This window comes from Bacteroides sp. ET71 (assembly GCF_023336905.1).
Classification (GTDB): Bacteria; Bacteroidota; Bacteroidia; order Bacteroidales; family Bacteroidaceae; genus Bacteroides.
Genome location: NZ_JAMBLS010000001.1, coordinates 230686 through 288356, shown reverse-complemented (window position 1 = coordinate 288356; position 57671 = coordinate 230686). Strand labels below are relative to the sequence as shown.

At 53.1% G+C, this 57671-nt stretch carries 49 protein-coding genes and 1 pseudogene (1 of these 50 running past the window's edge); 24 read left to right on the top strand and 26 right to left on the bottom strand.

Annotated features, from left to right (window positions below):
- The 3 genes in view from M3090_RS01185 to M3090_RS01175 are tightly spaced (at most 60 nt apart) and all read left to right on the top strand, a layout consistent with a single transcriptional unit that may run on beyond the window.
- Positions 1 to 58, top strand: the final stretch of a protein-coding gene (locus M3090_RS01185; RefSeq protein WP_249053571.1) for an AAA family ATPase. 764 nt of this gene lie to the left of the window's left edge; only the last 58 of its 822 coding nucleotides appear in the window; its start codon lies off the left edge, out of view; its stop codon occupies positions 56 to 58.
- A gap of 10 nt (positions 59 to 68) precedes the next feature.
- Positions 69 to 1085 (top strand): DUF4435 domain-containing protein, encoded by a 1017-nt coding sequence (locus M3090_RS01180; RefSeq protein ID WP_249053570.1) that lies wholly within the window; start codon positions 69 to 71, stop codon positions 1083 to 1085.
- Positions 1086 to 1145: 60 nt separating this feature from the next.
- Positions 1146 to 2354, top strand: a complete 1209-nt coding sequence (locus M3090_RS01175) for a mechanosensitive ion channel family protein (RefSeq protein WP_249053569.1) — start codon at positions 1146 to 1148, stop codon at positions 2352 to 2354.
- On the opposite strand, the gene M3090_RS01170 is transcribed toward M3090_RS01175, so the two are convergent.
- A complete protein-coding gene (locus M3090_RS01170) occupies positions 2332 to 3423 on the bottom strand; it encodes a metallophosphoesterase (RefSeq protein ID WP_249053568.1) in 1092 nt (363 codons plus the stop codon). The genes M3090_RS01175 and M3090_RS01170 overlap by 23 nt on opposite strands.
- Positions 3424 to 3695: 272 nt before the next feature.
- On the opposite strand from M3090_RS01170, the gene M3090_RS01165 reads away from it, so the two are divergent.
- Positions 3696 to 4946, top strand: a complete 1251-nt coding sequence (locus M3090_RS01165) for a M23 family metallopeptidase (RefSeq protein ID WP_249053567.1) — start codon at positions 3696 to 3698, stop codon at positions 4944 to 4946.
- A 74-nt stretch (positions 4947 to 5020) separates the two neighbouring features.
- Here the strand turns inward: M3090_RS01165 and M3090_RS01160 are convergent, their stop codons facing one another.
- Positions 5021 to 5458 (bottom strand): Hsp20/alpha crystallin family protein, encoded by a 438-nt coding sequence (locus tag M3090_RS01160; protein WP_249053566.1) that lies wholly within the window; start codon positions 5456 to 5458, stop codon positions 5021 to 5023.
- A 372-nt stretch (positions 5459 to 5830) separates the two neighbouring features.
- Here M3090_RS01160 and M3090_RS01155 point away from each other — a divergent pair, with 372 nt between their 5' ends.
- The 3 genes from M3090_RS01155 to M3090_RS01145 all read left to right on the top strand — a co-directional run bounded on the left by M3090_RS01155 (position 5831) and on the right by M3090_RS01145 (position 9709).
- Positions 5831 to 6811, top strand: coding sequence for a DUF362 domain-containing protein (locus tag M3090_RS01155; protein ID WP_249053565.1), 981 nt, complete (start codon positions 5831 to 5833; stop codon positions 6809 to 6811).
- 263 nt (positions 6812 to 7074) lie between these two features.
- Entirely contained in the window at positions 7075 to 8412 is a 1338-nt protein-coding gene (gene gdhA / locus M3090_RS01150) for an NADP-specific glutamate dehydrogenase (RefSeq protein ID WP_249053564.1), read from the top strand.
- Between the two features lie 133 nt (positions 8413 to 8545).
- Complete coding sequence (locus tag M3090_RS01145) at positions 8546 to 9709, top strand: M24 family metallopeptidase (protein ID WP_249053563.1); 1164 nt, start codon at positions 8546 to 8548, stop codon at positions 9707 to 9709.
- A 92-nt stretch (positions 9710 to 9801) separates the two neighbouring features.
- Here the strand turns inward: M3090_RS01145 and M3090_RS01140 are convergent, their stop codons facing one another.
- Together M3090_RS01140 and ruvA are read right to left on the bottom strand one after the other, a co-directional pair.
- Complete coding sequence (locus tag M3090_RS01140) at positions 9802 to 10803, bottom strand: DUF3843 family protein (protein WP_249053562.1); 1002 nt, start codon at positions 10801 to 10803, stop codon at positions 9802 to 9804.
- Positions 10800 to 11393: a Holliday junction branch migration protein RuvA gene (gene ruvA / locus M3090_RS01135; protein ID WP_249053561.1), complete on the bottom strand. Its 594-nt coding sequence runs from the start codon at positions 11391 to 11393 to the stop codon at positions 10800 to 10802. The genes M3090_RS01140 and ruvA overlap by 4 nt, the downstream gene beginning before the upstream one ends.
- Positions 11394 to 11683: 290 nt before the next feature.
- Between ruvA and M3090_RS01130 the strand changes: the two genes are divergently transcribed.
- The 3 genes from M3090_RS01130 to M3090_RS01120 all read left to right on the top strand — a co-directional run bounded on the left by M3090_RS01130 (position 11684) and on the right by M3090_RS01120 (position 14441).
- Positions 11684 to 12583 (top strand): diaminopimelate dehydrogenase, encoded by a 900-nt coding sequence (locus M3090_RS01130; protein WP_249053560.1) that lies wholly within the window; start codon positions 11684 to 11686, stop codon positions 12581 to 12583.
- Positions 12584 to 12728: 145 nt separating this feature from the next.
- A complete protein-coding gene (nhaA, locus tag M3090_RS01125) occupies positions 12729 to 14045 on the top strand; it encodes a Na+/H+ antiporter NhaA (protein WP_249053559.1) in 1317 nt (438 codons plus the stop codon).
- Positions 14046 to 14174: 129 nt separating this feature from the next.
- Positions 14175 to 14441, top strand: coding sequence for a PqqD family protein (locus tag M3090_RS01120; protein WP_249053558.1), 267 nt, complete (start codon positions 14175 to 14177; stop codon positions 14439 to 14441).
- Here M3090_RS01120 and M3090_RS01115 read toward each other — a convergent pair.
- The 6 genes from M3090_RS01115 to M3090_RS01090 form a co-directional block, all read right to left on the bottom strand.
- Positions 14412 to 15524 carry a hypothetical protein gene (locus M3090_RS01115; RefSeq protein WP_249053557.1) on the bottom strand — a complete coding sequence of 371 codons (1113 nt, stop codon included), beginning with the start codon at positions 15522 to 15524 and terminating at the stop codon, positions 14412 to 14414. The genes M3090_RS01120 and M3090_RS01115 overlap by 30 nt on opposite strands.
- A gap of 190 nt (positions 15525 to 15714) precedes the next feature.
- On the bottom strand, positions 15715 to 18321 hold the full coding sequence (locus M3090_RS01110; RefSeq protein WP_249053556.1) for a leucine-rich repeat domain-containing protein: 2607 nt from the start codon (positions 18319 to 18321) through the stop codon (positions 15715 to 15717).
- A 576-nt stretch (positions 18322 to 18897) separates the two neighbouring features.
- Positions 18898 to 20013, bottom strand: coding sequence for a nucleotidyltransferase family protein (locus M3090_RS01105; protein ID WP_249053555.1), 1116 nt, complete (start codon positions 20011 to 20013; stop codon positions 18898 to 18900).
- 35 nt (positions 20014 to 20048) lie between these two features.
- Positions 20049 to 20504 (bottom strand): S24/S26 family peptidase, encoded by a 456-nt coding sequence (locus tag M3090_RS01100; protein ID WP_249053554.1) that lies wholly within the window; start codon positions 20502 to 20504, stop codon positions 20049 to 20051.
- Complete coding sequence (locus M3090_RS01095; protein ID WP_249053553.1) at positions 20501 to 21349, bottom strand: hypothetical protein; 849 nt, start codon at positions 21347 to 21349, stop codon at positions 20501 to 20503. The genes M3090_RS01100 and M3090_RS01095 overlap by 4 nt, the downstream gene beginning before the upstream one ends.
- 7 nt (positions 21350 to 21356) lie before the next feature.
- Entirely contained in the window at positions 21357 to 22994 is a 1638-nt protein-coding gene (locus M3090_RS01090) for an ABC transporter ATP-binding protein (RefSeq protein ID WP_249053552.1), read from the bottom strand.
- Positions 22995 to 24046: 1052 nt separating this feature from the next.
- Between M3090_RS01090 and M3090_RS01085 the strand changes: the two genes are divergently transcribed.
- Together M3090_RS01085 and M3090_RS01080 are read left to right on the top strand one after the other, a co-directional pair.
- Positions 24047 to 26731, top strand: a complete 2685-nt coding sequence (locus M3090_RS01085) for a hypothetical protein (RefSeq protein ID WP_249053551.1) — start codon at positions 24047 to 24049, stop codon at positions 26729 to 26731.
- A gap of 260 nt (positions 26732 to 26991) precedes the next feature.
- Positions 26992 to 28017, top strand: a complete 1026-nt coding sequence (locus tag M3090_RS01080; RefSeq protein WP_249053550.1) for a hypothetical protein — start codon at positions 26992 to 26994, stop codon at positions 28015 to 28017.
- A gap of 374 nt (positions 28018 to 28391) precedes the next feature.
- Here M3090_RS01080 and rseP read toward each other — a convergent pair whose 3' ends face one another.
- The 7 genes from rseP to tsaB all read right to left on the bottom strand — a co-directional run bounded on the left by rseP (position 28392) and on the right by tsaB (position 35350).
- Positions 28392 to 29753, bottom strand: coding sequence for an RIP metalloprotease RseP (gene rseP, locus M3090_RS01075; protein ID WP_249053549.1), 1362 nt, complete (start codon positions 29751 to 29753; stop codon positions 28392 to 28394).
- 202 nt (positions 29754 to 29955) lie between these two features.
- The gene (locus M3090_RS01070) at positions 29956 to 31116 is read right to left on the bottom strand and encodes a 1-deoxy-D-xylulose-5-phosphate reductoisomerase (RefSeq protein WP_249053548.1); all 1161 of its coding nucleotides are present in this window, start codon (positions 31114 to 31116) and stop codon (positions 29956 to 29958) included.
- 31 nt (positions 31117 to 31147) lie between these two features.
- Complete coding sequence (locus tag M3090_RS01065) at positions 31148 to 32017, bottom strand: M23 family metallopeptidase (protein ID WP_249053547.1); 870 nt, start codon at positions 32015 to 32017, stop codon at positions 31148 to 31150.
- Between the two features lie 32 nt (positions 32018 to 32049).
- Positions 32050 to 32586 carry a ribosome maturation factor RimM gene (rimM, locus tag M3090_RS01060; RefSeq protein ID WP_249053546.1) on the bottom strand — a complete coding sequence of 179 codons (537 nt, stop codon included), beginning with the start codon at positions 32584 to 32586 and terminating at the stop codon, positions 32050 to 32052.
- Entirely contained in the window at positions 32583 to 33887 is a 1305-nt protein-coding gene (gene murA, locus M3090_RS01055; RefSeq protein WP_249053545.1) for a UDP-N-acetylglucosamine 1-carboxyvinyltransferase, read from the bottom strand. The genes rimM and murA overlap by 4 nt, the downstream gene beginning before the upstream one ends.
- An 18-nt stretch (positions 33888 to 33905) precedes the next feature.
- Positions 33906 to 34544: a DUF4290 domain-containing protein gene (locus M3090_RS01050; protein WP_249053544.1), complete on the bottom strand. Its 639-nt coding sequence runs from the start codon at positions 34542 to 34544 to the stop codon at positions 33906 to 33908.
- 113 nt (positions 34545 to 34657) lie between these two features.
- Entirely contained in the window at positions 34658 to 35350 is a 693-nt protein-coding gene (gene tsaB, locus M3090_RS01045) for a tRNA (adenosine(37)-N6)-threonylcarbamoyltransferase complex dimerization subunit type 1 TsaB (protein WP_249053543.1), read from the bottom strand.
- Positions 35351 to 35562: 212 nt separating this feature from the next.
- Between tsaB and M3090_RS01040 the strand changes: the two genes are divergently transcribed.
- Genes M3090_RS01040 through nadD form a run of 4 tightly spaced genes read left to right on the top strand, consistent with a single transcriptional unit; the run spans position 35563 to position 37839 of the window.
- Positions 35563 to 36441 (top strand): YicC/YloC family endoribonuclease, encoded by an 879-nt coding sequence (locus M3090_RS01040; RefSeq protein WP_249053542.1) that lies wholly within the window; start codon positions 35563 to 35565, stop codon positions 36439 to 36441.
- Between the two features lie 7 nt (positions 36442 to 36448).
- Positions 36449 to 37018 (top strand): guanylate kinase, encoded by a 570-nt coding sequence (gene gmk, locus M3090_RS01035; RefSeq protein ID WP_249053541.1) that lies wholly within the window; start codon positions 36449 to 36451, stop codon positions 37016 to 37018.
- On the top strand, positions 37008 to 37241 hold the full coding sequence (locus tag M3090_RS01030; RefSeq protein ID WP_249053540.1) for a hypothetical protein: 234 nt from the start codon (positions 37008 to 37010) through the stop codon (positions 37239 to 37241). The genes gmk and M3090_RS01030 overlap by 11 nt, the downstream gene beginning before the upstream one ends.
- 7 nt (positions 37242 to 37248) lie before the next feature.
- Positions 37249 to 37839: a nicotinate (nicotinamide) nucleotide adenylyltransferase gene (nadD, locus tag M3090_RS01025; protein ID WP_249053539.1), complete on the top strand. Its 591-nt coding sequence runs from the start codon at positions 37249 to 37251 to the stop codon at positions 37837 to 37839.
- Positions 37840 to 37846: 7 nt separating this feature from the next.
- Here nadD and M3090_RS01020 read toward each other — a convergent pair.
- From M3090_RS01020 to M3090_RS01010, 3 genes and pseudogenes are all read right to left on the bottom strand, one after another.
- Positions 37847 to 38173: pseudogene (locus M3090_RS01020) on the bottom strand (MarR family transcriptional regulator); the annotation flags it as partial.
- Positions 38174 to 38183: 10 nt separating this feature from the next.
- Positions 38184 to 40634 carry an FAD-dependent oxidoreductase gene (locus M3090_RS01015; RefSeq protein WP_249053538.1) on the bottom strand — a complete coding sequence of 817 codons (2451 nt, stop codon included), beginning with the start codon at positions 40632 to 40634 and terminating at the stop codon, positions 38184 to 38186.
- 349 nt (positions 40635 to 40983) lie between these two features.
- The gene (locus M3090_RS01010; RefSeq protein WP_249053537.1) at positions 40984 to 42321 is read right to left on the bottom strand and encodes an NADP-specific glutamate dehydrogenase; all 1338 of its coding nucleotides are present in this window, start codon (positions 42319 to 42321) and stop codon (positions 40984 to 40986) included.
- A 905-nt stretch (positions 42322 to 43226) separates the two neighbouring features.
- On the opposite strand from M3090_RS01010, the gene M3090_RS15825 reads away from it, so the two are divergent.
- The 3 genes from M3090_RS15825 (at position 43227) to M3090_RS01000 (ending at position 47458) form a co-directional block, all read left to right on the top strand.
- Positions 43227 to 43355, top strand: a complete 129-nt coding sequence (locus tag M3090_RS15825) for a hypothetical protein (protein ID WP_262918795.1) — start codon at positions 43227 to 43229, stop codon at positions 43353 to 43355.
- 94 nt (positions 43356 to 43449) lie between these two features.
- The gene (locus M3090_RS01005; protein ID WP_249053536.1) at positions 43450 to 46266 is read left to right on the top strand and encodes a hypothetical protein; all 2817 of its coding nucleotides are present in this window, start codon (positions 43450 to 43452) and stop codon (positions 46264 to 46266) included.
- Positions 46267 to 46372: 106 nt separating this feature from the next.
- On the top strand, positions 46373 to 47458 hold the full coding sequence (locus tag M3090_RS01000; protein ID WP_249053535.1) for a hypothetical protein: 1086 nt from the start codon (positions 46373 to 46375) through the stop codon (positions 47456 to 47458).
- Between the two features lie 49 nt (positions 47459 to 47507).
- Here the strand turns inward: M3090_RS01000 and M3090_RS00995 are convergent, their stop codons facing one another.
- The 5 genes from M3090_RS00995 to M3090_RS00975 all read right to left on the bottom strand — a co-directional run bounded on the left by M3090_RS00995 (position 47508) and on the right by M3090_RS00975 (position 52126).
- Complete coding sequence (locus M3090_RS00995) at positions 47508 to 47687, bottom strand: hypothetical protein (RefSeq protein ID WP_249053588.1); 180 nt, start codon at positions 47685 to 47687, stop codon at positions 47508 to 47510.
- Positions 47687 to 49972, bottom strand: a complete 2286-nt coding sequence (locus M3090_RS00990; protein WP_249053534.1) for an NADP-dependent malic enzyme — start codon at positions 49970 to 49972, stop codon at positions 47687 to 47689. The genes M3090_RS00995 and M3090_RS00990 overlap by 1 nt, the downstream gene beginning before the upstream one ends.
- A 152-nt stretch (positions 49973 to 50124) precedes the next feature.
- Positions 50125 to 50445 carry a type II toxin-antitoxin system RelE/ParE family toxin gene (locus tag M3090_RS00985; RefSeq protein ID WP_249053533.1) on the bottom strand — a complete coding sequence of 107 codons (321 nt, stop codon included), beginning with the start codon at positions 50443 to 50445 and terminating at the stop codon, positions 50125 to 50127.
- On the bottom strand, positions 50433 to 50717 hold the full coding sequence (locus M3090_RS00980; protein ID WP_249053532.1) for a hypothetical protein: 285 nt from the start codon (positions 50715 to 50717) through the stop codon (positions 50433 to 50435). Before M3090_RS00980 ends, M3090_RS00985 begins: the two co-directional genes overlap by 13 nt.
- Before the next feature lie 128 nt (positions 50718 to 50845).
- Positions 50846 to 52126 (bottom strand): O-acetylhomoserine aminocarboxypropyltransferase/cysteine synthase family protein, encoded by a 1281-nt coding sequence (locus tag M3090_RS00975; RefSeq protein ID WP_249053531.1) that lies wholly within the window; start codon positions 52124 to 52126, stop codon positions 50846 to 50848.
- Positions 52127 to 52239: 113 nt separating this feature from the next.
- Between M3090_RS00975 and M3090_RS00970 the strand changes: the two genes are divergently transcribed.
- The 5 genes from M3090_RS00970 to M3090_RS00950 all read left to right on the top strand — a co-directional run bounded on the left by M3090_RS00970 (position 52240) and on the right by M3090_RS00950 (position 57062).
- Entirely contained in the window at positions 52240 to 53241 is a 1002-nt protein-coding gene (locus tag M3090_RS00970; RefSeq protein WP_249053530.1) for an N-acetylmuramoyl-L-alanine amidase, read from the top strand.
- Between the two features lie 109 nt (positions 53242 to 53350).
- The gene (locus tag M3090_RS00965) at positions 53351 to 53626 is read left to right on the top strand and encodes a putative quinol monooxygenase (RefSeq protein WP_249053529.1); all 276 of its coding nucleotides are present in this window, start codon (positions 53351 to 53353) and stop codon (positions 53624 to 53626) included.
- Positions 53626 to 54498 (top strand): LytTR family DNA-binding domain-containing protein, encoded by an 873-nt coding sequence (locus M3090_RS00960; RefSeq protein ID WP_249053528.1) that lies wholly within the window; start codon positions 53626 to 53628, stop codon positions 54496 to 54498. Before M3090_RS00965 ends, M3090_RS00960 begins: the two co-directional genes overlap by 1 nt.
- Before the next feature lie 140 nt (positions 54499 to 54638).
- Positions 54639 to 55058: a DUF2141 domain-containing protein gene (locus M3090_RS00955; RefSeq protein ID WP_249053527.1), complete on the top strand. Its 420-nt coding sequence runs from the start codon at positions 54639 to 54641 to the stop codon at positions 55056 to 55058.
- Between the two features lie 99 nt (positions 55059 to 55157).
- Positions 55158 to 57062, top strand: a complete 1905-nt coding sequence (locus M3090_RS00950) for a TonB-dependent receptor plug domain-containing protein (protein WP_249053526.1) — start codon at positions 55158 to 55160, stop codon at positions 57060 to 57062.
- A 71-nt stretch (positions 57063 to 57133) separates the two neighbouring features.
- Here M3090_RS00950 and M3090_RS00945 read toward each other — a convergent pair whose 3' ends face one another.
- Positions 57134 to 57574, bottom strand: coding sequence for a PepSY-like domain-containing protein (locus tag M3090_RS00945; RefSeq protein WP_249053525.1), 441 nt, complete (start codon positions 57572 to 57574; stop codon positions 57134 to 57136).
- Positions 57575 to 57671 lie beyond the last annotated feature (97 nt).

Here is a 57671-nt window from a genome sequence, read left to right as displayed (position 1 = left end):
CATGGAGGGGTGGATGGATGCAGTGACCGAGGTAAGCGAAATTTCCACAGCCCTCTAAATCAACGATTATGCCTACTACTCTGCGCCATAATTTGACATCTGCCTATTTGGATGCTGCCCGACGGCTCTCTCCAAAGAAGAAGCGCCGTCGCATCGTGGCCTATGTGGAGAGTTATGATGACGTGGCTTTCTGGCGGACGTTGCTGTCCGAATTTGAAGACGATACGCGGTATTTTCAGGTAATGCTTCCCTCGTCCACTTCGTTGGCTAAGGGCAAGAAGATGGTGCTGATGAATACACTGAACACTGATGAGCTGGGGTACAGCCTTATTGCCTGCGTGGACAGTGACTACGATTTCCTGCTTCAAGGGGCTACGCGCGTCTCGCGCAAAATCAACCGGAATCCTTATATCTTCCAGACGTATGCCTATGCTATCGAGAACTTTCAGTGTTACGCCGAAAGTTTGCACGAAGTGTGTGTGATGGCCACATTGAACGACCGTCCTGTGTTGGATTTGCCTGCTTTCATGCGCCGTTATTCGCAGATTGCTTATCCACTCTTTTTGTGGAATGTCTGGTTCTACAGAATGAGAGATACGGAGACTTTTCCTATGTATGATTTTAATGCTTGCGTCCGTCTGTCCGATGTCAGCCTGAAGCAGCCTTACCGCTGTTTGGACGAGATGCGTGAAACGGTCAATGCCAAGCTGGCCGAATTGCGCGAGCTGTATCCGCAATACGTACCCCAAGTGGATTCGTTGGGGCGCGAGCTGAAGGAGCTGGGGCTGGAGCCGGACACAACCTATCTGTACATACAGGGACATCACATCATGGACGGTGTGGTGATGAAGCTGCTGGCTCCTATCTGCACCCAGTTGCGCCGGGAACGCGAGCAGGAAATCAAGCGTTTGGCCGAGCATAACGAACAGTTCCGAAACGAGCTGACGGGGTATGAGAACTGCCAGACAAATGTCCAACTGATGCTTCGCAAGAATAGCAATTACAAAGACCTTTTCCTTTATCAGTGGGTGCGCGAGGATATTCGCCGCTTTTTGGATGGTGAGCAGGAACCGGACGGAAGGTGATTGCTTGGCTAAGGCGCAAGGGGACTGTCAAAGATAAATTGTAATAGTAAAGAGTGTTTCATGGAAATATTGAATGTCATAAAGAAATTGCTTGTGAGTTGGGGAATGGCTCCGGACACGGCGGATGCGTTGGACCACTTCATTGCCTTCCTTTTGTTGGTACTGCTGGCGTTGCTGGCCGACCAGATATTCCGTCGGCTGGTGTTAACATCAGTCGCCCGCCTGGTGAAGAAGACCAAAGCCACGTGGGACGATGTCGTGTTCGACCACAAGGTGATGGTGCGTCTCAGCCACATTGTCGTGCCGCTCATCGTGTACTTGTTCATCCCCGTTGCCTTTGCCGATGCGGCTACTGCCACAATAAATCTTATCCAGCGCATCTGCATGGTGATAATCATTCTTTCGTTGCTGTCGTTCGGCCATTCTTTCATGGGAGCGGTCTATACGGTCTACAGCGCCACGGGGCGTTACCGCAACCGCCCGCTCAAGGGTATGGTGCAGACGGTGCAGGTGCTCATGTGGCTGGTGGGCATTATCTGTATCGTTGGCCAACTGACGGGGCAGGAAGTGCTGAACCTGTTGGGCGGTTTGGGCGCCATGTCGGCTGTGCTGATGCTGGTGTTCAGGGACACCATCATGGGCTTTGTCAGCGGAGTGCAGCTTTCGGCTAACAACATGCTGAAGGTGGGCGACTGGATTAAGATGCCCAAGTATGGTGTGGACGGGACGGTGACGGAGGTGTCGCTCACGACTGTCAAGGTGCGGAATTGGGACAACACCGTGGCCACCTTGCCTCCTTATCTGCTGGTGAGTGATATTTTCGAGAATTGGAATGCCATGCGTGAAAGTGGCGGTCGGCGTGTCAAGCGCAGTATCAATATCGACATCCGCAGTGTCTGTTTCTGCACACCCCAGATGATGGAGAAGTTCCGGGGTATGTCTTTGCTGAAAGATTATCTGGAAAGCCCGCACGAAGAGCCGCTGACCAATCTGGGTGTGCTGCGTGCCTATCTGGTGGCCTGGTTGCGCACCCGGCCCGTGGTCAACACCGACTTGCACTGCATGGTGCGTCAGCTTCAGCCTACGGAGCATGGCATCCCGCTGGAGTTGTATTTCTTTTCACGCATCAAGGATTGGGTGGCTTATGAGGGCGTGCAGTCCGATGTGTTCGACTACGTGTTGGCCATCGTTCCCGAGTTTGGGTTGCGCATCTTCCAGTCTCCTTCGGGCGATGATGTGCAGGCGCTCATTGGAAGCAAAAGTCTATGATGACCATCTCGCTGCGGGTGCCGATGCGGAAGGGTGGTCCCCACAGCCCCAGTCCGGACGAGACGTAAGCCTGCATTTTTCCCCATAGCCCGTATCCGTATGGTTGGCGGTAGATGGCGTTTGTGACCAAGGTCAGGGGCCATACCTGCCCGTCGTGCGTGTGGCCGTACAGGGCGAAGTCGGCTCCGGCTGCCGCCGTTTGTTTCAGTTCTTCGTCATACGGCTGGTGGTCCAGTACGAAGATGGGGCGCGACGGGTCGGCCTGGCCGAGAAGTTCGGAGGGCTTTAGCCGACGGCGATTGCTGCGGTCGTCGCGGCCCGCTATCTGTATGCCGCCCGTCAGGGTGGCTATGCTGTCGCGCAACAGGCAGACAGGAGTCTGGCTGATGAACGCTTCGCTTTCCTTTATTCCGCTGATGAACTCGTGGTTGCCCGGCACCATGTAGATGCCTTGTGGGGCATGCACTTGCCGGAGGGCTTCTTGCATCCGCTCGCGCCACAGCGGCGTCACGGACATGTCTATCAGGTCGCCTGCGATGAACACCGCGTCCGGGCGGGCATCGTTAATCATTGTGATATATTTTTCCAGCACGCGGCGATTGTTGCCGTATCCCAAGTGTACGTCGCTCACGGCCACAACGCGCAGGTGCTTTATGCCTTCCGCCGGTTTGGCGATGTCTATTTGCAGATGGCGCACCGAGGGATGGCGGTAGTGCCAGTAGCCATAGGCCAGCAGCAAGGCCGTAAGCCCCGTGCAGATGCCGAACAGGTGGGGGATGTGTATGCCGGCCAGGCGGGGCAACTGTCCGGCCAGCAGCAGTAGCGTCAGGTACAGCAGGGCCACGAGCCATCCCGTGCTTATCTGGTAGAACCAATGGCCGGCCAACGGCGTCAGGTGGCGGCCACGCATGTACATGAAGAGGATGAAGGACAGGGCGACAGCCCAGAACAGCAGGCCGAAGCCGATGCGCAGACCCGTCGGCCAGCCCTGGAGAGCCATGTGGGCATGGTAGTACACCCAGCCGTTGGCTCCCAGGTAGATGGTGAGTGCGATGAGGATAAAAAGCATAAAAGTATTCTGATTTCGACGCCGCAATATTAGCAATAAAGCTCTTAACCGCAAAATATAGGGGGCGGCGTTAGCTTCTTTTCATTCTTTTCTTTATTTTTGTGCGGCCCAACGGATTTTCTCTCCGGAAGCTACGCACGGGGGCTCTGCCTGTGCCGGACACGAAGCGTGCTCCGCGCGCACTCGGGCCGCGCTTCGTGTACGCTCGGGCGGAGATGCTTGCACGCTGTCCGGACTCGTTTGATAAACAATAAGTTATAAAAGATAGAATCATGCAGAAAATCAAGAAGAAATATTCGATTGCCGTCGGCATACTGCTGGCAGTGGCCGCCTTGGTCCTGGTCTTCCTGCCTAAGCGCACGGCGGACGATATGCTGGACGAGGTGCAGGTGACTGACTCGGTGGAAGTGGAGGAAATAGTCTATAAGTATGGCATCCCGACGGACGATTACGAAGTGGACTACGGAATCGTCAAGTCCGGGCAAAACTTGTCATATATTCTTTCCGACCACGGCCTGTCACATCGCGAAGTGCACCGGGTCAACGAACGGGCGGAAGGCGTGTTCGACGTGCGAACCATCCGTGCCGGCCAGTCGTATGCTGTCTTTACCACCCGCGACAGCGTGCCGCAGACCGTGTTCCTGGTGTATGAAGAAAGTCCGAAGTCATACGTCGTTTTCGACCTGCGGGGCGATTACTCCGTGCGCCGGGGCGAGAATCCCTCGGTGTGGCGGCAGAAGACGGTGAAAGGCCGCGTGGAGTCGTCGCTCTGGGTGGCCATGCAGAACCGCGAGACGTCGCCTTTGCTGGCGATGGTACTGTCCGGCATCTACGGATGGTCTATCGACTTTTTCGATTTGAAGAAGGACGACGAGTTCCGCGTCATCTACGAGCAGGAATACGTCGACGACAAGGCGCTGGACAACTTTCACGTCCTGGCCGCCGCTTTCCGCCATTCGGACAGCACGTACTACGCCATCCCCTTCGTGCAGGAAGGTGAAGAATTGTATTACAACGAACAGGGCAACAGCCTGGAGGGCGCCTTCCTGAAGGCACCCCTGGATTTCTACCGCATCTCTTCGCGTTTCTCCAACGCCCGCTTCCATCCGGTGCTGAAGCGTTACCGTGCTCACCACGGTGTCGATTATGCCGCTCCGGCTGGCACTCCCGTCTACGCCGTGGGCAACGGGAAAGTGATAGCCAAGGCTTACCAACGCAACGGAGGCGGCAACTACATCAAAATTCGCCACAACCGGACTTACGTCACCACCTACATGCACCTGTCGCGTTTTGCCAAAGGCATACAAGTCGGTTCGGAGGTGAAGCAGAAGCAAGTGATAGGTTACGTCGGCTCCACCGGTCTGTCCACCGGCCCGCACCTGGATTTCCGTGTGCACGAAAACGGCAAGCCCATCAATCCGCTCACCATCAAGTCACAGCCCAAGAAACCCATTAGTGCGCAGAACCGGCCGCAGTTCACCACGCTGTGCGATTCACTGCTGCATCGGCTGGAGGCTCTTTAACGACGGGCACGGACACAAAAAATCCCCCTCCGCACCTTTCGGCACAGAGGGGGACTTTTTATACTTACCCGTTATCAATGAATCTCGATAACACGGTTGACTTTAGCCTTTTCTTCAGGCGTGCGTTTCGGCAAATCAATGGTCAGCACACCGTCGCTGACGTTGGCGCTGATTCTTTCTTTCTCCACGTCGTCCGGCAGCACAAGGCTCTGTTGGAACTTCGAGTAAGAGAACTCGCGGCGCAAGTACTTCTTGTTTTCCTTGTCCTCTTCTTTCGTTTCATTCTTCTTTTCCATCGTGATGACCAATTCATTGTCTTCACTCAGATGGATGTTGAAATCGTCCTTCGTCATACCCGGGGCGGCCACTTCGACTTTGTAGTCTTTGTCACTTTCGATGACATTGATGGCCGGTGCCGTAACATTGGCTTTTACCATCCAGTCGTTATCAAAGAAATCATTAAAGATACTCGGTAACCAGTTCTGATTGTAATTTCTTCTTGAAGGCATCATAGTTGTAATCTCCTATATTTAATTGTTTGTTACTAATTGTTTTCTGAAGCCCTCCGCCTTTCGGCTTCGTGCTTCGCCTTAGTATTTGCAAAACCTGTGCCGTTTGGCAAAGTGTCATCGTGTTCGCCCTGTTTTTAAACCTATGAAGACCTTTTTAAACTTAAACACCCTGTTTTTAACCATCTGTGCTTACATAAAGCTGACAATCTGTAAACAGTGGCGGAACAGACGGCCAAAATGGCGCTTTCTCTGCTAAAATGACATAAACAGCTTTTCCCGTAATTCAGGTATAATTATCAGTGATTTATGTAGCTTCTTTCCAATACATAAGCACTACTTTTATGGCCGATAACTTATTAAATGACAGTAGACATGAAGAATTACGTTCGTACATGGGTATGCTCGCTGCTGGCTCTGGCAGCGATAAGCACAACGGGCTGTGCACAAAGCGCACCGCAACAGAAAGGGGCAGATGCCGGCAGCAACACACTGCCCAAGGTATATATGTTCAAAGAAATTACGCCGGAGAATCTGGTGAAGATTTACAAAGCACTGGGTCGTGAGGCCACAGGCAAGGTTGCCGTGAAACTATCTACCGGCGAACCCGGCGGACACAATTTCCTGCAACCGGCTTTGATTAAAGACTTGGTACAACTGGTAGATGGCACCATCGTAGAGTGCAACACGGCTTACGGGGGTGGGCGTTCGGACACGCAAAAACACTTGCAGGCTGCCGAAGACCACGGCTTTACCGCCATTGCCCCCGTAGACATTATGGATGCCGAAGGTGAAGTGCGCCTGCCTGTCAAGGGAGGCAAGCACATCTCGTATGACATTGTCGGCTCTCATTATCCCGGTTATGACTTTACCGTCGTTCTTTCTCACTTCAAGGGGCATGCGATGGCCGGATTTGGCGGAGCATTGAAAAACATTTCCATAGGCATAGCATCGGCCAATGGCAAGCGTTGGATACATTCAGGCGGAACCAGCACCGACAGTTGGGGCAACCCGAGCCAAGAAGAATGGCTGGAAACAATGGCCGAGGCAGCCAAAGCAGTCATCGATCATTGCGGTGAACACATATTATATATAAGTGTAGCCAACAACCTTTCCGTAGATTGCGACTGCGACTCTTCCCCCGAAGACCCGAAAATGGGGGACATCGGCATTTTGGCCTCCCTCGATCCGGTTGCCTTGGACAAGGCTTGTACAGACCTGGTTCGTTCGTCCGAAGACCATGGCAAAATCCATCTGATAGAACGCATCGACTCGCGTAAAGGCATGCACACCCTGGAGTATGCCGAACGTTTGGGCTTGGGCAGCCAGAAATATGAGCTAGTCAGGTTGGATTAATGCCTGCTTGAAAATCATTTGCCGTTAAACATCAAACGCAGCCGCCTGCAATTTCTTCTTTTTAAGAGAGGGAAAAAGCCGGCGGCTGCTTCTTTTTGTGCCCAGTTCGGCTTGGGAGTGACGTTTTATTATTAAATAATCAAAATATTGCCATAAAGCGTGGTTTGGTTGAAAAGTTTTCTTATATTTGCAGTGTTGGCTGCTTACACTTTGTGCGTGGCATCCGCAAGTTACACATAAGCGCAACTTTAAAACGTAATATTATGAACATCGAAAAAATTATGGCTTCCCTGGAAGCTAAACACCCCGGCGAATCAGAATACCTTCAGGCAGTGAAGGAAGTCCTCCTTTCCATTGAAGAGGTTTATAACCAACACCCCGAATTTGAGAAAGCCAAAATCATCGAGCGCTTGGTAGAACCAGACCGCATCTTTACTTTCCGTGTGACGTGGGTAGATGACAAAGGAGAAGTACAGACCAATCTGGGCTACCGCGTACAATTCAACAATGCTATTGGCCCGTACAAGGGAGGTATTCGCTTTCATGCCTCAGTTAACCTCTCCATCCTGAAATTCCTGGGATTCGAACAAACGTTCAAGAATGCACTTACCACTCTGCCTATGGGTGGCGGTAAAGGCGGTTCTGACTTCTCGCCCCGTGGTAAGAGTGATGCTGAGATTATGCGCTTCTGCCAGGCATTTATTCTGGAACTGTGGCGTCATTTGGGACCCGACATGGATGTGCCCGCGGGGGACATTGGCGTTGGTGGTCGCGAAGTAGGATACATGTTCGGTATGTACAAGAAGCTTACTCGTGAATTTACAGGAACATTCACGGGTAAGGGACTGGAATTTGGTGGTTCACTGATTCGTCCAGAAGCCACTGGCTTTGGAGGCTTGTATTTCGTTAACCAGATGCTTCAGACCAAAGGCATAGACATTAAGGGCAAGACCGTGGCCATCTCAGGCTTTGGCAATGTGGCATGGGGTGCTGCTACGAAGGCAACGCAGTTGGGAGCCAAAGTTGTCACTATCTCCGGCCCGGATGGCTATATCTATGATCCTGATGGAATCAGCGGAGAAAAGATTGATTATATGCTGGAACTGCGTGCTTCGGGCAATGACATAGTTGCACCGTATGCTGAACAGTTCGCGGGAGCTACGTTCGTTCCTGGCAAGCGGCCTTGGGAGGTCAAAGTAGACATTGCACTGCCTTGCGCTACACAGAATGAATTGGATGGGGAAGATGCGCGCCATTTAATCGACAACAACGTGCTTTGTGTGGGTGAAATATCTAATATGGGTTGTACACCGGAAGCCATTGACCTCTTCATAGAGCATAAGATGATGTATGCGCCGGGCAAGGCTGTCAATGCCGGTGGCGTGGCCACCAGCGGCCTGGAGATGAGCCAGAATGCCATGCACATCAGTTGGAGTGCTGCAGAAGTAGACGAGCGTTTGCATGGCATCATGCACGCCATTCATGAACAGTGTGTGAAGTATGGCACTGAGCCGGATGGCTATATCAATTACGTGAAGGGTGCCAATATTGCCGGCTTCATGAAGGTAGCACATGCCATGATGGGGCAAGGCATCATCTGATGATTGGCTTTGTTTAGTTGTATTTGTATTTGTGGTTTAGACCGTCCGTGCCTGTGAAGGTTGCGGACGGTTTTTTTTGTGCGGGGGCGAAGATTTGCTACCTTTGCGCGTGTCAATTTTATCATTATAGTGTATGTTACAACCCGAATTGAAGTTAAGGCGTGATAAGATACGCGCCCTGATGGCTTTGCAGGAGATAGATGCTGCCATCGTTACTTGCAACGTGAATCTGATTTATACTTGTGGCCGTGTAGTCAGTGGTTATTTGTATTTGCCTCTCCAAGCGCCGGCTCAATTGTTTGTCAAGCGACCCAATAATCTTACGGGAGAGTTTGTGACTCCTATTCGCAAGCCTGAACAGTTGCCGGATTTGCTGAAGGAGCGTGGATTGCCTATGCCTAAAAGACTTATGTTGGAGGGCGATGAGTTGCCTTTCCGTGAATACAATCGTTTGGCTGCTTGTTTCCCTGATAGTGAAGTGTTGCCTTGCGGCACCGAACTGATTCGTCGGGCACGTAGTGTGAAGACTGCGATGGAACTGGAGTTGTTCCGTCGTTCGGGTGTGGCACATGCACGGGCTTATGCGCAGATTCCGTCGGTTTATCGTTCGGGAATGACGGACCGGCAATTCTCTATCGAAATAGAGCGTCTGATGCGTTTGGAGGGTTGTCTGGGCATTTTTCGTGTCTTCGGGCGTAGTATGGAGATTTTTATGGGCAGTGTGCTGTCGGGTGACAATGCGGCTGCGCCCAGTCCGTATGATTTTGCGTTGGGGGGCGAGGGGCTTGACCCGTCGTTGCCGGGCGGGGCGAACGGCACGTTGTTGCAGCCCGGACAGAGCATTATGGTGGATTTAGGCGGAAATTTCTACGGTTATATGGGTGACATGAGCCGTGTTTATTCCGTCGGCTCTCTGCCTCAGAAGGCGTATGATGCCCATCAGGCATGTCTGGAGGCACAGGCGGAGGTCACGGCGTTGGCTCGTCCGGGTGTGGCTTGCGAGGAACTTTACAACAAGGCGGTGGAAGTGGTGAGCAAGGCTGGATTTGCTGATTATTTCATGGGTGTCGGCCAGAAGGCTAAGTTCGTGGGGCATGGCATCGGGCTGGAGATTAACGAGGCTCCTGTGCTGGCTCCGCGCATCCGTCAGGAGTTGGAGCCGGGCATGGTCTTTGCGTTGGAGCCGAAGGTTGTTTTGCCTGGAGTGGGGCCTGTGGGCATCGAAAACTCGTGGGCGGTGACGGCAGACGGTGTGGAGAAACTTACTGAGGCGCCCGAGGAAATCATTGCTTTGTAGGCGTATCTCGTATCGTAGAAGAAAAGGCGCATCGAAGCCGGTGGACGTAGTGTTCGTCGGGCTTTGATGCGCCTTGTTTTGAGTGGTCTGGATTATCGTCCTTCGTAATACTCGCCCAGGTAGTAGCGTGCCACGAAGTCCCAGTTGTCATGCAGCAGGACGCGTCCGTTGTGGAAAGGGAAGCGGGCGTCGGGCAGCAGCCCCAGGGCCATGCCTGCTTTCAGCAGGTCGAAGGGGCAGCGGCCGGGTTGGCAGAACAAGGTGTGGCCTTCTTCGATGGCTCGCTGTGGGTCGTACATCGGGTTGTGCGGGTCGCGGAAGCAGGCGGCCACGTCGTGTGCCAGCAGTATGCCCTTGGTGTTGGCATAGATGACGAACTCGCGGCAAGGGGCCAGGTCGGGCAGCAGTGCGCCGGGGCGGTCGGGCCAGCCAAGTGTGTCGACAAAGAAGCGGCGCAGCTCGTCGTAGTCGGCAAAGTACAGCAGAGGATATCCGCCTGTGTGTGCCAGGCAGCGCAGGGCGTTGGGGTTCATGTCGGGCCGCATGGCTGAGTCGGGCAGGGGTGCGGCAGGCGTCAGCAGGCTGTCCGTGCCTTTTACCCAGGGGATGGAGGGGGCTTCGTCGTTTACGGGTGCTTGTTCGAACGATGTGTCCATCAGGTCGTAGGCCACTCCGGCCAAGGCGGCCAGCCGTTCGTCTTCCGGATTGAACAAGGTGTAGTCGCCGGGTTGTTTCCGGGCGGGGCGGGCCAGTTGTGTCCAAAGCACCAGGGCAACGTCTTCCGGATTGATTTCATCGGCGGCATAGTTTTCGCCGGTGGGCAGGAAGGGGAGTGTGCGGCCCGGATAGAGTGTTCGGTAGTGCCGGGTGAAGTCTGTCCATCCGCCGTTTTGCCCGATGGAGTCTTGGAAATACAGGGTCAGCGCCCAGACTGCCTGTTCTTGCGCTTCCGGTTTCTGTCCTTTGAATAAAGATGAACCGGTGACAGCAGGCATCAGTGTCGAGGCGAAGTCTATGTACCACTTGTCGCTCTCCATGACCTTTCGGCGTCCGTTGGCCCGGAGCCATTGCTGAAGGTTGAGGCTGCTTATCATAGTCTTTTCAGGGCTAATTTGATGACTTGTTCCACCGGTGCCGAAGGGTCTTCTTTGAGGATGCCCATGACCACCTTTTGCGAGGCGCCTTGTTGGAAGCCCAGCATGGTCAGTGCGGCCACGGCTTCGTCCATCACCTCGGCGTTGGGCGCTGTGCCCGTCGTGCCTGTTCCGGCGGCGGCCACGGCGCCCGTCCGAATTTTGTCCTTCAGGTCTACGATGATGCGCTGTGCCGTCTTCAGGCCGATGCCTTTCACCGTCTTCAGCAGGTTGGCGTTTTCGTTGCCGATGACGTTCACCAGCTCGGTGGGCGACAGGGCCGAGAGAATCATGCGGGCCGTGTTGCCGCCGATGCCCGAAACGGAGATGAGCAGCAGGAACAGTTCGCGTTCCTGCCGGTCGGCAAACCCGAACAGGGTGTAGGCGTCTTCGCGGATGGCTTCGCAGATGTAGAGCTTACAGCTTTTTTTGCCTTGGATGGCGGAATAGGTGTTGAGGGAGATATTGGCGGCATAACCTACGCCGTTGCAGTCGATGACGGCCATGGCGGGAGTCAGTTCGGCTATTTCGCCCCGGATATATTCTATCATATTAAGTGTATTGTAATAAGCTATGGTACAGGCATTTGCTCCCTCTTCGACCGAAGCTTGGCTCTTGTCCGTACGAGGCGTACTTCGTGTCCGTACGGGGGGTGCTTCGTGTGCGCCAGGGGCTTGCCGTCTGTTTATTGCGCGAAGATACACATTCTTTCCGAGACGGCATAATCTAAAAAAAGAAAAAACGCGATGCACTAAATGAGCCTTTTGGGCGGTAGTTTGCGAAGAAATGCTTACTTTTGCGGCCGAAAACAAGACATGTGACATATAAAACCTGTAAACGTATGAAAAAAGTAAGAGCAGCCATTGTTGGCTATGGTAATATTGGGCACTACGTGCTCCAAGCTTTGCAGGCAGCACCGGACTTTGAGATTGCCGGTGTGGTGCGCCGTGCAGGAGCAGAAAACCGTCCTGCCGAATTGAGTGAATATCCTGTGGTGAAGCATATTTCTGAGTTGGAAAGCGTAGATGTGGCCATCCTCTGCACTCCTACCCGCCGGGTAGAAGCATACGCCAAAGAAATATTGGCGATGGGCATCCACACCGTGGACAGCTTCGACATCCACACCGAAGTGCCTGCCTTGCGCCGCACACTGGGCGAAGTGGCACGGGCGCACGGCACCGTCTCCGTCATCTCCGCCGGTTGGGACCCGGGAAGCGATTCCGTGGTACGTACCCTGCTCGAAGCCATCGCCCCCAAGGGCATTACCTATACGAATTTCGGACCGGGCATGAGCATGGGACACACCGTAGCCGTCAAAGCCGTGCCGGGCGTCAAGGCCGCCCTGTCCATGACCATTCCCGTAGGCACCGGCATCCATCGCCGCATGGTCTATATCGAAGTGGAAGACGGTTATGACTTCAATCAGGTGGCTGCCGCCATCAAGGCCGACCCCTACTTCGTGAACGACGAGACGCACGTGCAGCAGGTGCCCAGCGTAGACGCCCTGCTCGACATGGGCCACGGTGTCAACCTGACGCGCAAAGGCGTATCGGGCAAGACGCAAAACCAACTCTTTGAGTTCAACATGCGCATCAACAACCCGGCTCTCACGGCACAGGTGCTTGTCTGTGTGGCTCGCGCCGCCATGCGCCAGCAGCCCGGTTGCTATACGATGATAGAGATTCCCGTCGTCGACCTCTTGCCGGGCGAACGCGACGAGTGGATTGGCCATCTGGTATAAGACTATATCAGGGGCGGATACGGAACAAGGATGTCTCCTCCCGTGTACAAAAGACGGGGGTGGGCATCCTTTTTTCGTCAGACGACGCCCCCGACAGCGATTCCTTTATCCTTGCAATCAATCATCTTAGAATAAACAGAAAGACATGACTGGAAAATACAAGCGCAGACTTAGCCGGGGAGTCGTACTCCCCGTGCAGCAATTCATCAACCGCGAGAAGTCGGCCGGCGTGGTGCTGGGCATCAGCATCGTGGTGGCCATGGTGTTGGCCAATTCTCCTTGGAGTGAGGAATATTTTCATTTGTTTGAAAACAAAGTGGGCTTCTTCTTCAACGGCGAGCCTTACCTCTATTACTCCCTGCACCACTGGATTAACGACGGACTGATGTCGATGTTCTTCTTCGTGGTAGGTCTGGAGCTGAAGCGTGAGTTTATCGGCGGCGAACTGTCCGACCCGCGCAATACCATCCTGCCCATCGGGGCAGCCGTGGCGGGCATGTTGGTGCCTGCCCTGATTTATACCCTGCTGAATGCCGGCACCGGTGCGGCTGGTGGCTGGGGCATCCCGATGGCTACGGACATCGCTTTCTCGCTGGCCATCATTTACCTGCTGGGCGACCGCGTGCCGCTGGCGGCCAAGGTATTCCTCACCACGCTGGCCATTGTGGACGACCTCGGAGCCGTGGTGGTTATCGCCCTGTTCTATACTTCGGAGATTTCCCTGCTCAACATCGCCATTGGCGTTGCCTTCCTGCTGGTGATGTGGGGAGCCAACAAGCTGGGGGTGAAGAACGTCCTGTTCTATGGCCTGCTGGGCATCGGCGGTGTGTGGGTGGCCTTCCTGATGTCCGGCATTCATGCCACGATAGCCGCCGTGCTGGCTGCCTTTGTCATTCCGGCCGATGCACGTCTGCCCGAAGCGATTTACCTGAAGCGGGCCGCGCGGCATCTGCGGGCCTTCTCGCGCATGGAACCCAACGGCGTCTCTACGCTGGACCACAAGCAACTGGAGGTGGTGGCACAAATGCGGAACGACACGCGCGATGCCATGCCTCCCTCGCAACGGCTGGAGCATGCCATGCATCCCTTTGTGTCGTTTGTGGTGATGCCCATCTTTGCCTTGGCCAATGCGGGCGTGTCTTTTGCCGGGCTCGACGGTTCGGTGGTCTTTTCTACGAACGTGGCGTTGGGTGTGGCACTGGGCCTGTTTCTGGGCAAGCCCTTGGGCATTGTGTTTTCCACGTGGTTGCTGTCGCGCCTGGGCGTGGCCCGTCCGGCCGAGGGGCTGACGATGCGCCGTGTCGTGGGGCTGGGCTTTCTGGCTTCCATCGGCTTCACCATGTCCATGTTCATTTCCACGCTGGCCTTTACGGACGATACCTTGCTGCTGCAGGCCAAGCTGGGCATCTTTGCCGCATCCATCTTGGGCGGGATTGTCGGCTACCGGCTGCTGAAGAAATAAGAAAGAGAAGGAGTGATTGTTCTTCCCAGAGACAGGCCTTCCTCCGAAAAAAGTGCTCCTGGTGTTTTCGCTTTTCACTACCATTGCTTACCTTTGTCCCACTATTAACTAATTTAAAAAGATAACAGTATGCGTATAAAAGAGAATTATAAGGTGCGGCAGATTGCCGGCGAGAATCTAGTTGTTAATCAAGGTAAAGATCATTCGGACATGACGAAGGTCATTTCGTTGAATACCACAGCCCTGCTGTTGTGGGAAGCTTTGCAGGGTAAAGATTTTACAGCAGATGACGCAGCCGAAGTCTTGGTTGGTCGCTTCGGCATCTCGAAAGAGCAGGCTCAGACCGACGCCGGACGCTGGATAGAATCACTGACGCGTTGCGGTGTTATTGCTTGAGAATTTTTTCCAACCAGGCAGCCAAAGGCGGATGTATCCTGTCGCAATGCCTAGTAGGGCGAAGGCTGCCATGTATTTTAACTTTGATGGCGAAGAAGGGAGGACAGGTGCTGTGGCTGGCTGTATGACGGCAAAGACCGGACGCACCTTGATGACCTTTACGCGGGCGGCATGCGCTTGCAAACTCGTACGGACATATTCCTGGTAGGCTTGTTCGGTCAGTATGCGTAGTTTGATTTGTTCTTTCTGCGCATTTCTGTAGGCCAGGTCACGGTTTCGGTCCTCGAAGTCAGCCTGTGCCTCCTGCGCTTCGTAATACTTCTGCTTGGCTTTTTGCTGCTGTCGGAGTGCGATGGCTAATTCTTTTTCCCTTTTTTGTGTGCGGTAGTTGGTGATGTAAGCTTGTATGCGGCGGCTGAGACTGTCGGCCACGATGGCTGCGGCGAGCGGATCTTGCATACGGCAGTTGATGGTTACTGTATGACTCTTTACATCAGGCTCAATGTTGATGCGGCCATTGATGGCTGCGGCAATGCCTGTTTCTTTGGCCGAGAGAGTGAGGATGGTAAACGTCGTGTCAGTATTGCTGTTGGTGACATAGTTGGTTTGTTGCTCTCTGGGCTTGTCGAGGAAAGAGCCAGTAATCAAGGCGAGAAGCTTGCCGAAGGCGGTTTGGAAGAAACTCCACCAAGGACGGCTTTGGTGTTTATCCATATATTCATAGAGAGTCAAGGTACTGTCGGGTGGACAGTCGATGGTTTGCAAAGGAATATCGAACAAAGTAACGAGGAAACCGGTAGAACTGACGATGTAAGGGTAGAAATCGGGAGTAATAGCATCGCGCTCTTTTCCTTCTCCTCCGCCCAGAATGTCTGCTGCCCAATTACCGGATGTACTGCTGCCGTCGCTGATGCTTTCGGGGGAGAGAAGGATACGGACGACATATTCCTTGGGGATGCTGAGGGCGACGAGGAGGCCGAAGATAAGTCCGATGCTTGCGGCCCGGAGCAGGGTGCGACGGTGACGCCAGGCGAGGTGCAGGTGGCGGGTGAGGCGATGTCTTTGGGTTACTTTATCAGTCATGTCTTGGGTATGTAGGAGTCATCGCATCCTTGCGATGGTTGGTTTGTTAGTGTGAGGCAGGGATGCCTCACCTCCTGTGCAGAGTATTCAAGAAAAAAGGTGGGGAGCGTGTCCCCACCTTTCGTTGTATTGGGAATCGGTGTGATTGCCCGTTTTTGCCGAGAGTTGTTGGGCTCTCGTTCTGCGTTGTTTAGTTCTCTATATTCAAGATAGACTTAAATGTGATAACCGTATTGTCAGTATCGCCGATGGTCAACTGAGTAGACGTGCGACCTGTTTGAGCCGGGTTGACGAACAAGGTGACGTTTTTCGTATTGCTACCGAATGTCGTGGACCACTGAGAACCAGGAAGGAGAGTAGATCCGTCGGCATCAACGTTGCAGGTGAACGGCTGGTCAAATTGAATTTGAATCAGCTTGGATGCACCGCCCAGCACACCGCGTTCTACTTCTGTTGCATTCAGGAACTGGATGTGTTCAATAGCAGTACACATGTGGAATGCACCAGAACCTACGGTTTCTGCACCTACTTTAATCACTTTTCTGTTTTCATACCAAGCACCGAACAGTTTCGAGCAATCCTTGAAGGCGCACTTGCCGATGCTCGTGGTGTTCTCCAATTTTGCATCAGTCCATTCTTCGCAGCCATAGAAAGCGTAGTCACCGATGGTTTGTACGTTGTCGAGTTTGATGCTGTTTGTAGCTGAAGAAGTCAACTTTTTGCAGGCTTGGAATGCATACTCGTTAACAGCGGTCAGAGTTGTGCCATCGCTTGTTACAGATACCAGATCATCGCAGTTCTGGAATGCGTAAGCCGGAATTGCTGCGGTCTGTACCAAGTTGATAGTGGTCAGCGCTGTGCCACGGAAGGCTGCGAAGCCGTTTGTATTCAGTATGAAGTTACCATCACCCTTGATAGTGGCCAGGTTAATACATCCATCGAAGGAGTTAGGACCTACTTCTACAGTGCCTACAGTTACTTCATTCAGATTGCTGTAGCCTTCCAGTGTGAAGCCCTGAGACGGGAAGCCGACGTTCATCACTGTGGCTTTGCTCATGTCGAGTTTCAACAGCTTGTCGTCATCCAAGAAGGAGAAGGCAATGTCGCGGTCCAAGAACGGATAGCTCTTCAGATAAACATTGGTCAGACCATTGTTACCCTCTTTGCCGAAGCCAGTGAAGGCTGTTGCATCAATTTCAGTAACAGCGGGGAAGTTGATTTCTGTCAACTGGCTGAACGTGCTACGATTGAAGGCGTTGGCGGGGATCTTCGTATCGTTGATCAAGACGAGCTTTTTCAGATTCGTGAACTGCTTCAGGTAGCTGTATTGGTCAACATTGTTAGCCTCGTCATAGATGGGAGTTTTAGAGATGATGGTAGTAAACTCTGTAGGATTGATGCTTTCTCCGTTCCATATTACATTGCTTCCACGCATGATATCTTCTGCAAAAGTGGCATCATTGATAATCAGAGCGCGATCGTTGGGCTTGTTAGTAACCAGATAAGGATATTTGGCGATATCCAGTGTGTAACGGTTGTACCCCTTTGTGTTGCTCCAGTCGCCGGCAGTAGAGAACCCACCGAAAGGCGATATAATACCTATTCCTGACTCCTTGTCAGCCTTTAAGGTGATGTTTTCGAAAGTGTAAGTAGCAACCAGTTCTTCATTGATGTCTTTCTCTCTGCTATAACCGTTCAAAGTGCGGAAAACCGGGCTAACGATCATGAAGGCAGAATTGTTGTCTGACCATGCCTGGTTAAGACTTAATGTAACTTCGTTTGCAGCACCTGTTACGTCTGTGCTCCACTCACCATCAATCTGAGTGTTGCTATTGGTAGAAGCAACGACTTTGGTTCCATCAGAAGACAAGAAATCTACGTCTTTCCAGTCGAATTCGCTGTTGTCGGGATTAGGCATGTTGATACGCATCTGTGCGTTACCATAGTTCAGAATAGAAGGAGCGATATCGCCTTCGTCTGTATAATCTCCATTGCCATTCTGGTCATAACCTTTAGCTTCCACTTTAATAGTCTGCAAATTGCCGAAAATACTTTTCAAATTTTCATTCACAGCACTCAGCACGGGGTCGCTATCCAGGTTCGCGGTCTTCCATGCGATGTAACCCATTGGGCGTTTGAAAGAAAGATTCACTCTTTCACCAACGGATTCATAAGTAGCATCAGGGTTGGGGTAGCCAGTACCATAAGCCAGCATAAGGGTTTTTTCTGCAATAGAATTACCTTCAGTGCCACTGGTTTGATTCTGAGTTGTTATGTCAGGCAGACTCTTGATGATAAGTTTTCCTTGATTCTCTTGGCTGAAATCAAGCACTGAAGTTTCCGGATAAACAGCCAAGAACTCTGCAGGATCATCAGCATCTTTATCTGCCGCGAAGTATAAAATATCATCGTTGCTTACGCCCGTAAACCAAGGTTCGTTCATAGAACGCGTAGCCTTGTATTGGGCAGGAGTTGCTTCACCGGTTGAAGGGGATGCTTGAACCCATTTGCTCCAGTCATCCACCCTAGTGCCGCTGACACCAGTTCCCAGAGTACCACCTTTGATTGCACCGACAGCATAAATGTCAACTTGGTCTTGTTCTGCATACCATTTGTACTTCAGTGTGCTTTCATCCCAATACACTTCACCTCTTGTAGAGGGTGCTTCGGCTTCTACGCCGACAAACGAGATGCCCGGGGCTTGTGCCTCGTTGCTTATCGTTTGTTGTTCAAACTCATCTTGGGTACAGCTTGCCATGAAAGCTAAGAGACCCGCGCAAAATAAGATTCTTTTCATTGTTTGATAATAATTGGTTTTACATTTAGTTAAATCTCAGTATTAACAGGATGGCTACTATCCCCAGTTATCGCCTTCTTCCAGGTCGCTTACTGCGAAGCCTTTTTCGACCTCCACTTCTACAATCTCCACTTCGGGAGCCACATAATTCAAAACTTTCTCCATTGTTGTTTAATTTTAATTGATTAATACTATGTTATTTATGCTATTTTTTCCGTGTTTTTGCCTTTGCTATTATTCCTTTCTTTCTTGGCTCCGTACGAAATACGGTGCAAATATGATTAATTTTATTCGGATGACAAAGAGAAAATACACTTTTTTTTGTTTTTTTCTTTGAAAAGGAAAAAACTCTAAAAGAAAGCTGTTCTGTGGGATAACGTCAGACAGTTTGTGGAGGAGGTAAAAGTGAGCTATGCTTGGTGTGTGGAAGAAGTGCACTTTGGGTACGAAAGAGCCGTGCTTCGTGCGCGGACGAAACACGGCTCTTGTAATAGGGAAGCGGGGAAGAGGGCAAACGGAATGAGGGTACCACGACGTCAGGCGGTAGGCTGCGGAAGCTTGTGGTGATGTTTGTGTTCATCGGCGTCGTGGTCGGAGCAGTACCAGCCCACTGTGCCAAGCCAAGGATAGGGGATAGCAAGCAGCTTCGGAGGGGGCCAGCCGCCAGACGCGTAAACAGCGGCGAAGTGCGCGGGTGAAGGTGTACCATTTGCCACACCAGCGGCCGGCCGGTCGCTTCCCCGTGCGTTCGTCATAGCGACCGAAGTTGCCTCCTTCCCAGATTTCAGCTAGCAGGAAGCGGGCGTTTTTCTGATCTTTGGCGGTGAAGGGAATGGGGAGACTTTCAAAAGGGATGCCCAACTGTTGTACGGCCAATGCGCCGAAAATGCGGGCTGGACGTTGTAGACCATAGCGACGCAACAGGCGTGCAGCTTCTTCTTTTTCTTCAGGAGAGCAGTGTTTGGCCACGTGGCAAGCCCAGTCGCAGAGATGGCGCAGACCGATGCCTTCATTCAAAAAGTGTGTAAGGGCATGAATCAACAGGTAGGATGTGTTGAAGGACGGTGGCAGTACTGTAACTTCCGTTTCTCCTATGTTCAGAACTGTTTTCGGGGTCAGCGGGTCAGACAGTTTGTTGATGTCTTTCTGCAATTTCATATCCTTCCACGGCGTGCTCAGATTGGCCATGACGCGGTGGTTTTCTACCAAAACGTCGTGCCAACACATGGATGTATGCTTGTAGCGTTCTTCTTTTTCGCTGGTGGCTTCTCTCCGAAGCAGTTTGTTGCCCCACTGGAAACCTTGCGGGCCGGTGTAGAGGTCAATGTCTCCACATTGCCGGTGCAGGGGTTGGGGATAATTTTGTGCCACGGCTTGCCCTTTCATGAGCAAGGGTTCCAGTCCGTGCATACGAAAGAGTATATAAAGATTGGCTATTTCCGAGTCAAGTTTCCGGTTGTTTGTTTCCAGTCTCAATACTTCGTTGCACCATGCCAGATACAAGTTCCGGGGTAGGATACTGGTTGTCGGCAGATGTTTTAGACCGTCGAACACAACACCGGCCACGGTTTGCTGGCGAGCCATGCGGTAGATCGTTGTCCAGTCAGTAGAACTGTCAAACAGAGTGGTGTCAAGCTTCCCGTTACCCAAGCCCGCGCGAAGCAGTGCAAGCAGTTGTTGTTGATAGTTCATGTCAGTTTTTTATTTGGATTTCTATCTTCTTATTTTCATATCTTTAGTATCCGGCATAACGGCAACAGCCAACGTCGTAAGAAACGCCATCGGTACCAGTCTCTTCCACGCCGCAACCAAGAGGGGGAGAGGCAATCTATGGTCCGGCCACCAGGACGAACGATGTAGCGGAGTATGCCTACGACTTCGCTACGTTCTACCCGTTCTTGCCGGACGATGTTGCCATCCCCCATAAACAGGCAATGGGCACCGTCTGTTCCCACAAAACGGTGCACCATATATTGTCCTTTCCAGGAAAAGAAGTAACAGCATCCATCTTGTAAGACTTCCTTCTGTGGGCAAGGCAGTAACACGACTACGTCACGCCCTCCCCGTATGAAAGGATACATGCTTCCTCCGTCAATGCGGACTGTTACCTGACGTCCGGCGCGCAGAGCTTCGGCTGCTTCACCCAGGAAGGCATTATTTAGTACCAAACGTTTCATTGTCATACGCCGAATATTGTTTTGCAAGACAAGCGGGCTGCCTCGGCATTCGGCAGGCAGTTCAGGTGAAAGACGGGCACCTGTGACAACATATTGTCGAGTATCTGGCTAATCACGTCATACAATGATTCATCGTAGGCAAAAGCTGGAGGGCATGAAGGATGTAAGGCTGCGTACGCCTGAAGTATGGGCAAGCGCTCAATTTTGTTGTAAGGCGCTTGTGAGAGGCGTACACAAGCCGCTATGGGGTAACATTCATTGCGGTAGCAGGGTGTCTTGCCGCTCCAAGGGCTGCCATATACGTAAGGCTTCCCATTGACGATGCGTACAAATGGGCTGTCGTCGTTCAGCAAGAAAGCACCCTCTATGTTTTCGCGCCATAGGCGTGTATGTGTGCTCTTGCCCGTTCCGCTCTCGCCCAAAAACAACACAGCATTGTCCCGGTAGACAATGGCACTGGTATGTACTGACATCGTTTGTCTTTCTGCTACTAACAAGCCAAACCCCATCCAGCAGGCGAAATGCAGCAAACGTTCTTGTAATACCCCCGACAGGTAGATGCGATTGTCTATGGTCCACAGTCGCAAAAGTTCTCCCGCAGGTGATTCGATTTCAAAAGCATAACCGTCGGCATAGCGTCCGAAACGCCAAAATGTCCCATACACTTCGACACAATACAACCTGTTGGTCATTGTGGGGCCATCTTCGCTGCTTACGATAAATTCGCCTACGGGGGTTCCGCCATCCGATGTTCGGAAGGGGATAAATGCAGGTAGGGGGGCCAAGGCTTCCAGAAGGTCTTTGCCTTGTATGCGGATGCGATGTCCCGCTATTAGATAATCTTGTTCCATTATGATGTTATACTATTTCTGTTTGTTTTTCTAAATCAAAAATCCGGTCACATAAGGCCAGTGAACTTTCCCGGTGTGCGATGATAATCATAGTCAATTCCTGATAGGATGCCGACAGTTGCTGTAAGGCTCGGTTTATTTCTTGTTCTGTCCTGTTGTCGAGAGCCGACGTTGCCTCGTCGAAGAACAAGACATCGGCTTCCTTATACAAAGCGCGGGCGATGCCCAAACGCTGCTTTTGTCCGCCTGACATCCTGCTGCCCGACTCGCCCAACAGAGTGTTCAATCCTTCCGGTAGCTCGGCCAACCATTCGCCCAGTTGTACTTGTTCCAACACTTTCTGAGCTTTTTGCCGATCTGGTACAGACTGGCCCAACGCGATGTTCTCTAGCAAAGTACCGTCCATGACGAATATCTCTTGCGGAACGTAGCCCACTCTCTGGTGCCAGCCCATGCGGTTATCCGGTGTCAGCAACTGTCCGTCAATGCGAATCTCGCCTTCCGTGGGTTTCAGAAAACCGAGCAGCAGGTTGAATAATGTCGATTTACCCGATCCGCTTGCTCCCCGGATGCCCACACGTTCTCCTCGATTGATGTGCCAGTTCAATCCGCTGAACAGTAGGTGTCCATCGGGAAAGGCATAGCCCAAATTTTTCAGTTCGATGCCTTTTTCAAAAGTAAAATTGACCGATTCTTTTGTCGTTTCACTTTCCCGTTCGTCTAAACCATCAGTCAAGACAGCTAGTGTTTGCGATGAGTTTTGTATCACCGCATAGGCATTCAGCATGGCTCGCACGGCTGGCACCAAGCGGAATGCCGCGATGGCGAACACACCGCCCGATAGTCCCAAATCTTCTCTTCCGGCCACAACCAACAATGCCATGCCCAACACAATTGCCGTCTCGGACAGAAACAAAGGTAACAATTGCCAAATCTCCGTACGCAGCCGGTTCGTAGCAATGATTTCCGTCCCCTGCACAAAATTTGTCAGCGAGCTATCGAACGAATGGGCTATCTCTATTTCGGCATATCCACGAAAAGTTTCCATCACCGTCCGCGCCTGTCTGCGCCGTGCTTCAAACTCTTCGGTGCCATACTGCTGCAGCCGCTTCCGCACCAAACGGACATAACCTATTGACAAGGATACGAAGATTGCACAAAGCAGTATGCCTGCCGTTGGCTCCCATATAAACAAGGCTGCCAGCATCAAGGCTGTCAATACGCCCTCGCCGCACAGTCGGAATAAGGAAGCTAAAATACCTTGACAAAAAGCATAGCCCGTATAATTGACCTCGTGAGACAAGCGCGTGCTGCCTTTTCCCTTCAGGAACAACAGACCGCGGCGATAGTAATTGCCAAACATCCTCAAGCTGACATCCTTGTATACCTCCAACTGGAAGCGGCTCTGTATACGTGCCAAGCAGCATACCAACACATTCTTTGCCACCACGAACAACAGTACACCGCCGCACAACAACAACATTTCCCACCGTCCGCTACCGGGCTTCAGCAACATCAGCAGCACAGGGAATAAGGCCGCCACTCCTGCAAAATCCAGCAAAGCGCGCACCACAACGGCCAATAACACCCGATAAGCCTGTCGGCGTTGGCCTTTGGTCAGCAAACGAAGCACATTCTTATACATATTTTTATATACTCAGAGAGAAAGGGCGATAAATACCCTGTCACAGCCCAATCGCTTTTTCGGTTGAACCAGACTCCAAGAGATTCGTACAGGCGCATTACATTCCTGTAGAACAAAGAAAGGTAGGAAAGGAAATTGCTGCCGCAAAGGTACGTAGAATACCCCAAAATACAAATATGGAAGCCGTTAAAAAAATGGTTTTCTTACAGACTTGACAGTGCGATGTGGCTTTGGGGCATTTTTCATATACTTAGAGCCTGTCATTTAAAATTCATTTTCCTGTCATCCCGAGCGTTGTTCTTCCCCCCGTCAAACGGGGGAGGCAAGAGGGGGCATCGAGTGACCTCACTACGCGCTTGGGCAGGTGTTTCTCTCTCTACAAGTCCGTACCAAATTCGTACCTTGTCCCTACCTCGTCCTTGTCTTATAACAGGGACGAGGTAGGGAGGAAGTAGGGAGGAGAAACGACTTTGGTAGGATTTTGGGCTAGATATAAGAAGATACTGAAATCTAGTTTATACATTGTGCAGTATCTGTCATGTTGAGCGGAGCGCAGCGAAGTCGAAACATCTCTCTAATACTTTTCAGACGTATAGTGGGATCCTTCGACTGCGCTCAGGATGACAGAGAAAATGAATTTTAGACAGGCTTTAAGCCGGAAGGCATTTTTGAAGCCAATTATCGCCTTCCGAGGCTTGTCTCATGCTTTCCGGAAGTGTCATTATAGAAAAAAAGATAAAAAAAAGCATTTTTTTCTTGGTGGAACGAATAATATTAATCATATTTGCACCGTATTTCGTACGGAGCCAAGGAAAGGAAAGGAATAATAGCAAAGGCAAAAATACGGAAAAATAGCATAAATAACATAGTATTAATCAATTAAAATTAAAAACAACATGGAGAAAGTTTTGAATTACGTGGCTCCCGTAGTGGAGGTTGTAGAAGTGGAGGTTGAGAAAGGCTTCGCATTCAGCCCAGAACTCCCTACTGAAGATTATTAATCCGATTAGAACAAAGTAAAACGTTATTAAGTTAAATCTGAAATTAAGACAATGAAAAAAAGAGTATTATTCAGCGCATGCGCACTGGCAGCCTGCTTCACAGCTTGTACGAACGACGACTTCCAGAGCGCAATGGAAGGCAACCAAAATGTTGCCACTGAAATCGGAGAGACCGTAGGTGCCGACCTGGTATCGAAAGGCATGACGATTACCGTGCAAGACGGCGAGGCCGACACACGTATGGGTGCTTCAGGAAACTTTACCAATGGTGATATCATTGGTTTGGCTGCCTACAACCTGAACGAAGAAGGGAAATATGGCAACACGCAGAATCAGTCGGACTGGAGTTCTTCTAATGCTAATCAAGACAAGAAGATCTACAACATTCCCAGCTTCGAAACAGAGGACAACGGTGCCACGTGGACGACGATGGCCAACATTTACCAGGGTCCGTACTTTGCCTACTATCCTTGGTCGCGCAAAGGTTTCCAAGAGGAAATGGTTGTTACGCCTAACGAACCGGCACAGACCGGCGCCTTCGCTAGCGACCGTTATACCAACAGATTCCAATTGTCTGCACAGGACTTCATCGCGAGTGGCGCAGGTGTAACTGCAGATGGTGCCTTGGCATGGGATTTCTGTTTGGTAAGCCCCTTGAACCAATATGCCGTAGTGCCCGCACCCAATGCTTACATCACGGCCAGTGACTACCTGAAAGCCATGTACATCACTAGCATGACTGTTAACACGAATGCGCAAGGCGGCGTGATTGCTACCAAAGCAACGATCAATCCGCACCTCATTCCTCATGTAGTGAGAACCATGTATGGAGACATTGATACAGAGGCTACACGTGAAGCGATGGATAAAGCAGCCGTTTTGACGACTGACAACAGCAGTCCTTACCTCATAGTTTCAGACTGGGCTACATCTGTGACTACCAGCATGGGCGACAGCAAATACTTCACATTGGCTGGCGGCGAAAATCTGCATCAGATTCGCGTGTTCTCGTTCCCCATCAAACAGGCTTTGAGCTGGTTTAATGGTGTTGCTTACAGCCCGGACGTAGTATTCGTAGTAAAAGGTAATCAAGGTACTTGGAAGCTGGGTGAGTTCAAGGTAGACGCTGATCAGGCAGACAGCCAAACGCTTATCGAGAACCTGAAGAAGCTGTACGGTAACAACGCCGAATGGTCTATGACCAAGATCTTGAGAAACCAGCAGACCGGTGCTCCGAAAGCTCTCGTTTCTGCTAAGAGCATGAGCGCTGTCCTGACGCCCCAGAACTTCACTCCGGCAACGGACAACATCACCGAAGTTGCCCAGTGGAACGACTTGGTTAACCTGATTGATGCTCTGACCGGCGAAGGCGGCAAGTACAAAGCCGGCCAAGAAGTAACCTTCACGCTGGGCGGCAACCTCAGCTTCACCGGCAACATTGCCACTCCGAAGAATGGTGTGAAGATCGAACTGGTTACTAACAGCAACAGCCTGACTATCAACGGCACGTCCGAATGGCCCGAAAACCTCATTGCTGACAAGGCTGACAACATCGTTGTTGCCGCTGACGCAGTATTGAAGGTTGGTGCAGCAGGCACAGCCACTGCAGGTAAGAAGATTGAGCTTGATGCCACCATCACCAACAACGGTACTATCTATGCCGGTGCATTGGCTTCTATCAGCACGCAGGACAGCAAGGCTTTGGACAACACTGACGGTACAGTATTCGTTGAGTTTGGCGCATACGTTTATCCGAGCGGTGATGCTACTGTAGGTGAAATCGCCTTCGAAGTGAAGGACAGCGAACAGGAAACGATGGGCAACATCAACACCCTGATTCAGACGGATAACACGAAGTTCGCTGACCAAAACGAATATGCATACGTCAATACGCTGTACATTGGTACTGAAGAAGCACAGGTTACACTCGACCTCAATGCAAAGGCCAAGGATGAAGACCCGGGTGACAGATATGAAACGGCGACAACCCCTGCTCAATACCTGCTTCCGTTGGATCTGATCGACATCGTATTGGTGAACGGTAAAGTGGTTTACAAGAAGGGTGATGCCAACGACAATGTGAAGAACGTCATCTCCAGAAGCGGTAAAAATGAAATCCGCGACGTCATTCCTCTGGGTAACATCACCGTTGAAGAAGGCAGCGTGCTGACCATCGAGTCTGACGAAGTATATGGCACTTACAGCAACGAGGACAAAGACCTGGTATTGCCCGCAGAAGATGCTACCATCACGAACTACGGTACGTTGAACGTTACTACCAGTGTTGAGACGGTTGATATCAACAATATGAACTATGATACTTCCGTTATCAATGTAGATCCTGACGAACACATTTGGTACTCGGGTACTTATGTACAAGATGGCCAGACTAAGGGTGACATCGTAAGAAATCCGAAAGTTCCCATACCTTCATTGTCAGCCGAAGCTCACGCTGTAATAGATGCATATGAAGAATGTGTTAAAGCCGATGATATTGATACAAGCTCTGAAGAAAAATTCCTTGAAAGCTTGATGAGTTATGTAAAGAGGCCTGGTGCACTAGATACTTGGGTTTCCGTAAAGTTCTACAATGCCTTCAAAAATTGGTATAAAGCACAATACGGAGTTTCTCTCAGCGGCACTGTTGGAAATGATGCTCAGGATATCACATCACTGATGTTGAAAAACTTCGAAAAAGATGGTGCTTTGGGTCAATGGAATTTCTCCTACGAATAAAGCTTAGACATTGAGAATGTTTCAAGACTTGTAATGTAACGCATCGAGGCCGCCTCTGTACACGGGGCGGCCTCTTTTCTGTTAGGAGGTGCCGCATCCTTGCGGCACACTCGAGTGCGCGGTGCAATCTTTGCAACATGTTGTTGTAGGAGAGGCAATGTGAGGGCGCTGCAAGGATGCGGCACCTCCTATAGCGCATGGTAAATGTGCCGCAAGGATGCGGCACCTCCTATGATTTCAAATTCTCTGTACTTGCATATATGAAAAAGTCTCCATACACCTCTCTGCTGCTCTGGCTGCTCGTCGCCTGGCAACACCGGAAACCGCTGCTGAAAGCTATGAGCATCGGTTTGCTGCTGGGCCTGTTCATCGCCCTCAGCATTCCTCAGGAATATGAAGTAGTCGTCGCTACCGCTGCCGAAAGTATCGCTATTCCCGACGACGAGGGTCTGGAGGGACTTGATTTGAGCAATAGCTTGAGCCGTGCAAAGCGTTACGATGCCCTGAAGCCCAGTCTTTATCCTGAAATATTCAGCTCTACGTCTTTCCTCATTACGCTCTTCGACCTGCCCGTGCAGACCACTGACTGCCCGCCCGACAGCACACTTACTCTCCGCGACTACCTGGAGAATCATCTCCATCGTCCGTGGTGGGAATATCCGGCCAGCGTCGTAAGTGACCTTGTCACCCCGCCCGCCTCACCCTTCGCGGAAGGACTCCCCGTCCTCTCTGCCAAGGACGCCGACATCGTCGACCTCCTTCGGGAAAGGATAACCATCATACCGGACAGGGAGCGTAGAGTCACTACTTTTACTTGCCGTATGCAAGACCCGCTGGTGGCCGCCACTGTGCTCGATAGCCTCAGCCGTCGCATACAGGCCTATATCACCGAATACCGCACTCGCAAAGAGCGTGAGGAACTGGCCAGCGCAAAAAGACTGCAAGAAGAAGCCCGTAAGAGCTATTACCGGGCACAAGAAGTGCAAGCCGCCTTCGAGGACCGCAATCGCGATCTTTCTTTGACTAATGCCCGAAAGGAATTGGTCAAACTGCGCGTCAAGACTAATTTTGCGAGGGAAGAGTACGTCCGTGCCACCTTGCTGGTACACGCCGCAGAAACGCAAGTCGTTCGTGTGCGTCCTGTCTTTGCCGTGATAGAACCAGCCACGACGCCTATCCGTCCCTCTTCGCCCTCGAAGATGAAATATATGGCAGCCTTCGCGCTGTTGGGCGTTGTGGTAGGATATGCCCGCATCGGTTTCTTCAAAATTAAAAAAAGAAAATAAGCGCCGGCAAAAGCGTGTATTAGGAGGTGCCGCATCCTTGCGGCACGCCATCACACGTTTTCTGAATGTTTTTTAGTATGTTGTATGGTGTATGTACCGCAGGATGCGGCACCTCCTATGACAGCCCGTTCATCTGCTTAAGTGATGAAATAGTAAAGAAAGGCGGTGTATCGTAATGTAAAGTCACTATCATTAGCTTCGCTCAAAACTTCTTTTGACTATTTCATTAAGGTTATAGTCTGTCATGTTAAGCGGAGTCGAAACATCTCACTCCTTAATATGTGAGACCATTTGACTGCGCTCAGGGTGACAGAATGATAGCAATTTTGTATTGCGATTCCAGTTCCTTTATTACTTTGTAGAAGACAGGAGCTTTAGAACAGGAAGCGTATCACGTCGTTCAGGTTCGCCCAGATAAGCAAGGCGAAGAGCAGGAACATGCCTACCATCTGAGCCCGCTCCATGAATTTGTCGCTGGGTTTGCGCCGTGCCACAATCTCGTAGATGAGGAAGAGCACATGCCCGCCGTCCAGTGCCGGGATGGGCAGGATGTTCATAAAGGCCAGGATGATGCTGAGGAAGGCTGTCATGTACCAGAACTGGTGCCAGTCCCACGTAGCGGGGAAGATGCTGCCGATGGCGCCGAATCCGCCCAGTTGCTTGGCTCCTTCCTTGGAGAAGAGGTACTTCATCTGGCCCACGTAGCCTTTCAGGGTTTCCACGCCCAACTTGACACCGGCGGGGAAGGAGGCGAAGAAGCTGTAGTCTTTCTGCACTACGGGCAGCAGACGGTCGGTCTGTCCCACCGCATAGACGCCGATGGTGAAGGCCGTGTCCACGCGGAGGGCGACGGTGTTTTCCACACCCTGGCGCATGTAAGTCAGCGTGATGTCGCGCAAGGCCTGGGCGGTGCTGTCTGTCGGGGCCTGAGCGTATTGCTCATGACGCCGCGCCATCTGTTCGCGGAAGTCGAGGTAGGCGATGCGTTCCCCGTCCAGGTGCGTGATGCTGTCACCGGGCAGCAGGCCGGCCAGTTGGGCGGGGCTGCCTGCGGCAAGGCTGTCCAGCACGAAGGGGATGCGGAAGTCGGCAAAGCGTACGCTGTCGGCCAGCAGGCGGTCCATCAGGCCGTCGGGGATATAGACCGAAGCCTCCTTGCCGTCGCGCAGGACGGTGACCTGGCGGGCGTCCACAATGCCCATCAGCAGGTCGGCTCCCATGCGCTCGAAAGGCTTGCTGTCGGCAGAGATGAGCACGTCTCCATCCTGGAAGCCCACTTGGTGCATCGTCTCGTTGAAGTCCATGCCCAACGGGGCTTTCTGCACGGGGATGTACGTGTCACCCCAGGCAAAAAGTATCATCGAGTAGATGAACAGGGCCAGGAGGAAGTTGAACAGCACGCCGCCCACCATGATGAGCAGGCGTTGCCAGGCGGGCTTCGAGCGGAATTCCCAAGGTTGGGGCGGTTGTTTCATCTGCTCCAGGTCCATGGATTCGTCTATCATGCCGCTGATTTTGACGTATCCGCCCAGCGGCAGCCAGCCGACGGCGTATTCCGTCTCACTGCGTTTGGGCTTGAACTTGAAGAGCGTGAACCAAGGGTCGAAGAACAGGCAGAACTTTTCTACCCGCGTCTTGAACAGCCGGGCAAAGAGGAAGTGCCCCATCTCGTGAATAATCACCAGGAGCGAAAGGCTCAGGATGAGCTGGAGGGCACGGATTAAGAATGTTTCCATTTGTCTCTAATTATTACTTTTCTTATTTTTACTTGTTTCTCTTCTCTCTTATTTATAATACTCTGATAATCAATATCTATTTTACTTATCCCCCACGAGGTTCCCGTTTGTCCCCGACGAGGGTATCGTTTGTCCCCGACGAGGGTCTCGTTTGTCCCCCACGAGGGTGTCGTCGGGGACAAACGGGAAAGAGGGGTGTCCCTCAGCCCCTGTTTGTAAGGATTTCTTCTGCCACGCGGCGCGCTTCGGCGTCCGTCTGCACATAGTCCTCGTAGGTGGGCTTGGCAATGAACGGCACGCGCGTCAGGGTCTTCTCGATGACGTCGCTCATGCCTAGGAAAGACACGCGGTCCGTCAGGAAGGCGTGGACGCATATCTCGTTGGCGGCATTGATGATGCACGGCAGGTTCCCTCCCCGGTGCAGTGCCTCGTAGGCCAGGGCCAGGTTGCGGAAGCGCGTGGTGTCGGGGCGCTCGAAGGTGAGGGCCGAACATGTGGCGAAGTCAAGCCGGGGGAATGACGAGCGGACGCGGTCGGGGTAGGAGAAGGCGTACTGGATGGGCAGGCGCATGTCCGGCATCCCCAGTTGTGCCTTGATGGCTCCGTCTTCGAACTGCACCATCGAGTGAATGACCGATTGCGGATGCACCACCACTTCTATCTGCTCCGGGCGCACCCCGAAGAGCCACTTGGCCTCTATCACCTCGAAGCCCTTGTTCATCATCGAGGCGGAGTCGATGGTGATTTTCGCGCCCATGTTCCAAGTGGGGTGATGCAGGGCCTGCTCCTTGGTCACCGTGGCCAGTTGCTCGTGGGTATAGGTGCGGAAGGGACCGCCGGAAGCGGTCAGGATGACCTTTTCTATCGGATTGCCCACCTCGCCCGCCAGGCATTGGAAAACGGCCGAGTGCTCGGAGTCCACCGGAAGAATGGGCGTGCCGTTCACCCGCGCCAGGTCGTTGATGAGGTCGCCGGCCACCACCAGTGTTTCCTTGTTGGCCAGGGCGATGGTCTTGCGGGCACGGATGGCATTGATGGTAGGCTTCAATCCGGCATAGCCCACCATGGCCGTCAGCACAATGTCCACGGGCTTCTCCTGTACAATCTGGCACAGGGCCTCTTCGCCCGCGTAGACCTTGGTGGGCAGGTCGGACAAGGCCTCTTTCAGTGGAGGGTATTTCGATTTGTTGGCTATCACCACGGCCTCGGGCTGGAATTTCCGCGCCTGGGCTATCAGCTCGTCCACGCGGTTGTTGGCGGTCAGCACATAGGCTTCGTACAGGTCGGGGTGCTCCTCGATGACCTGCAGGGCCTGGGTGCCGATGGAACCGGTGGAGCCGAGTATGGCTATCTGTTTCTTCATATATACCTATTATATTATATAGAATATCTCTTTAGAATACGATGTATTGTTCTGCGTTGACTGCCCGCCCCCGGTGCCACAACTCGAAGTGCAGATGGGGTCCCGCGGTCAGCGTGCCGGTGTTTCCCACCAGGGCAATGGCTTCGCCTCCCTTCACCGCGTCACCCTCGGCTTTGAGCAGAGAGCCGCAATGCTTGTAGACGGACACGAAGTCCTGGCGGTGCTGCACGACGATGACGTAACCCGTCTCGGCTGTATAGCTGCTCATCAGCACCGTGCCGTCCAGCGTGGCCAGGACGCTCTCGCCGGGATTGGCGGCAATGTCCGTACCGAAGTGTTTGCCCTCGGCATCGAAGGGAGCGGACACCAGGCCGCGTGTGGGCAGGTAGAAGATGAGGCCGTCGGCATCGGTGCGGGCAGTGATATTGGTCAGGTTGTATTTCTCGGCTTCCTCGTATTTCTTGCGGAAGTCGGCCTCGCGCTGGGTGCGTTCCATCAGGGAGTCTTCGCGCAGCAGGGTGAGCGAGTCCATGCTCTGCACGGTGTCGGTCTTGACGTCGCCGCGGAAGATGTCCTGGATGTTCATCACGTAGAGGTTCTGGCGTTCCAACACTTGCTGGAGCGAATCGGCGCGCAGGGCATTGTTCACCACCTGCTCGCGCACCTCGCTGTTCATATAGCCGGGCAGGTAGTTGCGCAGGGGGGTGAAGGACACAATCAATGCGGCCACGAGAAACAGCCCCAGCAGGACGAAGAGCAGGATGGAAATGCCGTTCAGCTTGGACACATAGAGGCTGGCCACCTCTTCCAACGTGTTCTCGTTGGTGATGGTCAGGCGGTACTTGAACTTGATGTCCTTCCAAAACGGCTTTCGTTTCTTTCTCTTCTTCGGTGTTGCCACGTTTTCAGCGATTAGGGTTTAGTGGTAAGTGATTAACATTCTTCCGCATCGTCCAGGTCCAGCAGTCCTTCGGGCAGGCGGACGGTGATGACGCGGTGCTTGGTGTCCATGTCCAGGATGAACTCCTCGCGGGCGGGTACCAGGAGTTCGTTGCCTCCACGGTCGATGACGAAGAGGGTATTGGGTGTGGAGGTATCCACGTCGGCCACCTCGCCCAAGTGCCCGTGCACGGTGTCCTCCAGGCGGAAGCCGACGAAGAAGTCCCAGGAGAGCTCGCCCGGCTCCCCCTCTTCAGCATGCTTCACAGGAAAGTAGACCGGGGTGTTGGTGAACTGCCGGGCCTGTTCCTGCGTGTCTACGCCTTCGAGCTTCATCAGTGCGGTGGTGTCCGAGCGGAAGCGGTATGCTTCGATGAAGAAGGGCACCAGTATCCCGTCCATGGGGCACACCAGATACTCCGCCTCCACGCGGTCGAAGATGTCGTCCGTGAAGGTGAACTGCAACTCGCCGCCGATGCCGTGCGGCTTGTTGAACATACCTATTTTATATACTTCTTCCGGTCGTATCATATCCTTGTAATCCTTGCGCCGATGGCGTTCAATCTCTTTTCAATGTCCTGGTACCCGCGGTCAATCTGCTCAATGTTGTGTATGCGGCTAATGCCGTCGGCACTCAGTGCGGCAATGAGCAGAGCGATGCCCGCACGGATGTCCGGTGAGGTCATGTTGCCCCCGCGCAGACGGAAACTGTGGTCATGACCGATGACGACGGCACGGTGCGGGTCGCACAAGATGATTTGCGCCCCCATGTCGATGAGCTTGTCCACGAAGAACAGGCGGCTTTCGAACATCTTCTGGTGGATGAGCACGCTGCCCTGCGCCTGGGTGGCCACGACGAGCATCACGCTCAGCAGGTCGGGCGTCAGTCCCGGCCACGGCGCGTCGGCAATGGTCATGATGGAGCCGTCCATGAACGACTCGATGCGGTAGTGCTCCTGGGCAGGCACGTAAATGTCATCTCCCCTCTGCTCGAGGCGGATGCCCAGGCGTCGGAAGCTGTCGGGGATGATGCCCAGATGCTGGTAGGACACGTCCTTGATGGTCAGTTCGCTCCGGGTCATGGCGGCCATGCCGATGAAGCTGCCCACCTCGATCATATCCGGCAGGATGGTGTGCTCCGCCCCGTGCAGGGTCTCCACGCCATCGATGGTCAGGAGATTCGAGGCAATGCCCGAAATCTTCGCTCCCATGCGGTTCAGCAGGTGGCAGAGCTGTTGTACGTAGGGCTCGCAGGCGGCGTTGTAGATGACGGTGCGCCCTTCGGCCAGGACGGCAGCCATGATGATGTTGGCCGTGCCCGTCACTGAAGCCTCGTCCAGCAGCATGTAAGTGCCCCGCAAGTGTTCGGCCTCGATTTCATACGCATGGCGGTCGGCGTTGTAGTTGAAGTTGGCTCCCAGCTTCTGTATGCCGATGAAGTGCGTGTCCAGTCGGCGTCGGCCAATCTTGTCGCCTCCGGGCTTGGAGATGACAGCTTGTCCGAAGCGGGTGACCAGCGGTCCTGCCAGCATCACCGAGCCGCGCAGACTGGCGCAGGTCTTCAGGAAGGCCTCGCTTTGCAGGTAGGACAAGTCCACGTCTGCGGCCTGGAAGCGATAGGTGTCGGGGCTTTCCTTGGTGACACGCACGCCCATGTCGCGGAGGAGTTGGATGAGGTTGTTTACATCCAGAATGTCGGGCACATTGCGCACCACTACCTCGTCCTGTGTGAGCAGGGTGGCGCAGATGATTTGCAGTGCCTCGTTCTTGGCGCCCTGGGGGCGTATTTCTCCCTCCAGCTTGTGTCCTCCTTCGATGATGAATGATGCCATGAGTTGAAGTTTTCTTTTTTAGCGTTTTCCGCCTTTTTTGTTGCGGTTATTGTTGCGGTTGTTGTTATTGCTGTTCGGATAATTATTTTTTAGGGGGCGGCAATAGCGGTTGATGCGTTCGTTCATCAAGCGCACGATGTCTGGCGTCATGTGCAGCTTTCCCTTAGACAATTCTTCGAGGTCGTCTGCAATCTTCTGGTCTTCTACCGTGTCTTTGTTCCATGCCATGTAGTCTTTTTTCATGTGGTTGCAGATGAGAGCCACGAGGTTTTGTTTTTCGTCTCCTTCGGGCATTTCGCAAGCTTTTTGAATAAGGACTTCCAGTGTGCGGCCGTAGTGGCGGTAGCGTATTTGGGTACGCGGATAGGGGATTGAGTCTGGTTTGGTGTTCAGCCTGTCTTTGCGGATGATTTCGCACGGGTAGTCAATGTCCAGCTTGAAGTCGGACATGATGGCCAGATGGTCCCAGAGCTTTTGTTTGAAGTCGGGCACATCTCTCAGGTGTGGAAACATGCTGCCCATGATGTTGACGATGGTGTTCGCGCAGCGTTGGCGTTCGGCGCGGTCTTGTATGGTCAGGGCATAATCTACCATGTTCTGGATGCTTCGTCCGTATTCGGGCAGTGACATTCGTTTCTGTTGGGTGTTGTATTGCATATATTTAAATGAAGAATTAAGAATGAAGAATGAAGAACTCAGCAGGCATGAAAGACAGTGGATGAACCGGAAAATTCTTCACCGTGCGTGAGGCGCGATTTTTCATTCTTCTATTAAACAAGTTTCTTTGGTTTGCCGGCCACGAATTCCTTCAGATAGAAAGGTTCGAAATAGGCCACGTCTTCGAAGCGGCCTTCGGCCATGGCGCGTTCGGCCAGCGGAAACATCATGGAGGCTTGCGGGTAGATGCCGTCGATGAAGTGTGCATTGGGATGGGTCAGGCGGTCTTTGCATTTGGCGGCGCCGTCTCCGAAGAAATACACCGGGTGCTGCTCCAGGAACTCTGCGTACGAGTGTTCGTCCACGATGTCGGCGTTTGTGGGGCGTATGGTGTGCAAGGCACGGTCGTAGATGGCGGCATACACCTCCATGCGGCGGGCGTCTATCATGGGGCATAGCAGGGCGTCGTCTGGAAGTTCGTCGTGGTAGAGAAGCACGGGTACGCACAACACTTGGAGCGTGGGCAGGCCGATGAGGCGCAGGTCGCGTCCGTAGCAGATGCCTTTGGCCATCGACACGCCGATGCGCAGGCCTGTGTACGAGCCTGGCCCGCAACTGACGGCCACGGCGTCCAGCGGTATGGCGTGGCTGTCGGCGAAAGACAAGGCTTCGTCCACAAATACACCCAGCAAGGTGGCATGCGAAGGACCCTTGCGTTCTTCTTGCCGGAAGATGCATTGCCCGTCTTGGCTCACAGCTACCGAGCAGGCCGTAGTAGATGTTTCAATATGTAAGATAGATGACATAGCTATGTTTACTGTAATTCTGTTTATCGTCATTCCGAGGAAGAGCCGTCCTCACGCCGAGGAAAAGCCGTCTCCACGTCGAGGAAGAAGGAAATGCCGGCCAAGCCAGGCGTGTCTGTATGCTTTCTCCTCTCTTTCAGCCTACAAAAATACGGGATTATTTTCAGTAATTAAAATATTCGCGTAATTTTGCGCAAAACTTAAGAAGCATTATGATACAATCCATGACGGGTTATGGCAAGGCTGCCGTCGAAGGACCCGATAAACGAATCAATGTCGAGATAAAGTCACTCAACAGTAAGGCGCTGGATTTGTCCGCCCGCATCGCGCCTCTTTATCGTGAAAAGGAGATGGAAATCCGGGCGGAGATAGCGCGCACGCTCGAACGCGGCAAGGTGGATTTCTGCCTGTGGATAGAGAAAAAGGAAGGAGCCACCCCGGCTACTCCCATCGACCCGGCTCTGGTGCAAGCCTATTACCAGCGGATTAAAGAAATTTCCGCGGCCACGGGCATCCCCGAGCCAGCCGATTGGTTTGGCACCCTCTTGCGCCTGCCCGACGTCTTGGCCAAGAACGAAGTGCAGGAGCTTTCGGATGAAGAATGGGCTTTGGCGCACGAAGCTGTCCAGCGTGCCTTGGACGCGCTGGTGGAGTTCCGACGCCAGGAAGGCATTGCGTTGGAGAAAAAATTCCGCGAGAAGATTGCCAACATTTCCCGCCTCCTGACAGAAGTAGAGCCTTATGAGCAAGAACGTGTGGGGCGCATCAAAGAGCGCATCGTGGAGGCTCTTCAGAAGACATTGGAAGTGGATTATGACAAAAACCGCTTGGAACAAGAATTGATTTACTACATCGAAAAGCTGGATATCAACGAAGAAAAACAGCGGCTGGCCAACCACCTGAAATATTTCATCCAAACCTTGGAAGAAGGCCACGGACAGGGGAAGAAGCTGGGCTTCATCGCCCAAGAGATGGGGCGCGAAATCAATACCCTCGGCAGCAAGTCGAACCAGGCGGAGATGCAGCGCATCGTCGTGCGCATGAAAGACGAACTGGAGCAAATCAAGGAACAGGTGTTGAACGTAATGTAATGGAAAGATGAAGAAACTGATTATCTTTTCCGCCCCCAGCGGCTCGGGCAAATCGACCATCATCAACTACTTGCTGGCACAACCGGGTCTGGACCTGGCCTTTTCCATCTCCGCCACCAGCCGCCCCCCGAGAGGCACGGAGCGCGACGGCGTAGAGTATTTCTTCCTTACCCCCGACGAGTTCCGCCGGCGCATCCAGGCAGGCGACTTTCTGGAGTATGAGGAAGTTTACAAAGACCGCTTCTACGGCACGCTGAAGGAGCAAGTCGAGCGCCAGTTGGACGCCGGGCAGAATGTCATTTTCGATGTCGACGTGGTAGGCGGATGCCATATCAAGGAGTTTTACGGCCAGCGGGCGTTGAGCATCTTCATTCAGCCGCCTTCAGTAGAAGAGTTGCGCCGGCGCCTGGTGGGAAGAGGCACAGACACGCCCGAAGTCATCGAAAGTCGCGTGGCCAAGGCTTCTTACGAATTGACCTTTGCTTCGCGCTTCGACCGCGTCATCGTGAACGACGACCTGGAGCAAGCCAAGGCCGAGACGCTGCGAGTAGTGAAAGAATTTCTGAATGAAAAATAAGCTTCCCATGAAACGTGATTATAGCGGAAAACACCTCTCCCGGAAGACGCATAAAGTGCTGCTGGTGGTCAACATTGTTTTGTTCCTGGCCGCAGCCGCCCTTGCAGGAGGAAACCTTTATTACAAAGAAACGGTGGGAACGGTGGCCATGCTGCTGGTGATGATTGTTGCCGCAGGCAATGCCATCCGGAGCGGTTTGTTCCTGAAGAACAACCAGAAATGAGCGGGGCATGAAGGTCGGTGTCTTCAGCGGTTCGTTCAACCCCGTGCATGTGGGCCATCTGGCTTTGGCCAACTATTTGTGCGAGTTTGGCGAGGTGGACGAGGTGTGGTTCCTTGTCTCGCCCCGCAATCCTTTCAAGCAAGGGCAGGAGTTGATGGACGACCATTTGCGCCTGCGCCTTGTCCGTTTGGCGATTGAGGGTTATCCGCGTTTCCGCGCTTCAGATGTGGAGTTCGCCTTGCCCCGCCCTTCTTATACCATCCATACGCTCGACAAGCTTCGGAGCCTGTATCCTTCGCATGAGTTCCATCTCATCATTGGTTCAGACAATTGGGCGGGTTTCCCGCGCTGGCGCGAGGCGGGGCGTATCTTGGCAGAGCATCACCTGATTATTTACCCCCGCCCGGGTTATCCCGTAGACGAGGGCTCCTTGCCTCCGCGTGTGCGCCTCACCTCTGCGCCTGTCCTGGATGTTAGTTCCACTTTTATCCGCCAGTCTTTGGCTCAAGGCAGGGATGTGCGCTTCTTTCTGCATCCGGCTGTGTGGGAGGCTTTGGTCTCTGCTTGTCATGGTCGGGGAAGCGGCTTAGGGCTTTGAGCAAATCTTCGGGCACCTCGTGTGTACTTTCTTTTATTTCTTGGATGAGGCGTCTGCCTTCGGGTGTGAGTGTGAAGAGCATGTGCCGTTTGTCCTCCTTGCCTATGAGGCGTGCGATGAGTTGCTTGTCTTCTACGGGGCGGATGACTTTCGATGTGTTGGAGGGTGTCAGCCCCAAGGCTTCGGCCAGTTCGCTGGCACTGAGGCAGGGTTGTTCCAGCAGGGTGCAGAGCAGCATGCCTTCGTTCAGCGTCAGGCCGAAGCGTTGGATGAAAGCGGCCTCGAAGCGTGCGATGGCCCGTTGCAGGTCGCGTATTTTGCATAGGTCTTCCATAAGCGGTTCTTCAAATAAACAGGTTCACGTTGGCTTCTTCGGCTCGTTGCATGTAGGTGGCTACGCCGCCGATGCTTACCCCGTCAATCAGTTCTTCGCGTGCGATGCCCATCATGTCCATCGACATTTGGCAGGCGATGAACTCTACACCTTGGGCCAGTGCTTCGCTACGGAGTGTTTCGAGCGAGGCTACACCTTTCTGCTTCATGCGGGTGCGCATCAGTGCGGTGCCCAGTCCTAACATGTGGAGTTTGGAGAGCTTCAGCGACCGCGAGCTGGCGGGAAGCATCCAGCCGAACATCCGTCCGAAGAAGTCTTTTTTGACAGCCGGTTTCTGCTCTTTTTTCAAGAGGTTCAGTCCCCAGAAGGTGAAGAAGATGGATACTTTACGCCCGGTGGCGGCAGCTCCGTTGGCCAGCACGAAGGTGGCCAGTGCCTTGTCGAAGTCGTCGCTGAAGAGGATGAGTGTCTTCCCTCGTTCGGGGGCAGTGCAGGCCGATGTTTGTTGTGGAGCAGGCTGCTGGTTTTTTCCTTTGCGGATGCGCACCAGGTAGCGTCCGTTTTCTGTGCGGCGTTCCAGCAATGTGTTGCCTGTCGAGGCGCACCAGGCTTCGGCGTCGCGTGAGAAGCCTGCATCGGTAGCACTAATCTCCAGGCATTGTCCTTCTTCCATCCGGTCGATGGCTTTCTTTACTTCGAGGATGGGGCCGGGGCATTGCAGTCCGCAGGCGTCTATGCGGAGCGTGGCGGGCCGGGGTGTTGCAGCGAGGCAGTTGCCGGTGGCAGGCGACGGTTCTGTTGGCTGTTGCAGTGGGAGTGGTGCTGTGGCTGCCGACCAGGTGCGGTATCCGCCTGCCAGGTTGCGCACGTGGGTGTATCCGTGTCCTGCCAAGATGCGTTGGGCCAGGTATCCGCGCAAGCCTACGGCGCAGAAGACGACAATGTTCTGCTGTGCGGGCATTTCGTCGAGGCGTTCGCGCAGTTCGTCCAGAGGGATGTTGATGGCGTTGGGGATTGTGCCGAAGGCATATTCCTCGGGCGTGCGGGTATCAATCAGTGTCACTTGTTCTTTTTCCTTTTCCAATTCGCGCCAGGTGATGGCAGGCATTGTCCCGCTGACGATGTTTCCCGCCACGTATCCTGCCAGCGCAATGGGGTCTTTGGCCGATGAATAAGGCGGGGCATAGGCGTGTTCTGTCTCCATGAGGTCGAACACGGTGCCTCGGTGCTTGATGATTTGCGCCAGTTGGTCGATGCGTTTATCCACGCCTTCCACGCCCACGCATTGCGCTCCGTAGAGCTGTCCGCTTTGAGGGTTGAATGTCAGTTTGAGCGTCAGGGGCATGGCGCCGGGATAATAAGAGGCGTGCGACGAGGGGTGTGTCCACGACGAGGCATATGGAATGCCTGCCAAGGCGAGGCGTTTGGCGGGGAGTCCGGTGGAGGCTACGGTGAGGTCGAATACGCGCGCCACGGAGGTGCCGATGGAGCCCTCGTACTTCATGTGATTGCCCCGTGCCATGTTGTCAGCCACGATGCGTCCTTGGCGGTTGGCGGGGCCTGCCAGGTAATTCAGCCAAGGGATTCCGCTGACGGGGTGGGGGAACTCGATGGCATCGCCCACGGCGTAGATGCCTGGTTCCGATGTCTCCAGATATTCATCTACGCGGATGCCTCCCGTCTTGCCCAGTTCCAATCCGGCGTCGCGCGCCAGGGTAGTGTTGGGCCGCACGCCGATGCTGAGCAATACCAGGTCGGCTGCGAGTGTCTTCCCGCTTTTCAGTGTGACCTCGATGCCTGCGTCTGTGCGGCGGAAGGAGTCGACAGCTTCTTCCAGGTACAGTCCTACGCCTTTCTCTGCCAGGTGGCGTGCTACGGGTGCCGCCATGGAGTAGTCCAGAGGAGACATGACTTGCGAGGCCATTTCGACGATGCTGACGCGGATACCTGCGTGGTGCAGGTTTTCGGCCATCTCCAGGCCAATGAATCCGGCTCCCACGATGATGGCATGCTTGGGATGGGTGTGTGCGATGTAGGCTTTGATACGGTCGGTGTCGTCAACCGTGCGCAGGGTGAAGATGCCTTTGGTGTCGATGCCTGGCAGGGGTGGGCGCACAGGGATGGAGCCGGGCGACAGTAGCAGACGGTCGTAGCTTTCTTCGTACTTCTGGCCAGCTTTGTTGCATATCTGCACGATGCGCCGTGCGGGGTCGATGTGTTTGGCTTCTTGCTCTGTGCGCACGTCGATGCGGAAGCGGCGGGCGAAGCTTTCGGGGGTCTGCACCAGCAGGCGGTCTCGTTGGCTGATGATGCCTCCGATGTAGTAGGGCAGGCCGCAGTTGGCGTAGGAGATGTACTTGCCTTTTTCCAGCAGGATGATTTCGCTGTTTTCGTCGATGCGGCGCAGGCGGGCCGCGGCGGTGGCTCCTCCGGCCACTCCGCCGATGATGAGGTACTTCATGGGCTTCTTTTTTTAGGGTTTGCCTGCAAAATAAGGATATTTTTTTGAGCTGGCAATGATTTCCAGTGGAAAATAATGTTAATGGCAAATTTTTGCTTCCGACTAGAGCTTGTTGTTTAGAAATCGTTCTCTCTGTCATGTTGAGCGAAGTCGAAACATCTCCCTAATACTTTTCAGGTGTATAGTGGGTTTCCTCGACTTGGCTCGGGATGACAGGGAAAATGAGACTTTTATCAGCGTCGGAAAAAGAAAGCAGGAATCCCCGTTTTCTTATTTTCGGGTTTTCCTGCTTTTTGTGCTATGGCTTTTGGGAGACTGAAATCAAGTTCTTTTCAGTCTTTCGACTGTCTCACACGATGCCCTGTGCCATCATGGCCTTGGCCACCTTCATGAATCCGGCGATGTTGGCGCCTTTGACGTAGTTGACGTAGCCGTCGGGTTCGGTGCCATACTTCACGCAGTTCTCGTGGATGTTCTCCATGATGTAATGCAGTTTGTTGTCCACCTCTTCGGCGCTCCACGAGAGGCGCTCGGAGTTCTGCGTCATCTCGAGGCCGGAGACGGACACGCCGCCTGCATTGGCTGCCTTGCCCGGGGCGTAGAGAATCTTGGCTTCCTGGAAGACGCGGATGGCTTCGGGCGTGGAGGGCATGTTGGCGCCTTCGGAGACGGCGATGACGCCGTTGGCCACGAGCTTGCGGGCGTCGTCGCCGTCAATCTCGTTTTGTGTGGCGCTGGGCAGTGCGATGTCGGCCTTCTCGCCCCAGGGGCGTGCGCCTTCGACGTACTTCACGCCGGGGTATTGCTCGGCATACTCGCGGATGCGTCCGCGGTAGAGGTTCTTCAGCTCCATGATGTAGTCCAGCTTCTCGCGGTCGATGCCTTCGGGGTCGTAGATGTAGCCGTCGGAGTCGCTCATGGTCAGCACCTTGCCGCCCAGTTGGAGGACTTTTTCGGCGGTGTACTGTGCCACGTTGCCCGAGCCGCTGATGAGCACCGATTTGCCCTGGAGGTCCATGCCTTTGGTTTTCAGCATCTCCATGAGGAAGTAGACGTTGCCGTAGCCGGTGGCTTCGGGGCGGATGAGGGAGCCGCCGAACTCTTGTCCCTTGCCGGTGAGCACGCCGCTGAACTCGCGCGTCAGCTTCTTGTACATGCCGAACATGAATCCCACTTCACGTCCGCCCACGCCGATGTCGCCTGCGGGCACGTCGATGTCGGGGCCGATGTGGCGCCACAGTTCGAGCATGAAGGCCTGGCAGAAGCGCATCACCTCGGCGTTGCTCTTGCCGCGGGGCGAGAAGTCGGAGCCGCCTTTGCCGCCGCCCATGGGCAGGGTGGTGAGGGAGTTCTTGAAGGTCTGCTCGAAGGCGAGGAACTTCAGGATGCCCAGGTTGACGGAGGCGTGGAAGCGGATGCCGCCTTTGTAGGGGCCGATGGCGTTGTTGTGCTGCACGCGGTAGCCCATGTTGGTGCGCACGTTGCCCTGGTCGTCCACCCACGTCACGCGGAACTGGTAGACGCGGTCGGGGATGCAGAGGCGTTCAATCAGGTTTACCTTGTCGAACTCGGGGTGCTTGTTATACTCCTCTTCGATGGTGGAGAGCACTTCTTCTACGGCTTGGTGGTACTCCGGTTCGCCGGGGAACCGTCTTTTCAGGTCTTCTAATACTTTAGCTGCATTCATACTTGTTGATGTTTTATTGATTTCTGATATCGTTTTTCTGTTATTTTGCTGATAACGGTTGCAAAAGTACACATAAATTTGATACGAGCAAACAAATGATAAATAAAATACGGGGAAAAATAACAATTTTATTGGATTTTCCTGTTTCGCGTGTCTTTTTAATCCCATTTCATGTCGTGCGCGCGACAGCCTTTTCTGCTCAGACAGCCCGGATCGCAAGCTATCGCAGGGAGTCTGCAGCCGTACATTCCTCGCGCCTCGGTCTTGTGCATGACAAGAGCGAGGTAAGAGCGAGGTAGGAGCGAGAAACGACTTGGATCTTAATATATAGTTTTATAGGGCGGGGCAGGGATGCCCCACCTCCTGCTGTGCCCGTTTTCGGGAGCGTGCAAAATCGTACCTCGTCCCTACCTCGTCCTTGTCTTATAACAGGGACGAGGTAGGGAGGAAGTAGGGACGAGAAACGACTTTGGTAGGATTCAGGGTTGACATAAGATATAAGTAGGTACTGAAATTTAGTTTATACATTGTGTAGTATCTGTCATGTTGAGCGGAGCGCAGCGAAGTCGAAACATCTCCCTAATACTTTTCATGCGCATAGTGGGATCCCTCGACTGTGCTCGGGATGACAGGGAAAAGGAATTTTAAATAAGCTTTAAGTAGTGAGGTCATTTTTTGTGCAATCGTTTAGGAAGGTTTTGCATCCTGTCTTATCACCCCCGTGAGCCGGTTTATAGAAAAAAAGATAAAAAAAAGCATTTTTTTCTTGGTGGAACGAATAATATTAATCATATTTGCACCGTATTTCGTACGGAGCCAAGGAAAGGAAAGGAATAATAGCGAAGGCAAAAATACGGAAAAATAGCATAAATAACATAGTATTAATCAATTAAAATTAAACAACAATGGAGAAAGTTTTGAATTACGTGGCTCCCGAAGTGGAGGTAGTAGAAGTACAGATTGAGAAAGGGTTTGCGGGATCGCCGATAGGTGAGGGCGGACAAACGCCTGACGATGGTGAGTCCCCGTTCTGAATCATTGTCTGAAAAACCGGCTGTCAGACTTTAAGTGATACGTCCGGTTCTGCAAAAGAGAAGTATGTATTTTTTTAATAAACTAAAACAAAGTATGAAGAGTAAATTTTTATTAGGAGCATTAGCTTTTCCTCTCGTTTTTGCAGCTTGTACAAACGATGAGTTTGAAGTGAACAATGCAGGGCAACAAGCAGGTCTCAATGGGGATGTGATTGAATTGCCTGATAACTTTGCCTTAACGGGCGCAAAGGGTGAGGATGACGCCAATACGCGTGCCGGTCAGATTAATAACCGTTTAGGTTGGTTGCCGACTTTGAAGAATGATGTGGGTAGCGATGCCCAAATCACCATCGCTGATTTGTTGTTGAAAGAGAATTGGGACAACATCGGTTTGGCATGGTTGAATAAAGTAGAAGACGGTCAAGTGTATTCGAACTACAAGTTCACGCACTATGGTTGGTTGGCAACAGGGGCCACAGAGGTTAAGACCGACCCTTGCAACGACAATGTAATGACCAATGCTACTTGGTTTGACGCCAATAAACAGCAGTTTGAAAAGTGGGATGTTTCCGGTGAAGACTTCACAAAGGTAACAGCCTTCGATAATGCTGGCGCATATTCTTTTGAAAAAAGCAACTTTATTAATGCCGGCGTAGACGCTAACCGTGGTCTGTTCCGTACGGACTTGGGCACTGTGTTCGGTGGTAATTATTTGGTTTACTATCCGTTCAACGAAGAGATGAAAGATGCCGGTTACTTGCAGGCTATTTCGGACACCGAGTTTAAAGATGCTTATCAAGGAGGCGGTAAAAATGTTTTTATGCAGGCATTGTCGCCCAAGCACTTCATGGTGGGCCGTACGAGCATTTCTGGCGGTACGCAATCTGCTGAGTTTACGCTGCAGCGTCTGACGGGTGCCATCGCCATCCAGTTGCAGAACTATGGTAGTGAAATCAAGGACATTGAATCTGTTGTATTGTATGCTAACGGCGGAAACTTCTACACTTCCGTAGGATTGGATGCAGCCAAAATCAATGGCCAAGCTATTACAAACGTAAACGGACTGTATGTAGAAAATCCTGAAACAACCCAGACGAGCAAGTTGCTGGTTTCTCGCGTTACTACTCCTATTGCGATTCCTGCCGCTAATGCTTATGGTCCGGGAACGGCAGTATTTGCATTCGTTGCATTGCCTGTCAGCTTCGATGGCTACACGATTGTAGTTCAGGATAAAGATGGCAACAGTTGGGCTAAGAAATTTGATGAAACGCTGACTGTTCCTGCTGGTGGCTGTAGCAGTTACTGGTTCACTCGAAGCGTAGCTATACAGGCACCCTCTGCTGACAACCTGTATGCTTATGACGAAGCCAGCTTCAAGCTTGCTGTTGAGAAGGCTAAATCAGCTAAAACGACTCAGTCTACTATTCACCTGTTGGGTACTATCGAGCTGACAGAATCTGTTAGCGTTTCTGGCAATGTTACTATCCAGGCTGAGACTGCTGACGATAAGTTGGTGCTGACCCGCCAAGAGGATAAGGCTGTTAATTTGTGGATTATGAAGGGCGCTACGGTTAACTGTGATGTTGAAATCCAAGGTCAAGGCTGCTGCGGCTTGAAACCCGCTACGATGGACATGAACGGTAGCCTCGGTAAAGACTACACCATCACCAACTATGGTAGCAAGATCACCTTCGGTAAGGGCACTTCTACGAGCAACCGCGTACAATCCGAAATCAACGGTACTATCCTGAACATTATCGACCCCGACAATGAAGATCCGGAAACCAACAAGCCCGAAATCGTCGTTAACGCTTACACTACCCTCGACTTGAAGGGTAGCCTGACGAATAAAGGTTACATCACAGTTGAAACCGCTGGAACTGACAAGAGCGGTGATGACGGAACGCTGAATGTTTATAACGGTGCAACACTGACTAACGAACATTTCGTGACTATCGAAGGTAACATGGCTACCCAAGGTAATGCCTTCACCAACAAGAGCGGTGCTACGTTCACCGTGAAGGTAGGTGCACAGATCACCGGTAAGGGCGTAGTGAACGAAGACGGTGGTGAATACATCTGCGAAGTAAACAGTGAACGTCGTTACCTCGACGCTATCAATAATGCCCAGGATGCTATCCACAGCACAACATTGGTTCGCTTCATTGATACTACTCCTGCTGTTGACCAAACCTATGTTTTGAAAGGCAACACGGCTGACAACAGCATCACTAACAAGAATGGTCAAGTTATTAACTTCGAGTCTGATTTGGATGCTGCTAAAAACCTCACCTTGGAGCACGAATTGGATGCTTCCAGTGAGCCCATCCCGGCTACTATCGGTAAGCTGACGATTGTAAACGGAGGTTTCCAAATGGATCATGCTGCATTGACTATGGGTGAACTTGAAATCAACCGTGAAAATGAGGCGCAGCGTTGGACGAGATTCAACGAGACGCTGATTGTTACGGGCGATGTAAACATCGTAAAGAACAACCACGGAGCTGCCGGTGAAGATGACATTAAGTTCGTGAAAGGTGTTAACATCGGTGGTGACATGAACGTGCTTGACATGGGTGATGAGGAAGTCATCTTCCCCGAAGGCATTGAAAGCAACATCGGCGGCACGCTGAAAGTTGACCAAGCTATTGCTACCTTCGAAAAGGCTACCACCAACAATATCGGTGTGAACATGGTAGTAACTGAAATGGGTAAAGCCTCTTTCGCAGCCAACTCGATTACGACTATCCAGCAGACGTTTGAAAATGATGGTGTAGTAAACATCATGCCGCAGACGATGGTAGGTAATGGAGAAGTTGCTGCCCGCGTTATCTGCCGCAGCTTCACGAACTTCGGTGACAAGAGCCATTGGTTGAACGGTTCTTATCCGCAAGACACATTGGGTGACTGATAAAGTTCTTTCTTCCCGATTAATTAATTGAATGTATTCCCCGCTTATACCCTGGTGTATGGGCGGGGATTTTTCTTGAAATACTTATTCTACTTGCTATCCGTCGATGATGAGGAATTACACCTTTTCGAAATGGATGAAACGCCTGGCGGACAATCGTTGGAGTCTGCTGAAGGCGACAGGCATGGGCCTGTTCGTCGGTTTGTTCATTGCTTTCTGCATTCCCAATGAGTATGAGTGCAGTATTTTCACCGTGCCTGAAAGCACCGGAATATCGTTAACTGACGAAACATACGGCCTGTCCATAGATGCCGCCTTGGGAAATGACAGAATCCAAGACGCTCTTCTACCCAGCCTTTACCCACAACTCATTGCCTCACCCACCTTTCTTGTCCCTCTGTTTGAAGTGCCCGTACAGCCATCCTTCTGTCTGCCGGATAGCACTATTTCCCTATATGAATACATGGACAGACACCAGCGGCGTCCGTGGTGGAACTTCCTGCAATCAGCTTTTAGCAAGGCAGTCGGACTGCTTACCGGTTCCTTTCTCGAGAAGCCTCGCCGGGTAGAGACTAACTATACGGGCGAGCAGACGGAGGCATGTCCCGGCATCCTCTCCCTCTCTGCCAAAGACTCCGGTATAGCGGGAGCCATCAGAAGTCGCCTCACAATCGGCGTGGACAGGGAGAAACGTACCATCACCATCACTTGCCGCATGCAAGACCCGCACGTGGCAACTGCTGTAGCCGATACGGTGAGAAGTCGCATACAGGCTCTCATTACCGACTATCGTACACAAAAAGAGCGCAAGAACTTGGCTCATGTGCAAGAGTGGCACTGCCAAGCCCGCGAGAGATATTATCAAGCTCAAGAGACACAAGCTGCTTTCGAGGACAGTCATCGTGATTTGAGCACCCGTATGGCGCGTAAGGAGTTGGTTAATCTGCAAATCAAGACTGCGCAGGCTCGCGAGGAATACGAGCGTACAGCCCGGTTGGTGCAGGCCGCGGAGGTCAGGTTGGTAAAGGTACGGCCTGTGTTTGCTGTCATACAGCCTGCTACGACTCCCGTTGATCCTGTATCGCCTAGCCTGCTGAAGTACATGGCGGTCTTCGCTCTGCTGGGATTCTTGGTTGGCTGTGCCGGGATTTGGGTGCGAGGGAGGCGGGGGCGCTCTGCCTCTCATGGATAATAAAAAAGCACCGCAGGGATGCGGTGCCTCCTATGGGTTTCTGAAGAATTTAGCTTCCTCTGAGAGATTTGATGACGGGTATGAACACCAGCGCGCCGCTGAGCAGCAGCATCAGCACCGTGGGTCCGTCGATTCGCTCGGCCTTTGTGAGCACAATGTAGCATAGCGCCCCCCAGAGGAGCACTATGCATATGCATTGCGATTTCGAGAGCCGTTTGCGCCGGCGCATCATTGCTCAGCCTTCTTCTTGGCCACGATGGCGTCAATGGCAGCCACGGCCGTGATGTTGACGATGTCGCGCACGGAGCTTTCGAAGTCGGTGAAGTGGATGGGCTTGTTCAACCCCATCTGTATCGGGCCGATCAGCTCGCCGTCGGTATGCATGCCCTGCAGGAGCTGGTAGCCGGCGTTGGCCGACGAAAGCGTGGGGAAGATGAGCGTGTTCACATCCTTGCCGTTCAGCCGCGTGAAGGGATACTTCTGGTCGCGCAGCTCGCGGTTCAGTGCAAAGTTCACCTGCATCTCGCCGTCGATGGCCAGGTCGGGATAATTCGTCTGCATGTATTCCACTGCCTTGTGCACGTTGACGGGGCTTCCCACGGTGTCGGCGCCGAAGTTCGAATAACTCAGCATGGCGATGACCGGCGTCTGGTTGAAGAAACGCACGGTGTGGGCCGTCAGCTTGGCGATGTCAATCATCGTCTCGGCATCGGGATGGCGGTTGATGAGCGTGTCGGCCAGGAACATGATGCCTTTCTTCGAGTTGAGGATGTGCATCGTGGCGAAAGTCTTGTAGCCCGGCTGTATGCCGATGACTTCCTTGGCCACCTTGATGGTGTTGCTATATTTGGTGTAGAGGCCTGTGATGAAAGCGTCTGCTTCGCCCGTCTCCACCATCATCATGCCGAAGTAGTTGCGCTCGAACATCTTGTCGTTGGCTTCCTCGTAGGTGGCACCTTCGCGGGCGCGCTTTTCGGAGAGGATGCGTGCGTAGCGTTCGCGGCGCTCCTGCTCGTTGGGGTGGCGCAGGTTCACCACTTCGATGCCCTCGAGGCTGAGGTTGAGCTTCTTGGCCATCTTGGCGATGAGTTCGTCGTTGCCCAGCAGGATGGGTTGGCAGATGCCTTCGGCCTTGGCTTCGACGGCAGCTTTCAGCATTTTGGGGTGCGTGCCTTCGGCAAAGACCACGCGCTGGGGGTTCTGTCGCGCCAGCTCGTAGAGTTGGGCGGTAAACTGGCTTTCGTAGCCCATCAGTTCCAGCAGGTGCTGCTTGTAGGCATCCCAGTCGGTGATGGGGGTGCGTGCCACTCCGCTCTCGATGGCGGCGCGTGCCACGGCGCTGGACACCTCGGTGATGAGGCGCGGGTCGACGGGTTTCGGTATGAAATAGTCGCGGCCGAAGGTGAGGTCGTTCACATGGTAGGCATTGTTCACCACGTCGGGCACCGGCTGCTTGGCCAGTCCGGCAATGGCGCGCACGGCGGCAATCTTCATCTCCTCGTTGATGGCCTTGGCGTGCGTGTCGAGTGCTCCGCGGAAGATGTAGGGGAAGCCGATGACGTTGTTAATCTGGTTGGGATAGTCGGAACGTCCGGTAGCCATCAGCACGTCGGGGCGCGCCTCCATGGCATCTTCGTAAGAGATTTCGGGCGTGGGGTTGGCCAGTGCGAAAACGATGGGGTTCGGGGCCATCGAGCGCACCATGTCTTGTGTCAGCACGTTGCCTTTGGAGAGGCCCAGGAAGACGTCGGCTCCCTCGATGGCTTCGGCCAGGGTGTGGATGTCGCGGTCGGTGGCGAAGAAGCGTTTCTGCTCGTTTAGCCCCTCGCGGTCCTTGCGGATGACGCCTTTGCTGTCCAGCATGACGACGTTCTCCAGGCGTGCGCCCAACGAGATGTAGAGCTTGGTGCACGACACGGCAGAGGCGCCTGCACCATTCACCACTATCTTGACGTCTTCAATCTTCTTGCCGGCCACTTCCAGCGCGTTGAGCAGGCCTGCACTGGAGATGATGGCGGTGCCGTGCTGGTCGTCGTGCATGACGGGGATGTCCAGCTCTTCCTTCAGCCGGCGTTCAATCTCGAAGCACTCGGGTGCCTTGATATCCTCCAGGTTGATGCCTCCGAAGGTGGGTGCGATGGCCTTGACAGCTTCGACAAACTTGGCGGGGTCTTTCTCGTTCACCTCGATGTCGAACACGTCAATACCGGCATATATCTTGAACAACAGTCCCTTGCCTTCCATCACGGGTTTACCCGAGAGGGCTCCTATATCGCCCAGTCCCAAAACGGCGGTTCCGTTGGAGATGACAGCCACGAGGTTTCCCTTCGCCGTGTATTTGTAGGCGTCGATAGGGTTCTTTTCAATCTCCAGGCATGGCTCTGCCACTCCGGGCGAGTAGGCAAGCGAGAGGTCAGTCTGTGTACTGTAAGGTTTGGTGGGTACTACTTCGATTTTGCCGGGCTTGCCCATCGAGTGATAGAGCAAGGCGGCTTCTTTGGTTATTTTTGCCATAGATGTATAATGAATTAGATAGATTGTCTTTGCGTTTCGTGCCCGCAAAATTAGTGAAATCTGTGTGAAAATGTAAGATGAAAGGCTGAAAAATCTTTAAGATGTCAGGAGAGGGAGGGGAATTTGTGTTTTTTTAAAAGACGTGAAAAGGGTTAACGCACTCTTTGCTTAAGGTTTGCCGGGTTCATGCGCGTGTCCCATATATCGACGATACGCAAGATGTCTTTATCGGTGGAATAATAATAAATAAGTTTATAATGTTCGTGTATGACAAGACTCCTGAACTGCAATTTGTTTCCCTGCAATTCTGGTTCGTTTTTCCCCATCAGAGGATTCGTGGACAATAATTTTTCTGTTTCCTTGATTGTCAGTCTCATATTTTTAGCCACTCTTTTTCCCCATGTCAGGCTTCCGTATCTTAAGATTTCCACCAAACTCTCTTTGGCCAGTTTATCCCATTTTATCTTAACCATGGCATTTCGTTGAGAAGTTCTTCTTCAATTTTTTCTGAGTCTATGCCGGGGTCATCTTGTAATATGCGGACTTCGGCTTCGTACAAGCGTCGTTGTCTTTCTTCCGCACTGAACTGGCAGGGGGGATTTGCTACGCCCGTTTTCTCTTCTTTTTCTTTCCTTGCCTCGTTTATCAGTTTTTCGCCCAGCCACATTTTGTTGTCGGCATTGAGCGACATGGCCTGTATCATTTGCCACAAGTGATTTCTGTCTAAAGTGATGGTCTTTTTCATAATTGTTCTTGCTTAAGAGGTCTTTCCGCAAAGTTAAGCATTTTCCGGATAAAAACGAAGCAATCCCCCGCCCGAAAAGTCTTTTTCTTGCGAAGGATTGCCTGTTCAGTATCGTCGGCGGGTGCGCTTCAGGCGTTCAGCGCCTGCTCGATGTCTGCGATGATGTCGTCGGCATTTTCGATGCCCACGGAGAAGCGGATGAGGTCGGGGCGCACGCCGGCTTCGATGAGCTGCTCGTCGGTGAGCTGGCGGTGCGTATGGCTGGCGGGGTGCAGCACGCAGGTGCGGGCATCGGCCACGTGGGTGACGATGGCGGCCAGCTTCAGGTGGTCCATGAAACGGATGGCTACGTCGCGCCCGCCTTTCAAGCCAAAGGAGATGACGCCGCACGAGCCGTTGGGCATGTATTTCTGCGCCAGTTCATAATATTTGTTGCCGGGCAAGCCGCAGTAGTTCACCCAGGCCACTTTGTCGTTCTTCTGCAGGTATTCGGCCACGCGCTGTGCGTTGCGGCAGTGCTGAGGCATGCGCAGGTGCAGCGTTTCGAGGCCAAGGTTGATCAGGAAAGCGTTCATGGGGCTTTGGATGCTGCCCAGGTCGCGCATCAGTTGGGCGGTGGCTTTGGTGATATAGGCCATCTTGCCGAATGCTTTGGTGTAGGTCAGGCCGTGGTAGGATTCATCTGGCTGGCAGAGGCCGGGGAATTTGTCGGCATGCGCTTCCCAGTCGAAGTTGCCGCTATCCACAATGGCTCCGCCCACCGAGGTGGCGTGACCGTCCATGTATTTGGTAGTGGAGTGCACCACGATGTCTGCTCCCCATTCGAAGGGGCGGCAGTTGATGGGCGTGGGGAACGTATTGTCCACAATGAGGGGCACACCGTGGGCATGGGCAATGCGGGCAAACTTCTCGATGTCCAGCACTTCGAGCGCCGGGTTGGAGATGGTCTCGCCGAACAGAGCCTTGGTATTGGGGCGGAAAGCCTTGCTGATTTCCTCCTCCGAGTCATCGGGATTGATGAAGGTCACATCGATGCCCATCTTCTTCATTGTCACGCCAAAGAGGTTGAACGTGCCTCCGTAGATGGCCGATGAGCACACGAAGTGGTCGCCTGCTTGGCAGAGATTGAACAGGGCGTAGTAGTTGGCGGCCTGTCCGCTCGAGGTGAGCATGGCGGCTACGCCTCCTTCCAAGGCAGCTATCTTGGCAGCTACGGCGTCGTTCGTGGGATTTTGCAGGCGTGTATAGAAATAGCCGCTGTCTTCCAGGTCGAAGAGTCGGGCCATCTGTTCGCTGGTTTCATATTTGAACGTAGTGCTTTGATAGATGGGGAGCACGCGCGGTTCCCCTTTCTTGGGAGACCATCCGGCTTGCACGCAGAGGGTCTCGGGCTTGAATTGCTTGGCCATAATGCTATCGTTTTTTATGAGTTTCTTATCAATTAACGCTTTGTCGGGCGCAAAAATACGGAAAATACTGTACTTTTGTCCGATAAAAGCTCTTTTTTAGCAATAATATAGATATGAACAGACTCCTTTTCATCCTTTTCCTTCTGCTCATGCCCGGCTTTCTGGCTGCCCAGCAAGCCACTGACAAGCCTCGGCGCGGCGAAGGCATCTCTACCTTCCTGGAGCGCAACGGTCGCCCGGGGCGTGCCTACTACAACGAATTTCTCGAGCTGAACAAGAAGCGCCTCAAGGGTAAGAAGGAGCTGATGTATGGTGTGAGCTATGTGCTTCCTCCAAAGCATGGCAAAGCCTCCGCGAAGGAAAGGCAGGGCAACGGCAGAACTTTGCACGAGCCTCTCTTCGGCAAGAAGCTGGACGATGTGAAGGTGACAGGCAGCCGTCTGGAGGGTGCCTGCTTCTACGTGGTGAGCGGACATGGTGGCCCCGATCCGGGAGCCATTGGTCGTGTGGGGCGCCACGAACTGCACGAGGATGAGTATGCCTACGACGTAGCTCTGCGTCTGGCGCGTAATCTTATGGCAGAGGGAGCTGAGGTGCACATCATCATCCAGGACAAGAAAGACGGCATCCGCAACGACCGCTACCTGAACAATTCCAAGCGTGAGACGTGCATGGGCGACCCCATTCCTCTGGGGCAGGTGGCGCGCCTCCAGCAACGGTGCGATAAGATTAACGCCCTCTATGCCAAAGACCGCAAGAAGTACAAGTATTGCCGCTCCATCTTCCTTCACGTGGACAGCCGGGGAAAGCGCGCGCAGGTGGACGTATTCTTCTATCACGCCGACGGAAGCAAATACGGCAGGCGCCTGGCCAGGAATGTGCGCGATGTCTTCGAGCAGAAATACCACCAGCATCAGCCCGGCCGCGGATTCGAAGGCTCGGTCAGCGCGCGCAATCTTTATGTGCTGAACAAGTCCACCCCCGTGGCCCTCTTCGTGGAGCTGGGCAACATACAGAACACCTTCGACCAGCGGCGCTTTGTCATTGCAGACAACCGCCAGGCGTTGGCCAACTGGCTGATGGAGGGGTTGGTGAAAGACTATCGTTCTAAATGAAGAACTAATAATGAATAATGAAGAATTTTCATGCCGGGGGAAAGGCAATGGCGTTCATCCTCCATTCTTCATTCCTCATTCTTCATTTTTAATTTTTAATTTAATAAGTATGCTTAGACTGAATGTTTTCATCCGGGTGGCTGCCGAGAATCGTGCCGCTGCCCTGCAAGCCGCCAAAGAACTGGTTGCTGCTTCGTTGAGTGACAAAGGCTGCATAGCCTATGATGTGTTCGAGAGCGCCACGCGCCCCGACGTGCTGATGATTTGCGAGACATGGGCCGACGAGGCTTCGCTCGATGCCCATCAGAAGTCCGCCCACTTCACTACCCTTGTGCCCCGCATCGAGAGCCTGGGCGAAATGAAGTTGGAGAAGTTTGAGTTCTGATGATTGGCCGATTGAAAGACATGTGGCGGGCGCCTTATCCCGCCTATATCGCTTCGTGGAAGACGGTGACCGTGCCTGCGGCCATCGTCTTCCTTATCCTTTATCTGCTGGAGCCTTTCGGTCTCTCGCGGCTGGAGAGCGGGCTGTTGTGGGTATCGCTGGGGGCGGCACTCATCTCGGCGGGCGTGTCGTCGGTCTTTGTGTGGGTATTGCCGCGGTTGTTTCCCCGCTGGTATGCCGAGCAGGGATGGACGTTGGGCAAGGAGGTGGTGAATACGCTTGCCTTGCTGCTGGCGATTGCCGTGTGCATATGGCTCTACGTGGCGTGGCTCACGGGCATGATGCTTTCGTTTCGTCTGTTTTTTATTGCCCTGCTTTGGGTGCTGATACTGGGGGCTTTCCCCACCGTGCTCTTTGCCTTATGGAACCGCAATATCCAGTTGGCAAGGAACTTGTGTGAAGCCCGGAAGATGAACCAGAGTTTACCTGTCAAGCCGGAAGTCGAGAAGCTTTCTTCCGTTCCTCTTGTCTTTCTGGGTGATACCCGTGAGATGCTGGAGATGGACGCCATGTCCTTTCTCTACGCGGAATCCGAGGGCAATTATGTCCGCTTGCATTATCTCTCTCCACACGACCAAAAACAAACTTCCAAACTCCTGCGCCTCACGATGAGGCAAGCCGAGGTGTCGGCTTCCGCTCCCTTTATTGTCCGGTGCCACCGGGCTTACCTGGTCAATTTGCACCGTGTGACCAGGGTAGATGGCAACTCACAAGGCTGCCGTCTTCGGCTGGAGGGATGTTCGGACGAAGTGCCGGTGTCGCGGTCGTATGTCAAGAAAGTGCAGACTCTGATAGCGGCAGGCAAGCGGTAATCGGCATGCCATTCATCCCAGAAAGTTTCCGTTCGTCCCTCTCTCTGCCCTTTTGTCACATATCCTTGTTGTCTGTCCCACTTGTTTTTCTTCCTCAGAATCAGTGCGTAAGTTTGCAGCGTAATCAAAACATTAATCGTATGAAGACAAAAGCAATGATTCTCTTCGCCGCTCTTTTCTTTATAGGAAGTGCGGCACGAATGCAGGCCCAATGCCTGACCCTCGAAGTACGCGACATCGACCGTCCGCAAGGCTTTCTCTATGTCGCCTTCTATTCCTCGCCGGATAATTTCCTGAAGAAACCCCTCACGGGTTTTCGTGTGGAGGTAAAAGACAAGACCGTCACCGTGCCTTGCGAAGGTTTGCCTGAAGGTACCTACGCCCTTGCCCTCTTCCAAGACCTGAACGGAAATGGGATGTTGAACACGGGCTCTTACGGCATCCCTCAGGAACCTACGGCTTTCAGCAACGATGCGCAGGGCGTGATGGGTCCGCCTTCGTTCGAGTCGTGCAGCTTCACGTTACGGCAGGACACCACCTTGACGGTGCATCTCCGATGACGCCCGGAATCAGGATTTTGATTCCCCAGTATTGGTAATCACACTCCCAAGCTTCGGGAGTACCATAAAAGGATATTCAAACAGATACGTTCCAAACTTATGAGACTGATTCTTGTCTTTCTCCTCGCGGGAAGCCTTTCCCTTCCCCTTCCGGCACAAACGACTTCTGCCGATACCATTCGTCTGACCCTCTCTACCGATACCATAGCATTGGACGAAGTGGTGGTGACCGAGCGGCGCACGCCTGCCGCTGCGGGTCGCTGGAGTGATATGAATCCTGTCGAGCTGGTCACAGTGGCCGGGGCAAACGGTGATTTCTATAAAGCGCTACAAACCCTGCCCGGCACCCAACTCCAGGGCGAAACGGGTCGCCTGCTGGTGCGCGGGGGTAGCAGCGAGGAAACACAGACCTACATAGACGGCTTGCATGTGTTGGTGCCTTATACATCGACGGGTATAAACTCGCCTGCACGAACCCGATACTCCACGTTTATGTTCAACGGTATCAATCTGGCTTCGGGCGGTGCACCGTTGGAGTATGGGCAGGCTCTCTCTGCCGTCCTTCCCTTGGAAACGAAAGATGAAAGTCCTGTCACGAAGTTGGGCGTGAACGCTTCCATTGTGGGGGTGGGTGGTGGAGGTACGCGGGCTTTCCATCGGGGTTCGCTCTCCGTGGACTTGACCTATCAGCATTTGGGGCTGTATAATAAAATGTATGGCAGCCGGCGCAAGTTCGAGGAGCCGTACAAGATGTTTTCCGCCGCCATGCAGTTCCGGCATTCGTTGGGCAAGGATGTCTTGCTGAAGATTTACGGGCAATTCGACCGCACCGATTTCTCCTCCTATGAGGACGAGGATACGCGCCGCCTTTTCGCCTTGGGCGAGGACAATGTTTACCTGAACGCCACCCTGCGCCGACCTCTGAAGGAAGGTTGGGAGGGGTACGTAGGTGCAGCTTTCTCCTATAATCAGCAAAGCATCGCGGGAGCGGCCCAAGCCAACGACCGTTGGAAGGAACGCCAACAAGAACTGCACGTGAAAGCCACGGCTTCGCGCCTTTGGGCCTCCGGCCTGCGCATCGGGGGCGGGATGGAGAGTTTCCTCCGTCGGTATGAGAATCGCTATGAGTGGCAAGAGGGAGAAAGTGAAGGCAAGGTCCGCCCCGTAGTGTCCGCCGCTTTCCTCTCCGCCACGTGGTTTCCGTGGGAACGACTGAAGGCAGAAGCTTCCGTGCGGGCGGAGCATACGGGATTGGACAAGCGGATCAGCCTTTCACCTCGCGTAGAGGTGGATGGTTATGTGGGGGATGCCGTGCTTTCGGCTACCGTGGGGCGTTATACCCAGCAGGCGGAATTCCGTTATCTGGCACTCCGGCCCGACTTGAATTCTTCTACCTGTTGGCAATACAACTTGGGCGTGCAATATGAACGGGGCGGACGCTTCGGCAAGGTGGAGGTGTATTACAAGGACTACGACCGCCTGCCCTTGTGGGAAGGCACGTCACTCACTGCCAATGGCTACGGGCATAGCGCGGGATTAGACCTCTTCTTTCTCGACCGAGCCTCGCTGAAGAATGTGGAGTACCGCCTCTCTTACACCTACAACCTCTCGCGCCGTCGTTATCTGGAGTACACGGAGCTGACCACGCCGCAGTATGCCACGCGCCACAATGCTTCCTTCGTCTTCAAGTGGTCCATCCCACGCCTGCGTCTCATCCTTAGTCTGACGGACACCTATACCAGTGGCCGTCCCTGGCACAATCCCGAACGTCCCGGTCTGATGAACGACGAGGTGCGTCCTTATAACAGTCTCGATATAGGTCTGACGTTCATACCTGCGCCGAAGGTCATTATCACGGCATCGGCCACGAACATCCTCTGCCGGCGCAACGAGTTCGGGCGGGTGGACGGGCGTCCTGTGCTGGCGTCGGCGGACCATTTCTTTTATGTCGGGGTGTTTGTCACGCTGGGCAAGAGGGCAGCATACGATGTGTCCAACTTCTGAGGGGAAGATAAAAAGAGAGACTGCACCAGAATGTCCTGATACAGTCTCTCACAGCTTAGAGCAAATCTCTCTTAGTCGTCAATGTCAACTACCTGCATCTGCTTGTTGAAGGTGATTTCCCAACGGTTGGACAGCTTGATTTCATATCCTCCGCGGTCATCGCGCTCGATTTGCAGGATTTGTGCATCGGGATAAGTGGTCTTCACGTATTCGGCAATCTGTGCGGGGACAATCGCTGCGGGTACTCCAGTCTGGCGGCAGCGCACTTCTGTCCATTCGCCCGACTTGTCGAACTCTACCTTATCGCCCGTGTTGAACACCACGTCGTAGCTCTTGCTGAACAGTTCCGTGTCTTGCGTTGCCAGTGCCACTTTGACGTCTTTGAAGTAGGTGTTGAGGAACGTCTGTGCCTTGGCGGGGAGCTGGTTTACCTGAACGGGTTTGTCATTGTCTGCCATTACCATGGTACTCATTGCAAACATCGCTACTACTGCTAAAACTAATTTCTTCATAATGCTTGGGTTTTTAAAGTGAATAATTGAATCGTTGTTTTCTTTTCGTACTGCAAAGGTAGAGGGCGAATTTGGAAAGAAACTGGAAGATTCAATT

Excerpts from the sequence above, each read along its gene's own strand:
- M3090_RS01180 (WP_249053570.1), top strand. The coding sequence starts at position 69 with ATGCCTACTACTCTGCGCCATAATTTGACATCTGCCTATTTGGATGCT.
- M3090_RS01175 (WP_249053569.1), top strand. The coding sequence starts at position 1,146 with ATGGAAATATTGAATGTCATAAAGAAATTGCTTGTGAGTTGGGGAATG.
- M3090_RS01170 (WP_249053568.1), bottom strand. The coding sequence starts at position 3,423 with ATGCTTTTTATCCTCATCGCACTCACCATCTACCTGGGAGCCAACGGC.
- M3090_RS01165 (WP_249053567.1), top strand. The coding sequence starts at position 3,696 with ATGCAGAAAATCAAGAAGAAATATTCGATTGCCGTCGGCATACTGCTG.
- M3090_RS01160 (WP_249053566.1), bottom strand. The coding sequence starts at position 5,458 with ATGATGCCTTCAAGAAGAAATTACAATCAGAACTGGTTACCGAGTATC.
- M3090_RS01155 (WP_249053565.1), top strand. The coding sequence starts at position 5,831 with ATGAAGAATTACGTTCGTACATGGGTATGCTCGCTGCTGGCTCTGGCA.
- gdhA (WP_249053564.1), top strand. The coding sequence starts at position 7,075 with ATGAACATCGAAAAAATTATGGCTTCCCTGGAAGCTAAACACCCCGGC.
- M3090_RS01145 (WP_249053563.1), top strand. The coding sequence starts at position 8,546 with ATGTTACAACCCGAATTGAAGTTAAGGCGTGATAAGATACGCGCCCTG.
- M3090_RS01140 (WP_249053562.1), bottom strand. The coding sequence starts at position 10,803 with ATGATAAGCAGCCTCAACCTTCAGCAATGGCTCCGGGCCAACGGACGC.
- ruvA (WP_249053561.1), bottom strand. The coding sequence starts at position 11,393 with ATGATAGAATATATCCGGGGCGAAATAGCCGAACTGACTCCCGCCATG.
- M3090_RS01130 (WP_249053560.1), top strand. The coding sequence starts at position 11,684 with ATGAAAAAAGTAAGAGCAGCCATTGTTGGCTATGGTAATATTGGGCAC.
- nhaA (WP_249053559.1), top strand. The coding sequence starts at position 12,729 with ATGACTGGAAAATACAAGCGCAGACTTAGCCGGGGAGTCGTACTCCCC.
- M3090_RS01120 (WP_249053558.1), top strand. The coding sequence starts at position 14,175 with ATGCGTATAAAAGAGAATTATAAGGTGCGGCAGATTGCCGGCGAGAAT.
- M3090_RS01115 (WP_249053557.1), bottom strand. The coding sequence starts at position 15,524 with ATGACTGATAAAGTAACCCAAAGACATCGCCTCACCCGCCACCTGCAC.
- M3090_RS01110 (WP_249053556.1), bottom strand. The coding sequence starts at position 18,321 with ATGAAAAGAATCTTATTTTGCGCGGGTCTCTTAGCTTTCATGGCAAGC.
- M3090_RS01105 (WP_249053555.1), bottom strand. The coding sequence starts at position 20,013 with ATGAACTATCAACAACAACTGCTTGCACTGCTTCGCGCGGGCTTGGGT.
- M3090_RS01100 (WP_249053554.1), bottom strand. The coding sequence starts at position 20,504 with ATGACAATGAAACGTTTGGTACTAAATAATGCCTTCCTGGGTGAAGCA.
- M3090_RS01095 (WP_249053553.1), bottom strand. The coding sequence starts at position 21,349 with ATGGAACAAGATTATCTAATAGCGGGACATCGCATCCGCATACAAGGC.
- M3090_RS01090 (WP_249053552.1), bottom strand. The coding sequence starts at position 22,994 with ATGTATAAGAATGTGCTTCGTTTGCTGACCAAAGGCCAACGCCGACAG.
- M3090_RS01085 (WP_249053551.1), top strand. The coding sequence starts at position 24,047 with ATGAAAAAAAGAGTATTATTCAGCGCATGCGCACTGGCAGCCTGCTTC.
- M3090_RS01080 (WP_249053550.1), top strand. The coding sequence starts at position 26,992 with ATGAAAAAGTCTCCATACACCTCTCTGCTGCTCTGGCTGCTCGTCGCC.
- rseP (WP_249053549.1), bottom strand. The coding sequence starts at position 29,753 with ATGGAAACATTCTTAATCCGTGCCCTCCAGCTCATCCTGAGCCTTTCG.
- M3090_RS01070 (WP_249053548.1), bottom strand. The coding sequence starts at position 31,116 with ATGAAGAAACAGATAGCCATACTCGGCTCCACCGGTTCCATCGGCACC.
- rimM (WP_249053546.1), bottom strand. The coding sequence starts at position 32,586 with ATGATACGACCGGAAGAAGTATATAAAATAGGTATGTTCAACAAGCCG.
- murA (WP_249053545.1), bottom strand. The coding sequence starts at position 33,887 with ATGGCATCATTCATCATCGAAGGAGGACACAAGCTGGAGGGAGAAATA.
- M3090_RS01050 (WP_249053544.1), bottom strand. The coding sequence starts at position 34,544 with ATGCAATACAACACCCAACAGAAACGAATGTCACTGCCCGAATACGGA.
- tsaB (WP_249053543.1), bottom strand. The coding sequence starts at position 35,350 with ATGTCATCTATCTTACATATTGAAACATCTACTACGGCCTGCTCGGTA.
- M3090_RS01040 (WP_249053542.1), top strand. The coding sequence starts at position 35,563 with ATGATACAATCCATGACGGGTTATGGCAAGGCTGCCGTCGAAGGACCC.
- gmk (WP_249053541.1), top strand. The coding sequence starts at position 36,449 with ATGAAGAAACTGATTATCTTTTCCGCCCCCAGCGGCTCGGGCAAATCG.
- M3090_RS01030 (WP_249053540.1), top strand. The coding sequence starts at position 37,008 with ATGAAAAATAAGCTTCCCATGAAACGTGATTATAGCGGAAAACACCTC.
- nadD (WP_249053539.1), top strand. The coding sequence starts at position 37,249 with ATGAAGGTCGGTGTCTTCAGCGGTTCGTTCAACCCCGTGCATGTGGGC.
- M3090_RS01015 (WP_249053538.1), bottom strand. The coding sequence starts at position 40,634 with ATGAAGTACCTCATCATCGGCGGAGTGGCCGGAGGAGCCACCGCCGCG.
- M3090_RS01010 (WP_249053537.1), bottom strand. The coding sequence starts at position 42,321 with ATGAATGCAGCTAAAGTATTAGAAGACCTGAAAAGACGGTTCCCCGGC.
- M3090_RS15825 (WP_262918795.1), top strand. The coding sequence starts at position 43,227 with ATGGAGAAAGTTTTGAATTACGTGGCTCCCGAAGTGGAGGTAGTAGAA.
- M3090_RS01005 (WP_249053536.1), top strand. The coding sequence starts at position 43,450 with ATGAAGAGTAAATTTTTATTAGGAGCATTAGCTTTTCCTCTCGTTTTT.
- M3090_RS01000 (WP_249053535.1), top strand. The coding sequence starts at position 46,373 with ATGATGAGGAATTACACCTTTTCGAAATGGATGAAACGCCTGGCGGAC.
- M3090_RS00995 (WP_249053588.1), bottom strand. The coding sequence starts at position 47,687 with ATGCGCCGGCGCAAACGGCTCTCGAAATCGCAATGCATATGCATAGTG.
- M3090_RS00990 (WP_249053534.1), bottom strand. The coding sequence starts at position 49,972 with ATGGCAAAAATAACCAAAGAAGCCGCCTTGCTCTATCACTCGATGGGC.
- M3090_RS00985 (WP_249053533.1), bottom strand. The coding sequence starts at position 50,445 with ATGGTTAAGATAAAATGGGATAAACTGGCCAAAGAGAGTTTGGTGGAA.
- M3090_RS00980 (WP_249053532.1), bottom strand. The coding sequence starts at position 50,717 with ATGAAAAAGACCATCACTTTAGACAGAAATCACTTGTGGCAAATGATA.
- M3090_RS00975 (WP_249053531.1), bottom strand. The coding sequence starts at position 52,126 with ATGGCCAAGCAATTCAAGCCCGAGACCCTCTGCGTGCAAGCCGGATGG.
- M3090_RS00970 (WP_249053530.1), top strand. The coding sequence starts at position 52,240 with ATGAACAGACTCCTTTTCATCCTTTTCCTTCTGCTCATGCCCGGCTTT.
- M3090_RS00965 (WP_249053529.1), top strand. The coding sequence starts at position 53,351 with ATGCTTAGACTGAATGTTTTCATCCGGGTGGCTGCCGAGAATCGTGCC.
- M3090_RS00960 (WP_249053528.1), top strand. The coding sequence starts at position 53,626 with ATGATTGGCCGATTGAAAGACATGTGGCGGGCGCCTTATCCCGCCTAT.
- M3090_RS00955 (WP_249053527.1), top strand. The coding sequence starts at position 54,639 with ATGAAGACAAAAGCAATGATTCTCTTCGCCGCTCTTTTCTTTATAGGA.
- M3090_RS00950 (WP_249053526.1), top strand. The coding sequence starts at position 55,158 with ATGAGACTGATTCTTGTCTTTCTCCTCGCGGGAAGCCTTTCCCTTCCC.
- M3090_RS00945 (WP_249053525.1), bottom strand. The coding sequence starts at position 57,574 with ATGAAGAAATTAGTTTTAGCAGTAGTAGCGATGTTTGCAATGAGTACC.